The organism is Allobosea sp. (assembly GCF_030695125.1).
GTDB lineage: Bacteria > Pseudomonadota > Alphaproteobacteria > Rhizobiales > Beijerinckiaceae > Allobosea.
Window position 1 is genome coordinate 112767 of the sequence record NZ_JAUYTP010000036.1, and the last position, 56890, is coordinate 169656.

Here is a 56890-nt window from a genome sequence, read left to right on the forward strand (position 1 = left end):
CCCGCCTTCAGCCTCAAATTGCTGCGGCATCGCGGGGGGCTGGGTGAGTCCGAGTGGCGTGTGGAGTGGAGCCGTGACCGACAATCTTTCCAGGAGAGCCCTGTCCAGAGCGACGTCCGAAACCGTCAGGCCGCTGCCGGCCGCGACGAGCCCCTCCGTTCCCCCAGAGCCAGCCCCGATGCCACGCCGCTATCTCGCCCTGTGGTTCCCTTTCCTGCCGACCGACCGGCTGCGGCGGGAGGGCCGGGTCCCGACATCCGGCGTACCGGCTGACGCCCCGCTGGTCGTCTATGCCCATCGCGGCAACGCGCTTCGCCTCGTCGCGGGGGACGACCGGGCTCTGACGCTGGGGCTGGCGCGGGACCTGACCCTGGCCGATGCGCGCGCGCGCATTCCCGGGCTGATCGCGATCGAGGCCGAGCCCGAGGCCGACGAGGCCCTCTTGATGCGGCTCGCCGCCTTCTGCGATCGCTTCACCCCGCTGGTCGCGCTCGATCGCCCCCAGGGCCTGCTGCTCGACATCACCGGCTGCGCCCATCTCTTCGGCGGGGAGGGCGCGCTGCTGGCGACGCTCGGCCGCTGGATGCAGCGCGGCGGCCTCGCGCTCCGCTCGGCCGTCGCGGGCACGCCGGAAGCCGCCCATGCGCTGGCGCGCTTCGGCCGGGGCGCAATCGTGCCGCCCGGGCAGGACGAGGCCTGGCTGCGTCCGCTGCCGGTCGCGGCACTCGAGCTTCCTCCTGAGACCGCGCTCGCCTTGACCCGGGCGGGCCTGAGGACGCTGGCCGATCTCGCCGAGCGCCCCTCCAAGGGGCTGTCGGCCCGCTTCGGCGAGGATCTGGTGACGCGGCTGCGGCGCACGCTCGGCCATGAGGATGCCCGCCTCACGCCGCTGCGCCCGCCGCCGGCCTGCCTGGTCGAGCGCCATTTCGCCGAGCCGATGCTCGATCTCGACGGGCTGCAGGAGGTCGTCGCCCGGCTGATCGCGGAGGCCGCGCGGGTGCTGGAACAGCGCGGCGAGGGCGGGCGCGTCTTCGAACTCGGCTTCCATCGCAGCGACGGGGCGGTGCGGCGGCTGGTGATCGAGACCGGGCGCCCGACGCGCGACGGCAAGGCCATCCTGCGGCTCTGGCGCGAGCGCGTCGAGAGCCTCTCCGACCCGCTCGATCCCGGTTTCGGTTTCGATGCGGTGCGCCTTGCCGTGCCGGTCTGCGAGCCGCTGAGCGAAACCCAGCCGAGCCTCGACCGCCGCGCCGTCGAGGACGAGGCCGTGGCCGATCTCGTCGACCGGCTGGTCGTGCGCTTCGGCCGCGACCGGGTGCTGCGCTTCGTGGCGCAGGACAGCCACCATCCCGTGCGCGCGGCGAAGGCCCGCTCGGCCGCGCTGCCGCCGGCCGGCATCGCCTGGCCGGCCCCCATTCCGCATGAACCGCCGACACGCCCGCTCCAGATCTTCGAGCCGCCCCAGCCGGTGGAGGCCATCGCCGAGGTGCCCGACGGCCCGCCGATCCGCTTCCGCTGGCGCCGGCTCATCCATGATGTCGCCCGCGCCGAGGGCCCGGAGCGGATCGCGCCGGAATGGTGGCGCGACGGCTCCAGCGAGCCGATGCGCGACTATTACCGTGTCGAGGACTCGGCAGGCCGCCGCTTCTGGCTCTTCCGCATCGGCTTCCATGAGCCGGAGCAGGCGCCGCCGCGCTGGTTCCTGCATGGGCTGTTTGCATGAATCAGGTCCTCAGCCCCTTCGCCGAACTCGTTGCCGCGACGAATTTTTCCTTCCTGCGCGGCGCCTCGCCGGGGCCCAATCTGGTGCTCACCGCGCTGCTGCTCGGCCATGCGGGGCTCGGCCTCGCCGACCGCAACACGGTGGCGGGCGTGGTGCGGGCCTGGAGCGCGCTGCGGCAGCTGCGCGAGGACGGGCTGCCCCCGGCCGAGAAGCTGAAGGAGGGCGACAGCCCCGGCGAGCATGTCTGGATCGAAAACCCCGCCTTCGCCGATCTGCCCTTCACCGCGGATCAGTTACGTTCCATGGCAAAGGACTTTCGGCTTGTCCTCGGCAGCCGGCTCGTCTTTGCCGACGGCACGCCCGACATCGTCGTCTACCCCGCCAACCGCAGCGGCTGGGGCAGACTCTGCCGCCTGCTCAGCGAGGGCAACCGGCGCGCCGGCAAGGGCGAGTGCATCCTGAACCTCGACGACCTCCTCAGCGATACCCGCGATCTCCTGCTGATCCTGATGCCGCCGCGCGATCTCGCCGGTCTGCCTGCGCTGCTCGCCCGGCTGGACGAGGCCGCGCCCGGCTCGCTCTGGCTCAGCGCCAGCATGCACCGGCGCGGCGACGACCGCCGCCGGCTGGCGCGGCTGAAGGCGATCGCCGCCGCGACCCGCACCCCGCTGCTGGCGACCAACGACGTGCTCTACGATGCCCCCGAGCAGCGCGACCTGCAGGACGTGCTGACCTGTATCCGCGAGGGCGTCTCGATCGAGCGGGCGGGGCGCCTGCTCGAGGCCAATGCCGAGCGCCATCTCAAGACGCCCCAGGAGATGATCCGGCTCTTCCGCGATGCCCCCGAGGCGATCGCCGAGACGCGCCATCTCCTCGCCCGCATCGACTTCGATCTCGGCCAGCTCGAATACGAATATCCCGACGAGCCCGTCCCGCCCGGCTGGAGCGACCAGGCCTGGCTTGTGGAACTGGTGCGCCGCTGCTGCGTCATCCGCTATCCGAACGGGGTGCCGGAGAAGGTCGAGGCCTTGCTGCGCAAGGAGCTCGATTTGATCGCGGGGCTGAACTACGCCCGCTACTTCCTCACCATCCATCAGATCGTCGAATTCGCCGTCAGCCGCGGCATCCTCTGCCAGGGCCGGGGTTCGGCCGCCAATTCCGCCGTCTGCTATGTGCTCGGCATCACCGCGGTCGACCCCACCGAGAGCGACGTGCTGTTCGAGCGCTTCATCTCGACGCAGCGCCGCGAGCCGCCCGATATCGATGTCGATTTCGAGCATGAGCGGCGCGAGGAGGTGATCCAGTGGATCTATGAGCGCTATGGCCGCCACCGCGCCGGCATCGTCGCAACCGTCATCCGCTACCGCCCGCGCAGCGCCATCCGGGATGTCGGCAAGGCGCTGGGGCTGACCGAGGACGTCACCGCCCGCATCGCCGGCACGCAATGGGGCAGCTGGGGCACGGAGATCGGCGACGACCGCGTCCGCCAGGCCGGGCTCGACCCCGCCAACCCCACGATCCGCCGCGCGGTCGATTTCGCCATCCGCCTGCTCGGCTTCCCGCGCCATCTCTCGCAGCATGTCGGCGGCTTCGTGCTGGCGCGCGGGCGCCTCGACGAGATGGTGCCGGTCGGCAATGCCGCGATGGCGGACCGCACCTTCATCGAATGGGACAAGGACGACATCGACGAACTGCGCCTGATGAAGGTCGATGTGCTCGCGCTGGGCATGCTGACCTGCATCCGCAAGGCCTTCGACCTGCTGCGGCAGCATGAGGGCCTCGAGATGGGGCTAGCCGACATCCCCAGGGACGACGGGCCGACCTACGACATGCTCTGCCGGGGCCAGTCGCTCGGCGTCTTCCAGGTCGAGAGCCGGGCGCAGATGAACATGCTGCCGCGCCTGAAGCCGCGCATCCTCTACGACCTCGTCATCCAGGTCGCGATCGTCCGCCCCGGCCCGATCCAGGGCGACATGGTCCACCCCTATCTGCGGCGCCGCGCCGGGATCGAGCCGGTACATTATCCCGCGCCGGCCCCGGAGCACGGGCCCGCCGACGAGCTCTTCCAGGTGCTGAACAAGACCAAGGGCGTGCCGCTCTTCCAGGAGCAGGCGATGAAGCTCGCCATGGTCGCCGCGAAATTCACAGACAGCGAGGCGAATGGCCTGCGTAAGGCGATGGCGACCTTCCGCAGTGACGGCAGCATCGGCAACTATCAGGACATGATGGTCGAGCGGATGGTGGCGCGCGGCTATGAGCGCGATTTCGCCCAGCGCTGCTTCGACCAGATCAAGGGCTTCGGCAGCTACGGCTTCCCCGAAAGCCACGCCGCCTCCTTCGCCAAGCTGGTCTACATCTCCTCCTGGCTGAAATGCCATCACCCGGCGGCCTTCGCCTGCGCGCTGTTGAACGCGCAGCCCATGGGCTTCTATGCCCCCGCCCAGATCGTGCGCGAGGCGCAGGAGGTCGGCGGCGTCGAGCCACGCGCGATCGATGTGAATTTCAGTTTCTGGGACAATGGGTTGGAGCGTGTCGATCACGTTGAAAAGGGAAGCGCCGTCATCCCGGGCGACCGCAGGGAGACCCGGGATCCATTCCGGAACTTCTCCGATAAAGGCTCCGGAATGGATCCCGGATCTCCGCTTCGCTCCGTCCGGGATGACCGGGGAGGGTCTTCGGAAACTCCCAGCCCTCATCCTGAGGAGCCGCGCAGCGGCGTCTCGAAGGATGGTCCAGATGCCTCGGGAGCCTCTCCGGCCATCCTTCGAGACGCGCCTGCGGCGCTCCTCAGGATGAGGGCTGAGGGGGGCGGGAAGCGACGGAGCCCCTTCGCCCTGCGCCTCGGCTTCCGCCAGATCGACGGATTCCGCGAGGAATGGGGCCTGCGCATCGCGGCGCGGCGGGGCGGGGGCTACGCCGATGTCGAGGAGTTGATGCGCCGGGCCGATCTGCCGGGCCGCGCCATGCGGCTGCTCGCCGATGCCGACGCCTTCCGCTCGCTCGGGCTCGACCGCCGCGAGGCGCTCTGGGCCGTGCGCCGCCTGCCGGACGACGAGGCCCTGCCGCTCTTCGCCGCCGCCCAGGCCCGCGAACTGGGCGAGGAGCCGGCCGTCCCGCTGCCGATCATGCCGCTGCCGCAGCAGATCGTCGCCGACTACCAGACGGTCCGGCTCTCGCTGAAGGGCCACCCGATGGGAATGCTGCGGCCGCTCTTCCGGCGCGACCGCGTGCTGAGCTGCGCCGAGCTCGAAGGCCGCCCCGACGGCAGTTGGGCCGCGACCGCCGGCGTCGTGTTGGTCCGCCAGCGCCCCGGCAATGGCAAGGCGATCTTCATCACGCTGGAGGACGAGACCGGCATCGCCAACATCCTGCTCTGGGCGCGCCTGTTCGAGCGCTTCCGGCGCGAGGTGATGAGCGGGCGCCTGCTGCAGATCGAGGGAAGGGTGCAGAAGAGCCCCGAAGGCGTGGTCCATCTGATGGCCCAGCGCGTCGTCGACCGCACGGCCGATCTCGCGAGCCTGTCCGAGAGCCACAGCGCCACGATCACCCTGACGCGGGCGGACGAGTTCAAGCATCCCCAGGCCCCGCGCGGCCGTCACCCCCGCGACGTTCGGATCCTGCCGAAATCCCGGGATTTCCATTGATTGCCGCAATGGTAGTCAATTCGCCTGTTTCATGAGCAAAATAGGGGCCGCGTATGCGGGCCGTCGCCTCCTGTTCAATCCGGATGCAGGCGCGAGGGGCGCGCTGCCGCCGGCCAAACCGGGGGCGGCCCTCTGGCATGCCCGTTGCTAACCTCGTGCCGCCGCTCGCAGGAGCGCGCGGCCAACCACAGGGGAGAAAAACGTGTCCGTATCCAGCTTCACCCGCTCGGCCCTTCTCGGCCTCGGCCTTTCGACGGCGCTCGTCACCGGCGCGCTCGCCCAGGAGAAGGTCCTGCGCATCGGCATGACGGCAGCGGACATTCCGCGGACCCACGGCCAGCCCGACCAGGGCTTCGAGGGCAACCGCTTCACCGGCATCCCGATGTATGACGCGCTGACCCATTGGGATCTCTCCTCCGCCGAGAAGGCGAGCGTCGTCATCCCCGGCCTGGCCACCGAATGGGCGGTCGACGCCACCGACAAGACGAAGTGGACCTTCAAGCTGCGTCCGGGCGTCAAGTTCCAGGACGGCTCCGATTTCACCGCCGCCGCCGTCGTCTGGAACGTCGACAAGGTCCTCAACAAGGAAGCCGCGCATTTCGCGCCGGACCAGATCGGCGTCACCGTCTCGCGCATGCCGACGCTGCGCAGCGCCCGCGCGATCGACCCGCTCACCGTCGAGCTGACCACGAGCGAGCCCGACGCCTTCCTGCCGATCAACCTGACCAATCTGTTCATGGCGTCCCCGGCGCACTGGGCTGCCAAGCTCGCCGCCGTCCCGGCCTCGGTCACCGATCCGGCCGAGCGCGCCAAGCAGGCCTGGGCGGCCTTCTCGGCCGATCCGTCCGGCACAGGCCCGTTCAAGGGCGTCAGGCTGTCGCCGCGCGAGCGTTTCGAGATGGTCGCCAACAAGGCCTATTGGGACCCCAAGCGCGTGCCGAAGATCGACCGTGTCGTGCTGCTGCCGCTGCCGGAGGCCAATGCCCGCACCGCGGCCCTGCTCTCGGGCCAGGTGGACTGGATCGAGTCGCCTTCGCCGGACGCCGTGCCGCAGATCAAGCAGCGCGGTTTCACCGTCTACACCAACGCCCAGCCGCATGTCTGGCCCTGGCAGCTCTCCTTCGTCGAGGGCTCGCCCTGGGTCGACAAGCGCGTCCGCCACGCCGCCAATCTCTGCATCAACCGCGAGGAGCTGAAGACGCTGCTCGGCGGGCTGATGGAGATCCCGAAGGGCACCGTTCCCCCCGGCCATCCCTGGTGGGGCAACCCCAGCTTCGACATCAAATACGATCTCGCGGCGGCCAAGAAGCTGATGACGGAAGCCGGCTATTCGACCGCCAAGCCGGCGAAGGTGAAGGTGCTGACCTCGGCCTCGGGTTCGGGCCAGATGCAGCCCCTGCCGATGAACGAGTTCATGCAGCAGGCGCTGAAGGAGTGCTTCTTCGACGTCGCGCTCGAGGTCGGCGAATGGAACGCCGTCTTCACCAACTGGCGCGAGGGCGCCAAGCACGCCAACGCCCGCGGCGCCAACGCCACCAACGTCACCTTCGCGGCGATGGACCCGTTCTTCGCCATGGTGCGCTTCACCTCGACCAAGACCTTCCCGCCGGTCTCCAACAACTGGGGCTATTTCGGCAATGACGAGTTCGACAAGCTCATCGCCGACGCCCGCACCAGCTTCGACGGGACGGCGCGCGATGCGGCGCTCGCCAAGCTCCATGCCCGCATCGTCGAGGAAGCGCCCTTCGTCTGGGTGGCCCATGACGTCGGCCCGCGCGCGATGAGCGCCAAGGTCAAGGGCGTCGTCCAGCCGAAGAGCTGGTTCATCGACCTCGCTCCGATGTCGATGGACTGATCGCTTCCGCCCCGCGGCAGCCTGCCTCTGTCGTCATGGTCGGGCTCGTCCCGACCATCCACGGCTTCGTCGTCGGTGACGATGGGCGAGACGTGGAGGCTCGCTACCAGGGCGAGCATGACGTTGGGGAGGGTGCCGCGTGCGGCTGGCACAGCCCTTGCGAAGCCAGCCTGGAACCCATCCAAACCGGAGCCCCCCATGATCCGCAGCGCCCTTGCCCTGACCCTCGCCGCCGGCGTCTCCCTCTTCGCCGCATCGGCGCAAGCCCAGGGCACGCTTCGGATCGGCATGACCGCCTCCGACATCCCGCTGACCACCGGCCAGACCGACCAGGGCGGCGAGGGCATGCGCTTCATGGGCTACACGCTCTATGACGCGCTCATCAACTGGGACCTCAGCAAGGCCGACAAGGCCTCCGACCTGACGCCGGGACTGGCCTCGAGCTGGTCGGTCGATGCAACCGACAAGACCAAATGGACCTTCGTGCTGCGCGAAGGCGTCAAGTTCCATGACGGCTCGGAGTTCACCGCCGATGCCGTGGTCTGGAACCTCGACAAGCTCCTGAAGAACGACTCGCCGCAGTTCGATCAGCGCCAGGCGGCGCAGGGCCGCTCGCGCATTCCCGCCGTCGCCTCCTACAAGGTGATCGACAAGTACAAGGTCGAGATCACCACCAAGGCGCCCGACGCCACGCTGCCCTACCAGATCGCCTGGGTGATGATGTCCTCGCCGGCGCAGTGGGAGAAGCTCGGCAAGAGCTGGGAGGCCTTCGCCAAGACCCCGTCCGGCACCGGCCCGTGGCAGCTCACCGCCTTCCAGCCGCGCGAGCGCGCCGAGCTCTCGCCCTTCCCGGGCTACTGGGACAAGGCCCGCGTGCCCAAGCTCGACAAGATGGTGCTGCTGCCGCTGCCGGAGGCCAATGCGCGCGCCGCGGCGCTGCGGGCCGGGCAGGTGGACTGGATCGAGGCGCCGTCGCCGGATCTGATCCCCTCGCTCAAGACGGCCGGCTTCCAGATCATCACCAACGCCTACCCGCACAACTGGACCTGGCATCTCTCGCGCGCCGAGGGCTCGCCCTGGAACGACATCCGCGTCCGCAAGGCCGCCAACCTCGCCGTCGACCGGCAGGGCCTGAAGGAGCTGCTCGGCGGCCTGATGATCCCGGCCGAGGGTTTCTACCCGCCCGGCCACCAGTGGTTCGGCAACCCGAAGTTCAAGCTCAAGCTCGACCAGGCCGAGGCCAAGAAGCTCCTCGCCGAGGCCGGTTTCTCGCCGGCCAAGCCGGTCCAGACCAAGATCCTGATCGCGCCCTCGGGTTCGGGCCAGATGCAGCCGCTGCCGATGAACGAGTTCGTCCAGCAGAACCTCGCCGAGGTCGGCATCAAGATCGACTTCGAGGTCGTCGAGTGGAACACGCTGATCAACATCTGGCGCGCCGGCGCCAATCATGAATCCTCGCGCAAGGCGACGGGGATGAACTACACCTACTTCATCCAGGACCCCTTCACGGGCCTGGTCCGCCACCTGCAGTGCAATCTGCAGCCGCCGGCCGGCACGAACTGGGGCATGTATTGCGATCCGGAGATGGACAAGCTCTTCGACCAGGTCCGCAACACCTTCGACGCGACGGCGCAGACCGCCGTCCTGCAGAAGATCCACGAGAAATACGTCGACGAGGCCCTGTTCCTGATGGTCACGCACGACGTCAACCCGCGCGCCATGAGCCCCAAGGTCAAGGGCTTCGTCCAGGCGCAGAACTGGTTCCAGGACTTCTCGCCGATCACCATGGCGAAGTGAGGAAAAGAGTGCGCAGGCAACCCGACGCTGTCATTCCGGGGCATCGCGCAGCGATGAACCCGGAACCCACGACCGGGCGAGCCCTGATGGGTTCGCTTGATTCAAACGGGGTGCCCCGCCGTGGATTCCGGGTTCGCGGCTTTGCCGCGCCCCGGAATGACAGGTGAGGATCGCATGCTGAAATACCTCGCCAAGCGCATCCTCTACGTGCTGCCTGTCGCCTTCGGCGTCAGCCTGTTCTGTTTCCTGCTGGTGCATATCGCGCCGGGCGACCCGCTGACCTCGGTGCTGCCGCCCGACGCCTCCCAGGCGATGCAGGACGAGCTGCGCAAGATCTACGGCTTCGACCGGCCGCTGCCGGTGCAGTTCGGCCTCTGGCTGCTGAAGGCGCTGCAGGGCGATCTCGGCACCTCGATCGCGACGGGCCGTCCCGTCGCGGCCGAGGTCTGGCGCGCGGTGGGCAACACGCTGTTGATCGCCGGTCTCGCGACCGTCATCGGTTTCGTCTTCGGCTGCTTCTTCGGTTTCGTCGCTGGCTATTTCCGCGGCTCCTTCCTCGACAAGTTCGCCTCCATGCTGGCGGTGCTCGGCGTCTCCGTGCCGCATTACTGGCTGGGCATGGTGATGGTCATCGTGTTCTCGGTGCAGCTCGGCTGGCTGCCGCCGGGCGGGGCGGGGCCCGGCGGCTCGGCGGCGTGGAAATGGGACTGGGAGCATGTCAGCTACATGATCCTGCCCGCCATCACGATGTCGGTGATCCCGATGGGCATCATCGCGCGCACCGTGCGGGCGCTGGTCGCCGACATCCTCAACCAGGAATTCGTGCCGGCGCTGCGGGCCAAGGGGCTGATGGATTTCGGTGTCTTCCGCCATGTCGTGAAGAACGCGGCGCCGACCGCGCTGGCCGTGATGGGCCTGCAGCTCGGTTATCTGCTGGGGGGATCGATCCTGATCGAGACCGTCTTCTCCTGGCCCGGCACCGGCTTCCTGCTCGGCAACGCCATCTTCCAGCGCGACCTGCCGTTGCTCCAGGGCACCATCCTCGTGCTCGCCATGTTCTTCGTCGGGCTGAACGTCCTCGTCGATATCCTGCAGGGTCTGCTCGACCCGCGCGTCCGGAGGCGCTGAGATGTCCGCCATTGCGCAAGGCAAGGCCGCCGTCATCGTGCCGCCCCTGGCGAAGTCGCCCGGCTACTGGTCCGGCGTCTGGCGCCGCTTCAAGACCGACAAGGTCGCGGTCTGCGCCGGCCTCGTCGTGCTCGCGATCATCCTGATGGCGATTTTCGCCGATTACATCGCGCCGGCCGACCCGACCCGGTCCTCGATGCTGCGCCGCCTGCGGCCGATCGGGACGCCGGGCTATCCTCTCGGCGCCGACGAACTCGGCCGCGACATGCTCTCCCGCCTGATCCACGGCGCCAGGCTGTCGCTGTTCATGGGTGTGGTGCCGGTCTTCATCGCCTTCATCATCGGCTCGGTCATCGGGGTCGCCGCGGGCTTCTTCGGTGGGAAGTTCAACACCATCACCATGCGCACGGTCGATGTGTTCTACGCCTTCCCCTCCGTGCTGCTGGCGATCGCGCTCTCGGGTGCGCTGGGCGCCGGCATCACGAATTCGCTGCTGTCACTGACCATCGTCTTCATCCCGCCGATCGCGCGCATCGCCGAGAGCGTCACCACGCAGGTTCGCTCGATGGACTATGTCGAGGCGGCGCGTGCCAGCGGCGCCAACGCGATCACGATCATCCGCGTCCATGTGCTCGGCAATGTGCTGGGCCCCATCTTCGTCTATGCGACGAGCCTGATCTCGGTCTCGATGATCCTGGCCTCGGGCCTGTCCTTCCTCGGTCTGGGCACCAAGCCACCGACGCCGGAATGGGGGCTGATGCTGAACACGCTGCGCACCGCGATCTATGTGCAGCCCTGGGTGGCGGCGCTGCCCGGAGCGGCGATCTTCATCACCTCGATCTCGTTCAACCTGCTTTCCGACGGTCTGCGCTCGGCGATGGACGTGAAGGGCTGACCATGGCGCATGATAAGGTCGACGCGACCCATCACCAGACCCATCCCGACCGTGGCGGCGCGGGCACCCCGCTGCTGCAGGCGAAGACCCTGACCAAGCATTTCCCGCTCGGTGGCGGCGCCGTTGTGCGCGCCGTCGACGGCGTCGACTTCGCCGTGATGAAGGGCGAGACGCTCGGCGTCGTCGGCGAATCCGGCTGCGGCAAGTCGACCACGGCGCGCGTCGTCATGCAGCTCATCCCGCAGGACAAGGGCGAGATGCTGTTCGACGGCGAGATCGTCGGCGGCCAGGCCCTGACGCTCAAGGAATATCGTCGCCAGGCGCAGATGGTCTTCCAGGACTCTTACGCCTCGCTCAACCCCCGCCTGACCGTCGAGGACTCGATCGCCTTCGGGCCGACGGTCCACGGCGTCTCCAAGGCGAACGCCATCCTCAAGGCCCGCGACCTGCTGGAGCGTGTCGGGCTCGACCCCGCCCGCTTCGCCGCGCGCTATCCGCACGAGCTCTCCGGCGGCCAGCGCCAGCGCGTCAACATCGCCCGCGCGCTCGCGCTCGGCCCGCGGCTGGTCATCCTCGACGAGGCGGTCTCCGCGCTCGACAAATCGGTCGAGGCGCAGGTGCTCAACCTGCTCGCCGATCTGCGCGAGGAATTCGGCCTGACCTATATCTTCATCAGCCATGACCTCAACGTCGTCCGCTTCATCAGCGACCGCGTCATGGTGATGTATCTCGGTGAGGTCGTGGAGATCGGCCCGGTCGAGGAGCTCTATGGCGATCCGCGCCACCCCTACACGCGCGCGCTGCTCTCGGCGATGCCCTCGATGGATCCCGACAACCGGACCATGGAAGCCCCGCTCGCCGGCGATCCGCCCAACCCGATCAACCCGCCCGAAGGCTGCCGCTTCCATCCGCGCTGCCCCCAAGCCCAGACCGTCTGCGCCAAGGTGAAGCCGGTCCTGGCGACGGTCGGCGAGGGCGCCCGCCAGGTCGCCTGCCACATGCAGGTGCCCGGCTCCGGCCACAGCCACGCGCCAGCCCTGGAGGTCGCGGCATGAGTACGGGCAAGAACACGGGAACGAGCACGCCTCTCGTCGAGATCGAGAACCTGACGGTGCGCTTCCGCGGCGTCCAGACGGTCCACGCCGTCAACGGTGTCTCGCTGACCCTGGAGCCGGGCCAGGTGCTCGGCATCCTCGGCGAATCCGGCTCCGGCAAGAGCGTGACGCTGAAGACGCTGCTGCGCCTCCTGCCCGAAAGCCGCACCGACATCGGCGGCGGCGTCCGGGTCGACGGCCGCGACGTGCTCGCCCTGAACCCGCAGGATCTGGCGGATTACCGCGGTGCCGTCACCTCGATGATCTTCCAGGATCCCGCGCTCGCGCTCGATCCCGTCTACACCGTCGGCCAGCAGATCGCCGAGGCGATCATCCGGCACGAGAGCATCTCGGCGAAGGCGGCGATGGCGCGCGCGCTCGAACTGTTGGAGCTGGTGCGCATCCCGTCGCCGGAGCGCCGGCTAAAGGCCTATCCGCACGAGATGTCGGGCGGCATGCGCCAGCGCGCCATGATCGCGCTGGCGCTCGCGGCCCGTCCGAAACTCCTGCTCGCCGACGAGCCGACGACCGCGCTCGACGCCACCGTCCAGATCCAGATCCTGCTGCTGCTGCGCCAGCTCCAGCGCGACCTCGGCATGGGCATGCTCTTCGTCACCCACGACATCGGCGTGGCGGTCGAAGTCTCGGACCGGCTGGCGGTGATGTATGCCGGCCAGATCGTCGAGACCGGAACGGTGCGCGAGCTCATCCGCGATCCCCAGCACCCCTATACGCGCGGTCTTCTTGCCGCGAACCTGCACGGCGCGAAGAAGGGCGAGCGGCTGGAGGCCATTCCCGGCGCGCCGCCGGCGCTGACCGAGCCGCCCTCGGCCTGCTCCTTCGCGCCCCGCTGCAAGCACGCGCAGGATCGCTGCCGAGCGGCGCTGCCGCCGGTCGTCCAGCTCGGCGAGGGCCGGGTGGTGCGCTGCATCCTGGCGGAACAGGCGCTGACCGCGGCGGCTTGAGCACGCCGCCCATTCCGCGCCGGCCATTTCCTCACAGGCCTCGACCCGCTATCAGCAGGGCCGCAACGCGCCGCGACCTGCCGCGCCAACACGACGGAGCTGACCCATGGATCTCGGCCTTCACGACAAGCGCGCGCTGGTGCTGGGCGCGAGCCGGGGGCTGGGCGCCGCCATCGCCCGCACGCTCGCCAGCGAAGGCGCCTCGGTCATCGCCGCCGCCCGCAATGTCGCCGCAACCGATGCCTGGGTCAACGAATGCCCCGAGGAGGTGCGCAGCCGCATCTTCGCCGCCAGCCTCGATCTGTCGGATCTCGCCTCCGTCGATTCGCTCGTCGGCGTGCTCAAGGATGCCGGCGGCATCGACATCCTGATCGGCAACTCCGGCGGTCCGCCCCCGGCCGAGGCCCGCGAGGCCGGCCGCGACGATTGGCTCAAGCATTTCGAGGCGATGGCCGCCAATCTCTTCCATCTGGCGCAGGGCATGCTGCCGGGCATGGTCGAGCGCGGCTACGGCCGCATCATCACCATCGCCTCCTCGGGCGTCGAGCAGCCGATCCCGCGGCTCGCGCTGTCGAACGGCATCCGCGCGGCGGTCGTCGGCTGGTCGAAGACGCTGGCCGCGGAGGTCGCCTCGCAGGGCGTGACGGTCAACGTCGTGCTGCCGGGCCGCATCCACACCGAGCGCGTCGATCAGCTCGACCAAGCCGCGGCCGATCGCACCGGCACCACGCCCGACCAGGCTGCCAAGGCCTCGCGCGCCACCATTCCCGCCGGCCGCTATGGCACGCCGCAGGAGTTCGCCGATGTCGTCGCCTTCCTCGCCAGCGAGCGGGCGAGCTATGTCACCGGCGCCAAGATCCGCATCGACGGCGGCGCGACACGCAGCATCTGAGGCCGCTGCTCGAGAGCATGAGAGGCGCCGGCCTGCCTTCGGGCGACCGGCGTCATCGTCGCGGGCTGGCTCAGGCCGCCTGCGAATAGGTGGTGCCGGACGCGTTCGCCGCGCCGAGCTGGTAGGTGCTGCCATAGGCCTGCGAGGCGCTGCTCGGCGGCGGGCCGGGCGGCGGGCCCGACGGGCGGCCGCGCTGTTCGAGCGCCGCCTGGAATTCGCTCTGCTCGTGCTTCGAGATCGATCCGTCCGAACTTGTGTCGATCGCGTCGAACAGCTTGCTCAGCAGGTCACTCGACGAACTCGTGCCGGACGAGAAGGCGGACAGGAATTCGTCCTTGGCAACGCTGCCGTCGGAGTTGGCGTCGAGCTGGGCGAAGATGTCGGTCTCCTCCTCGCTCTCGTCGCTGCTGCTCTCGCTCTGCCCGCCGGCCTGAAGACCGAACAGGAAGGACTGGAGCTGCTGCTGGGCCTGCTCGGCCTTGGTCTTGAAGGCGTCCTGCTCCTCCTTGGTGACCGACCCGTTGCTGTCGCTGTCGATCGCCTTGAAGAGCTCTTCGCTCTTGCTACTGTTGGCGCCCTTCGGGCCCCCGGCCTTGAATTCCTCGATGCTCAACCCGCCGCTGCTGTCGGTATCGACCGACTCGAAGCTCGGGGGTTTCTGTGGTGGCGGACGAAACCCGCCGCTGACGCCACTGATGCTGGACATGAATGGACTCCATCGCGTCACCGCCGGATGGCGGCGCCTGCGATTGTCCGGCCGGAGCCCATTGCAGAAGCCTAAGCAGCAGGGGGCTTCCCTTTGGCAATTAGTAAGTCCGTGTTTCGAAGGCCCTGTTTGGCAACAGATGGAAACACAATTGCCCGCGGCGCTCAGGCGATGACGGCGGTCGCCTCGATCTCGACCAGTGCCTCGGGCTCGACGAGCGAGACCACCTGCACCACCGCCATCGCCGGGAAGTGCCGGCCCAGCACGGCGCGATAGACCGGCCCGAGTTCCTTGAGGCTGGCGCGATAGGCCTCGATGTCGGTGACGTACCAGGTCATTCGCACGATATCCTCGATGCGCCCACCGCCGGCCTCGACCACGGCCTTGATGTTGAGGAACGTCCGCTCGAGCTGCGGCAGGAATCCTTGGGCGAAGACGCCGTTCTCGTCCCAGCCGACGAGCCCGCCGGTGACCAGCACGCGGCCTTCCGCGACCATGCCGTTGGCATAGCCGCGCGGCAGCGGCCAGCCTTCCGGCAGGATGGCGCGGGACAGGGTTTCACTCGACATGGGCGTCGCCTCGGTTCGGGGCCGTTCCGGCTCGTCTGTGGGGGTGGTTCAGGCCTCGCCCTGTGCCATCTGGCGCAGCGCAAAGCGCTGCAGCTTGCCGCTGGCGGTCTTGGGCAGGGCCGTGACGAAGTCGATGGCGCGGGGATATTTGTAGGGCGCGATAGCGGCCTTCACATGGTCCTGCAAGGTCTTGAGCATCGCCGCATCGCCGGCGACGCCCTCGCGCAGCACGACATAGGCCTTCACGATGTGGCCGCGCTCGGGGCAGGGCGCGCCGACCACACCGCATTCCATCACATCAGGATGGGCGAGCAGGCAGGCCTCCACCTCGGGGCCGGCGATGTTGTAGCCCGACGAGACGATCATGTCGTCGGAACGCGCCTGGTACCAGAAATAGCCGTCTGCATCGCGGATATAGGTGTCGCCGGTGACGTTCCAGCCGTTCTGGGCGTAAGCCTTCTGGCGCGCATCGGCGAGATAGCGGCAGCCGATCGGCCCGCGCACGGCCAGCCGGCCCGGCGTGCCGTCAGGCACGTCGCGGCCGTCGGAATCGATGATCTTCGCCTCATAGCCCGGCACCGGGATGCCGGTCGAACCCGGGCGGATCGCCTCCAGCGGCGCCGCGATGAAGATGTGCAGCATCTCGGTTGCGCCGATGCCATCCATCAGCATTAGGCCGGTCTTGGCCTGCCAGGCGTCGAAGACGGGCTTGGGCAGGGTTTCGCCGGCGGAGACGCAGATCCGCAGCGAGGAGATGTCGCGCCCGTCGAGCTTGTCGAGCACGGCACGGTACGCTGTCGGTGCAGTGAAGATCACGCTCGCCTTGTGCCGCTCGATCGCATCGAGCAGATCCGCCGGCGCCGTCCTGTCCGGCAGCACGGCCGCCGCACCGATCCGAAACGGGAACAGCACGATGCCGCCGAGCCCGAAGGTGAAGGCGAGCGGCGCCGAACCGATGAAGCGGTCCTCCGGCGAGGCCTTCAGCACCTTGGCGGCATAGGTGTCGCAGATCACCAGCAGGTCGCGCTGGAAATGCATCGTGCCCTTGGGCTCGCCGGTGGTGCCGGAGGTGAAGCCGATCAGGCAGACATCGTCGCTAGCGGTGTCGACCGCCTCGAAGCGGTCGTATCCGGGCTGCGCCATCAGCGTCTCGAGCTCGCAGCCCTCCGCGCCGAAGGCGACGATGCGCGCGAGCTCCGGCACCTGGCGCTGGGCGCCCTCCAGCTCGGCCATCAGGCGGTGGTCGCACAGCGCCAGCGCGATCTTGGCCTTGCGCAGCGGATAGACCAGCTCGCCCACCCGCAGCATCGGCATGGTCGCGACCACGACGCCACCGGCCTTGATCACGGCGAGATAGGCCGCGACCATCATCGGCGTGTTGGCCGCGCGCAGCAGCACGCGATGGCCGGGGATCATTCCCAGATCCCGCGTCAGCACATTGGCGATGCGGTCGATCCGCTCCGCGAGGTCGCGATAGCTCCAGGTGACATGGTCGCCGATGATCGCGGGCCGGTCGCCGCGGCCCTGCGCGACATGCTCGTCAACCAGAACGCTCACGGCGTTCAGCCGCTCCGGATAGCTCAGCCCGGCCCCGTCAAGGTCGATCGCCGGCCATTGTTCCAGCGGTGGCAGGTTGTCCCGCGGAAAACTGTCGACATGGCCGGAGCGCAGGAAAGTCATGGCCGTCACCCTCGTCTTATTGGCTCTTGGCCTTGAGGAGGTCGCGCGCGATCACGACCTTCTGGACCTCGCTGGCGCCTTCGTAGATCCGAAGCGCCCGGATCTCCCGGTACAGTTCCTCCACCTTGACGCCCTTGGTGACGCCGAGGCCGCCATGAATCTGGACGGCCCGGTCGATCACGGCCTGAGCGTTCTCTGTCGCGACGAGTTTGGCGAGCGCGGCCTCGCGGGTGACGCGCGCCGCGCCGCGGTCCTTGGTCCAGGCGGCGCGGTAGACCAGCAGGGCGGCGGCATCGACCTCGGCCGCGCTGTCGGCGATGGCCGCCTGGCTGAGCTGGAGATCGCCCAGCGTCCCCCCGAAGAGCTTGCGCGCATTGGCGTGAGAGATCGTCTCGTGCAGCGCCCGCCGCGCGAAGCCGAGCGCCGCGGCGCCGACTGTCGAGCGGAAGATGTCGAGCGTTGCCATCGCCACCTTGAAGCCGTCGCCGGGGCCGCCGATCCGGTTCTCGACCGGCACGCGGCAGGCATCAAAACGCAGCGTCGCCAGCGGATGGGGCGCGATCACCTCGATCCGCTCGGTCACGCTCAGGCCCGGATTGTCCGCCTCGACCAGGAAGGCGGAAAGCCCGCGTGCGCCCGGCGCCTCGCCCGTGCGGGCGAAGACGACGTAGTGGTCGGCGATGCCGCCATTGGAAATCCAGCTCTTCTCGCCGTCGATCCGGACATGGCCGTTGCCGTCGGGCGTGGCGGTGGTCGCCATCGCGGCGACGTCGGAGCCCGCTTCCTTCTCCGAGAGCGCGAAGGCCGCGATCCGGGCCCCCTCACAGACGCCGGGCAGGATGCGCTGCTTCATGGCCTCCGAGCCCGCGACCGTGATCGCCCCGGTGCCGAGTCCCTGCATCGCGAAGGAAAAATCCGCCAGCCCGTCGCGCGCCGCCAGGATCTCGCGGGCGAGGCAGAGCGTGCGCACGTCGAGCGTCGGGTTCAGCCCGCCATAGGCCTCCGGCACAACCGCTCGGAGAAAGCCGCCCTCGCCGAGAGCCGTGACACGCGCCCGGCAGGCAGCGTCGACGTCGTCATGCGGCAGGCCGGGCAGGGTGGCGTCGGCCCAGGCCGAAAGCTCAGCGGCGAAGCGGCGATGCCGGTCCTCGAAGAAGGGCCAGTCGAGCGTGTCGCCGAGGATGCCCTGGAGATGACTGCCGTCTAGGTTTGTCGCAGCCATCTCAGTTGCCCTCGAAGACCGGCTTCTGCTTGTTGGCGAAGGCATGATAGGCGCGGGCGAAATCCTCTGTCTGCATGCACAGCGCCTGCGCCACGGCTTCCGCTTCGATCGCGCTTTCGACCGACATCGCCCATTCCATCTCGAGCATGCGCTTGGTCATCGCGTTGGCGAAAGTCGGTCCATCCGCGAGTTCGGCGGCCAGCGCCTGCGCCTCGGCGAGAACCGCCTCCTTCGCGACGAGCCGGTTGAGGAAGCCCCAGCGCTCGGCCTCTTCGCCGCGCAGGGTCCGGCCGGTGTAGAGCAGCTCCGTCGCGCGGCCCTGGCCGATGATCCGGGGCAGCATCGCGCAGGCACCCATGTCGCAGCCGGCGAGCCCGACGCGGTTGAACAGGAAGGCGATCTTGGTCTCAGGCGTGCCTAGCCGCATGTCGGATGCCATAGCGATGATCGCGCCGGCCCCGGCGCAGACGCCGTCGATGGCGGCGATCACCGGCTGCGGGCAGGCGCGGATCGCCTTGACCAAATCGCCCGTCATCCGGGTGAACTTCAGCAGCTCCTTGGTCTCCATCGCGACCAGCGGGCCGATGATCTCGAAGACGTCGCCGCCGGAGGAGAAATTGCCGCCCGCGCCCGTCACCACGATCGCCTTGACGTCCTCCTCCTTCTGCGCGGCGAGGAAGAAATCGGTGAGTTCGCGGTAGCTTGCGAAGGTCAGCGGATTCTTTTTCTCAGGCCGGTTCAGCGTCACCGTCGCGACCTTGCCGGCCACCGAGAGCGAAAAATGCTGCGGCTGGAAGGCCGAGAGCGGCAGGGTCGTGGCGTTGGCCAGCATGGTCACGAGGCATCTCCCTGGCCGGAATCGTCCGGCTTGCTGGAATCCTGCGCGCGGGCCGCGATCGCGCGGTGCAGCGAGGTCTTGGTCTGCCCGAGCAGGCGGAAGAGCTGCGTCCGCTCCGGCTGGTCCAGCCCCGCGAAGAGCTCGGCGATCCAGCCCTCATGTCGTTCGGCCATCGCCTTGAAGGCCTTGCGGCCCTGCGCCGTCAGCGTCAGCACCTGCACGCGCCGGTCCTGCGTGGCGGCGCGCTTGTCGACGAGCCCGTCCGCCAGAAGCCCGGCGACGACCGCGGTGACGTTGCCGTTCGAAACCATCAGGCGCTGCGAGACCTCGCCGACGGTCATGCCGGTGCTCGACTTGTCGAGCTGCGCCATCAGATCGAAGCGCGGCAGCGTCGTCTTGAACTCCTCGCGCAGCCGGTTGCGGATCTCCGTCTCGATCAGCGTCGAGCAGGTCAGCAGCCGCAGCCAGAGCCGCAACTCGTCCTTGTGGTCGCCGGGGCGCTCGCTCGCCTTGGTCTCGCGGTCGAGCATCAGGCCCGGCAGGATGCTCTCCATCGCCTAGAACTCCCCGCCATTGATCGTCAGGGACTGGCCGGTGACCGAGCCGCTGGCCGGCCCGCAGAGATAGAGCACGGCCTGCGCAATCTCGTCGGGCGCAATCAGCCGCCCTTGCGGATTGGCCTTGACCATGTCCGCCAGCGCCTGCTCGCGGCTGACACCGGTCTTGGTGACGATGGCGTCGAGCCCGCTCGCCACCATGTCCGTGTCGGCATAGCCCGGGCTCACCGCGTTGACGGTCACGCCACTGCGCGCCGTCTCCAGCGCCAGCGACTTCACCAGCCCGATCACCGCATGCTTGGCCGCGACATAGGCCGAGACATAAGCATATCCGCGATGGCCGGCGGTCGAGCCGATCGCGATGAGGCGCCCGTGCCCGCGCTCGACCATGCCAGGCAGGGTGCCGTGGAACAGATTTACCGTGCCGATCAGGTTGATCTCGGTCATCCGGCGGAAGCGCTCGGCCGGGCTGCGCAGGAAGGGGCCGGTCTCGACGGCACCCGCATTGGCGACGGCGATGTCGATCGGCTGATCGGCGGACAGCCGCGCCAGCGCCTGCACCATCGCGGCCGCATCGGTGACGTCGCAGGCGGCCCGGGCGTCGGCGTCGCCCGCCGCACAGGCCGCGGCCAGCGCCTCTGCGTCGCGGCCGATGATGGAGACGCGGGCGCCCTCGCGGCGCAAGCGAGCGGCGACGGCACGGCCGATCCCGCGCCCGCCACCCGTCACCACCGCGTGCCGCCCTGAAAGGAGCATCCGATCCGCCTCCCGATGCGACAATGTATTTTAGGTCTAAAGCATTTTGCAAGCGGCTGAGGCGGGTAGGGCGAATGTTCTCTGCAGAGCTCGAAAACGACCATCAGCATGCATGTTGCTGGTTCGCAGCCTGCGTCGTTTGATCTCGGTCAAGGCGACGATTCGATCGCTTGAGTGAAAATTATTTTAGGCCTAAAATAATTTTGCAGTCGGTTCGGGGAGAGGGGCTTCAGATGCGTATCGCGGTGGTCGGCGGCGGGCCTGCGGGGCTCTACTTCGCGCTCCTGATGAAGCGGGACTGGCCGGATCTCGACATCACGGTCTTCGAGCGCAACCAGCCCGACGACACCTTCGGCTTCGGCGTCGTCTTCTCCGACCAGACGCTCGACATCTTCAAGGCCGCCGACGAGGCGAGCTATGCCGCGATCCGCGACAATTTCGCATATTGGGACGACATCGAGGTCCATTTCAAGGACAGCGTCCACCGCGTCTCCGGCAACGGCTTCTGCGGCTGCTCGCGCCGCTCGCTCCTGCTGCTCGTTCAGGCCCGGGCCCGCGAACTGGGGGTCGAGCTGCGCTTCGGCGAAGAGGCCGCCGACATCGAGACGCTCAAGGCGGACTACGATCTCGTCGTCGGCTGCGACGGCATCAACAGCCGCATCCGCGAGGGCTGGCGCGACCGTTTCCAGCCGGAGGTCGATCTGCGGCCGAACCACTTCACCTGGATGGGCTCGACGCGGCCCTTCGACGCCTTCACCTTCTTCTTCAAGGAAACGGAGCACGGCGTCTTCATCGCCCATTGCTACCAGTACGAGGCCGGCCGCTCGACCTGGGTGCTGGAGACCGACCCCGAGACCTTTGAGAAAGCCGGCCTCGGCGCGATGGACGAAGCGGCCTCCGCCGTCTTCCTCGAAGGCGTCTTCGCCGAGGAGCTTCAGGGCCACCGGCTGATCACCAACCGCTCGCTCTGGCGCAACTTCCCGATGATCCGCTGCCGCAACTGGGTGGTCGAGAACGTCGTCCTGCTCGGCGATGCCAAGGCGACCGCGCATTTCTCGATCGGCTCGGGCACCAAGCTCGCGATGGAGGATGCGATCGGCCTGCACAAGGCCTTCCACAAGGCCCGCCTCCAGGTCGCCGACGCGCTCGCCTTGTTCGAGCGCAGCCGCCGCGAGGAGGTCGAGAAGACCCAGCATGCGGCGGATGTGTCGCTGGTCTGGTTCGAGCAGCTCGGACGTTTCTGGGATTTCGATCCGCTGCGCTTCGCCTTCGGGCTGATGACCCGCTCCAAGGCGATCACCTATGACAACCTCGCCTTGCGCGCGCCCGACATGGTCGCGGCCGTCGACGAGATGGTCGCGGGCGAACTCGGCCCGATCGCCCGCCGCCGCAAGGATGGCAGCGCTGTGCCACCGGCCTTCCAGCCGCTGAAGCTGCGCGATCTCACGCTGGAAAACCGCCTCGTTCTGGCGCCGATGTGCCAGTACTCGGCTGATGACGGCGTGCCGGGCGACTGGCACCTGATGCATTACGGCTCGCGCGCCATCGGCGGGCCCGGCCTGATCTTCACCGAGATGACCTGCGTCTCGGCGGACGCCCGCATTACGCCCGGCTGCGCCGGTCTCTACACCGATGCGCAGGAAGTCGCCTGGACCCGCATCGTCGACTTCGTCCATGCCAACTCCGCCGCCAAGCTCTGCCTCCAGCTCGGCCATGCCGGGCGAAAAGGGGCGACCAAGCTGATGTGGGAGGGCATGGACCGCCCACTCGCGGAGGGCGCCTGGCCGATCCTCTCGGCCTCACCGCTACCCTATTATCCCGAGAGCCAGGTGCCCCGCGAAATGACCCGGGCTGATATGGACCGGGTCACGGCCGAGTTCGTTGCGGCGGCCGAACGGGGCGCGCGCGCCGGCTTCGACATGCTCGAACTCCACTGCGCCCATGGCTATCTGCTGGCGAGTTTTCTCTCGCCCCTGACCAACCGCCGCGGCGACGTCTATGGCGGCAGCATCGAAAACCGCCTGCGCTATCCGCTCGAGGTGTTCCGGGCGCTGCGCGCGATCTGGCCGCGCGAGAAGCCGATGTCGGTGCGCATCTCCGCGACCGACTGGGCGCAAGGCGGCCTTTCGGCCGAGGATTCGGTGGCCATCGCCGAGGCCTTCGCCAGCGAGGGCTGCGATCTCGTCGACGTCTCGACCGGCCAGACCGTGCGCGAATCGCGGCCGGTCTATGGCCGCATGTTCCAGATCCCGTTCTCGGACCAGATCCGCAATGAGGCCCGGGTCGCGACCATGTGCGTCGGCAACATCACCAGCGCCGATCAGGCCAACACCATCATCGCCTCGGGCCGCGCGGATCTCGTCGCGCTCGGGCGGCCGCATCTGGCCGATCCATCCTTCGTCATGCGGTCGGCGGCCTGGTACGGTGTCGATCTGATGCAGCCGAAGCCCTATGGGCCGGGCAAGGACCAGCTCATGCGCAACACCCCGCGCGAGCGGCAGGATCTCGAGGAGCTCAAGCTCAAGGCCAAGCCGAGCCGTCACGCGGTCTCGTGACGGCCGAGGCTGGCTGGGGAGGAACATTGGCGAGACGAAAGGGTTGTTTCAGCGGTCGCCCGCCTTTGGGCGCGCTAGGGAAATCCAAATGTTTCGCTCCATGCCTGGTCTTGCTCTCGCCGCCGGTCTGCTGGTCGCCGCCTCTGCCGCTGTGGCCCAACCGGCGTCCTCGACCACGACGCCCCCCGCTTCGCCGGCCCAGGCGAAGGCCAGCGGCGGTCTAGGCCCGACCATCACGAACCCCACGGAAATCGACAAGGGCCAGAACATGATCGTGCCGAACGCGGGTGTTTCTCACCCGTCGGCGGCTCCGACGATGGTGTATGACTGCAAGAACAAGCCGCAGGACTGCACGACGCCCATTAATCCCGGCGACAAGGCCGATCTCCCCGACACCTCTGCCACGCCGCCGACGTCAAAGCCCTGACGCGGCCGGCCCGATTGCGTGGCTGCAACGTCGCGATTGCCGGCTCCGCCATTCCATTGTCGGCGGCGGGCGTTATCTCTGGTCCAACAGCCGCGCCTGTCCAGGCGCAGCGAACCATGTTGAGGGCCATCCCATGAAGCTCACGGGCATCCATCACGTCACCGCGATTTCGGCGGATGCGCCGGGCAACCGTCGCTTCTATGTCGAGACGCTCGGCATGCGCCTGGTCAAGAAGACCGTGAACCAGGACGACACCTCCGCTTATCATCTGTTCTACGCCGATGGCGCCGGCTCGCCCGGCACCGATCTCACCTTCTTCGACTGGCCGGCCTCGCCGGCGCGTCGCGGAACCCATGCGATCAGCCGCACCGCCTTACGCGTCGCCGACGAGGCTTCGCTCGCCTGGTGGCGCGAGCGCCTCACGACGCTCGGGATCGCGGTGACGCCGATCCGCGCGATCAATGGCCGTCCCGCGGTCGATTTCGAGGATCCGGAGGGCCAGCGCCTGACCCTGATCGCTGATGGCGGCGCGATTCCCTTCGTCGTCTGGGACAAGAGCACCGTCCCCGCAGAGCACCAGATCCGTGGCCTCGGCCCGGTCACCATCTCGGTTCCGAAGCTGGAGCGCACGCAAATTGTGCTGACGCAGTTGCTGGGGCTTGAGCTGATCGGCAGCTATCGCGATGCAGCCCATGCCACCGGCGAGATCCATGTCTTCAAGATCGGGGAGGGCGGCCCGGCGGCCGAACTCCATGTCGCGGTCGAGCCGGATCTGCCGCAGGCCCGCGAGGGTGCCGGCGGCGTCCATCATCTGGCGCTGCGCACCCCGACCTTCGCCGATTACGACGCCTGGGCGGAGCGCTTGCGCGCGGCGGGCTATCCCAATAGCGGGCCGGTCGACCGCTTCTACTTCCGCTCGCTCTATCTGCGCGAGCCCAACGGCATCCTGATCGAGATCGCCACCGACGAGCCCGGATTTGCCGCCGACGAGCCGGCCGAGACGATGGGCGAGACGCTGGCGCTGCCGCCTTTCCTCGAAGGCCGGCGCGCCCAGATCGAGGCCGGTCTCAAGCCGCTCTGAGGCGGCCGGCAATGGCGCGCCGCTCTCCGGCGCGCTGTCACAAATTCCGGATTCGCGACGATCCGTTCACCCCGCTTTAACCACGCGGACCTCTACTCGAAGCCGGCAGGTTTGCCGGTTTCCGCTGTCGATGTGACGGCGGGCGTGTGTTGCGTCGGGTCGAGAGCTGAGCGTGATGTCGGGACAGGGCCATAGGCTGCGCAAGGCGCCGCGCACCCGTTACCGGGTCGGCCACAACATTTGTCTGCAACTGGCGGCGATCGTCGTGGCCTGCGGCTTCGGCTTCGTCGCGCTCGATCCGGGCCCCGATGCGCAGCTCCCGACCCGGGCGACGCCCATGCTCGACGTCGCGACGACCGGGTCTCTGGCTTCATCGGCAACGGCTTATCGTGATCTCCTGAAACCGGGCTTCACACTGGGCACGACGCCGGGAGCCTTTGGCGCCAGGGCTCCGCTGCAGGCGGGCCTCCACCGTGATGCCGCGCCGGCGCCGCGGCCCGCATCCGCACCGGAGGCACCCGTTCTCGCCGCCCTGCCGTCGTCGCAGCCCGGCGCAACCGCTCCCGTCACCATGTCCACCGCGCCACTCGCCGTCACCGCTGTGACCGTCAATGCGCCTGCCGCCGAGGCACCCGCGCCATCGCAGCAGGCGGTCACGCGCATTCTCAAGGACGCGCCGCTGCCGGCGCCGCGCCCCGCCGAACTCAGGCTGCCGGCCGCCGAGCCGCCGGCGATCGCGCTGCGCCAGCCGACGCGGCGGGAGCGTCTCGCCACGGCGCCCGCTCCGGCGCCGGTCGTCGAGGACAACCGCTCCTTCATCGAGAAGCTGTTCAGCGCGCCGCGCCAGCCCAATGGTCCGGCCATGGCCTATGCCGCGCCGGAGGACGATGTCGTCGACCGGTCGCGCGGCCGGCGGCTGAGCCCCTCATTCGGCCCGCCCATGAGCGTGGGCCAGGCCACCGCGATCTACGACATCAGCGCCAAGGTCGTGCATATGCCCGATGGCGAGAAGCTGGAGGCCCATTCCGGCTTCGGCGAGAAGATGGACGATCCCCGCTACGTCCATGTCCGGATGCATGGCGCGACGCCGCCCCACACCTACAACCTCGTCGAGCGCGAAGCGCTGTTCCATGGCCACCGCGCCTTGCGGATGCACCCGGTCGGCGGCAGCGGCGCGATCTTCGGCCGCGCCGGGCTGCTGACACACCCCTATCTGCTCGGCCCCAACGGCCAGTCCAATGGCTGCGTCTCGTTCAAGGACTATGACCGCTTCCTCCAGGCCTATCTGCGCGGCGAGGTGAAGCGTCTCGTCGTCGTCGCCAGCATGCGCGATGCCCCCGCATCCCTGGTGGCGTCGTTGACGGGGAGGTGATCGGCGCGTGATCGCATGAGCGGGAACGATGGTGCATGATCGGGGTTCAGCCCTCGCCACCATCGCCGCAACGGGAGACGCGCCATGATCCACGCCCCCCTTCGTCACGCAGCACGCCGCCGTCTCGTCATCACGGCTCTGGCCGGCGCCGCGGCCCTCGCGAGCCTCCCGGTCCTCGCCCATCATGGCTGGGCCTGGGCCGAGGGCGAGCAGATGGAGCTGAAGGGCACCATCCGCACCATTTCGATGGCGCCGCCCCATCCGATGCTGATGGTGACCGCCGCCGACGGCAGGGAATGGCAGGTCGATCTCGGCAACCCCAACCAGACCGCGCGCTCCGGCTTCACCGGCGACACGGCCAAGCCCGGCGACGCGATCACCGCGCTCGGCAACCGCCATCTCGACAAGAGCAAGGCCCATATGAAGGCCGTGCGCCTCGTCATCGCCGGCAAGAACTACGACATGTATCCGGAGCGCATCCGCAACAACTGAGGCCGCATGGAGCTTCTCGCCGGTCTCGGGACATGGCCCGGAGCCGTGCTGCTCAAGCAGAGCGGCACGGCCTATCTCCTCGTCAACGCCAGCCACATCCTCGGCATCGCGCTGCTGATCGGCGCGATCCTGCCGCTCGATTTGCGCCTGCTCGGGTTCTTTCGCAGCGTGCCGGTCGCCACCCTCGCGCCCGTACTGTCGCGCATGGCGGGAATCGGGCTTGGCCTCGCGCTCGTCACCGGCGCCTGGCTCTTCACGGTGCGCCCGGTCGAATATGCGCGCAATGCCGCCTTTCTGTGGAAGCTTGGCCTGCTCGCTTTGGCGCTCGCCAACATCGCCCTGCAGCACCGCAGCGCGGCCTATGTCCGCGCGCTGGCGGGTGACATCACGGCGGCGGTGCGCTGGCGCGCGTTCGTCTCGCTGACGCTCTGGCCGGGCGTGCTGCTGGCGGGGCGCTGGATCGGCTTTCTCTGAACGGCCGATCCCCTTCTCGGGCCGGCCTCTGAAACGCGCGGGTCATCCCGGACGAAAGCGTAGCGGAGATCCAGGATCCATTCCGGAACGCCTCCGGGAAAGGTTCCGGAATGGGTCCCGGGTCAAGCCCGGGACGACCGCGTGTTTTCCCAGCCAATCCTGCAGGACCGGCTCGCGGCGCCCGGTCGAGCCTCAGCCCTTGGCGGCAGCCTTGGTCTTGGCCGCAGCGGCCTTGGGCTTGGCGGCGGTCTTCGCGCCGGCCTTGGCTGCGCCAGCTTTCGCCGCTGCCGGCTTGGTTGCGGACTTGGCCGCGGGCTTCTTGGCTGGCGCCTTGGCGGCCTTGGCCTTGCCCGGCCCCTTGACGCCGCTCGACTCCGCCTTGGCGTTGACCAACTCGATCGCCTGTTCGAGCGTGATCGCCTCCTGCGTCAGCGCCTTGGGCAGCGTCGCGTTGACCTTGCCCCAGTTGACATAAGGCCCGTACTTCCCGGCCCGCACCACGAGCTTGCCGCCACCGGGATGCTCGCCGAGATCGCGCCCGGGAACCGCCGCGCCACGCCCGAAGCGGGCACCCGGTCCGCCGGTTTCCTTGGCGACGATCAGGTCGATGGCGCGGTTGCCGCCGATCTGCAGGATGTCGTCGTCCTTGTCGATATTGGCGTAGGTCTTGCCGTGCTGGACGTAAGGCCCGTAGCGGCCGATGCCGGCCAGGATCGGCTCGCCGCTCTCGGGATGCTTGGCGACCTCCTTGGGCAGCGAAAGCAGCGCGAGCGCGGTTTCGAGATCGACGCTGCCCGGGCTCATGCCCTTGGGCAGGCTGGAACGCTTGGGCTTTTCGCCCTCGCCGAGCTGGATATAGGGGCCGAAGCGCCCGTCGCGGATCGTGACCTCGACCTCCGTCACCGGATCCTTGCCGAGGATACGCACGCCCGGCGCGCCGGTGCCGCCCTCGGCCGTTGCCTCGCCATCGGCGGCCTGGACGGTGAGCGGGCGCGTATAGCGGCATTCGGGATAGTTCGAGCAGCCCACAAAAGCGCCGAACTTGCCGAGTTTCAGCGAAAGCTGGCCGGTGCCGCAGACCTGGCAGGAGCGCGGATCGCCGCCATCCTCCCGCGTCGGGAAGACATGGGCGCCGAGTACGCCGTTCAGCGCCTCCAGCACCTCGGTGACGCGCAGATCCTTGGTGTCGCCGATCGACTTGGTGAATTCCTCCCAGAACTCGCGCAGCACGACCTTGAAGTCGATCTCGGCATTCGAGACGCGGTCGAGCTTCTCTTCGAGATTGGCGGTGAAGTCGAACTCGACATAGCGCTTGAAGAAGCTCTCCAGGAACGCCGTCACCAGCATGCCCTTGTCCTCGGGCACGAGGCGCTTCTTGTCGATGCGGACATATTCGCGGTCGCGCAGCGTCGAGAGCGTCGCGGCATAGGTCGAGGGCCGGCCGATGCCGAGCTCTTCCATGCGCTTGACGAGGCTGGCTTCCGAATAGCGCGGCGGCGGCTCGGTGAAGTGCTGATCGGCGGCGATGGCGCGCTTCTCCAGCCCGTCGCCCGTCTTCATCACGGGGAGCTTCTTGGAATCCTCGTCCTCCTCGTCGTCGCGGCTCTCCTGATAGAGCGTCAGGAAGCCGTCGAAGAGCGTGACCTGGCCGGTGGCCCGCAGTTCGAGGGCGCGGCCTGCGACGGTCGCCGCGATGTCGACCGTGGTGCGCTCCAGCGAGGCGGACTCCATCTGGCTGGCGATGGTGCGCTTCCAGATCAGCTCGTAGAGCTTCGCCTGCTCGGGCTCGAGATGGCGCATGACCATAGCCGGCAGCCGGCCGAGATCGGTCGGGCGGATGGCCTCATGGGCCTCCTGCGCGTTCTTGGCCTTGACCGTGTATTTGCGCGGCACGCCGGGCACATAGGCGTCGCCGAATTCCTTGCCGATGACGCGGCGTGCGGCCTCAATCGCCGAGCCGTCCATGTCGACGCCGTCGGTTCGCATATAGGTGATGAGACCGACCGTCTCGCCGCCGATATCGACGCCCTCATAGAGCCGCTGCGCCAGCTGCATGGTCCGGGCGGGGGCGAGCCCGAGCTTGCGCGAGGCCTCCTGCTGCAGCGTCGAGGTCTGGAAGGGCGGGTAGGGGTGGCGCTTGACGGGCTTCGCCTCGACATTCGCCACGTTGAAGGCGGCCGTCTCCAGCGCCTCCTTGAAGGCCCGGGCGTCGTCGCCATTGCCGATATCGAGCCGGGTGATCTTCTTGCCGTCGGCGCCGACGAGACGGGCATCGAAGACGCCGCCCGCCGCCGTCGCCAGCGTCGCCACCAGCGACCAGTATTCGCGGGCCCGGAAGGCCTCGATCTCGCGCTCGCGGTCGCAGACGATGCGCAGCGCCACCGACTGGACGCGGCCGGCCGAGCGGGCGCCCGGCAGCTTGCGCCAGAGCACGGGCGAGAGCGTGAAGCCGACGAGATAGTCGAGCGCGCGGCGCGCCAGATAGGCGTCGACCAGCGCCTGGTCGACCTGGCGCGGATTGGCGAGTGCGGTCTGCACCGCGTCCTTGGTCACAGCATTGAAGGTGACGCGCTCGACGGGGATGCCCTTCAGCGCCTTCTTGGCGTTGAGCGCCTCCAACACGTGCCAGGAAATCGCCTCGCCCTCGCGGTCGGGGTCGGTCGCCAGGATCAGCTTGTCGGCACCCTTCAGCGCCTTGACGATCTCGGCGACCTGCTTGGCGCCGCGCCCCTCGATCTCCCACTTCATCGCGAAGTCATGCTCGGGATCGACCGACCCGTCCTTGGCCGGCAGGTCGCGGATATGCCCGAAGGAGGCGATCACCTCATAGTCGGAGCCGAGATACTTGTTGATCGTCTTGGCCTTGGCCGGCGACTCGACGACGAGGAGCTTCATGATTTCGTGTCTCGGTAACAGCCTCATCGGAGCGCGAAATGGCCCTGGGGCGATCTCGCGACCGGTGACGGACGAGGGCGTTTGGAATTGCGCGCGAAAGTGGTTCAGGGAACAGGCCGTGTCAAACGCCGAATGCCGATTGCGACGTTCGGCGGCGTTTTGGCCACAATGCCCCCAGCCTGCCGTTCAGATGGGGGGCATCCCGTCGCGAACAAGCCGCCGGCCCAGCCGGCCCCAGGCCGCCTTCAGGCCATCGCGCCATACAGCTTGCCCAGGAAGGGGTCGAAGGACGCGCCGTCGATCCAGCGCAGCACGGCGACGAGATCGTTCTCCGGATCGACCAGGATGACATTCGTGCCCGCGCCCAGCGCCCAATAGGCGCTGGCCGGCACGCCGGCCTTGGCCGAGGGGCCGCGGTTCAGCCACCACAGGAAGCCGTAATTGGACAGGGTCGGGGAGGGCGCCACCATCTGCGCGATCCAGTCGGCCGAGAGCAGGCTGCGCCCGCCCCATGCGCCGCCCTGCGCCATCAGCAGGCCGAAGCGCGCATGATCGCGCGCGCCGATGAACAGGCCGCCGCCCCAGTGGCCGCCGCCCGGCACGGACTGCATGCGCTGCCCGTCGATCTCGACGAAGGAGGTCTCGTAGCCCTGCCATTCCCAGTCGGACGAGGCCCCGATTGGTTCCATGATGCGCGCGCGCAGCACATCCGGCAAAGGCCGGCGGAAGCGCTGCAGCAAACAATAGCCCAGCAGGTTCACCCGCACGTCGTTGTATTCGTAGAAGCTGCCAGGCGCGTTCAGCTCACGCTTCTGCCCCTTGCGGCTGTTGTCGGCGCCGGGCCCGATCTGGCGGTTGTGGTCGACCTGGTCGGACTTGCCGAAGATCTCGCCCTGCCACTCGCTCGACTGCTGCAGCAGATGCCGCCAGGTGATCGGCGCATTACGGGCGCTCTCGAAGAACGGCCCCGGCACGCTTTTGCCCACCGGCTCGTCGAGATCGGCGATCAGCCCGTCCTGCACGGCGAGCCCCGCCAGCACCGACAGGTAGCTCTTGGCGATCGAGAACGTCATGTCGGTACGGGCGGTGTCGCCCCATTCCGCCACGATCCGCCCGCCCTTCAGCACGAGGCCGGCCGGCCCGCCGCGCCCGCGAACGGGGCCGACGATCTCGCTCCACGGCCCGCTCTCGTTCCACTCGACATTCCCGACATAGCGCCCGTCAGGATAAAACAGGCTCTTCGGCCAGGGGCTGTCATGAGCCTGCGCGAAGGCAACCGCCTCCGCGAGTCGGGCCTCGTCGAACCCCGCCTCGTCGGGCGCGATCGTGTTCCAGGTCGAGCCATGGGCGGCGGGAACGGCGGAGGGGGACATGGGCAGGCTCCTCACGGCGGGCAGGGTGCGGCAAGGCCGCAGCTCAAGCCGTAGCGGCGTTTGACCTGCGCCGCCATCGGGGCAACCGCATTGTGACAACAGCGGCATGCGGCTTGCGCGTCGCCCGACTCGCGCCTAAACACCCCTCTTCAAATGACATCGCCAGCCCCGCTCTATCCGCACCGGCATCTCCTCGGCATCGAGGGGCTCTCCCATTTGGACATCGAGGCGCTGCTGGACAGGGCGGACGCCTATGTCGCGCTCTCCCGCCAGGTCGAGAAAAAGACCGCGACGCTGCGCGGCCGCACCCAGATCAACCTGTTCTTCGAGCCCTCGACACGGACGCAGGCCTCCTTCGAGCTGGCCGGAAAGCGGCTGGGCGCCGACGTCATGAACATGTCGGTGGCCTCCTCCTCGGTGAAGAAGGGCGAGACGCTGATCGACACCGCCGCGACGCTGAACGCGATGCGGCCCGACATCATCGTCGTGCGCCATCACGCGGCGGGTGCGGTCAATCTGCTCGCCCGCAAGGTCGGCTGCTCGGTGGTGAATGCCGGCGACGGCGCCCATGAGCATCCGACCCAGGCCCTGCTCGACGCCCTGACCATCCGCCGCAACAAGGGGCGGATCATGGGGCTGACGGTCGCGATCTGCGGCGACATCCTGCATTCGCGCGTCGCCCGCTCCAACATCATCCTGCTGAATGCTCTGGGAGCGAAGGTCCGGCTGATCGCGCCCTCGACGCTTCTGCCCGCCGGCATCGAGCGCATGGGCGTCGATATCTTCACCGACATGAACAAGGGGCTGGAGGGCGCTGATATCGTGATGATGCTGCGCCTCCAGCTCGAGCGCATGCATGGCGCCTTCGTCCCCTCCTCGAAGGAGTATTTCCGCTATTTCGGGCTCGACCGCGACAAGCTCCAGCGCGCGCAACCCGATGCGCTGGTGATGCATCCCGGCCCGATGAACCGCGGCGTCGAGATCTCCTCCGAGGTCGCCGACGGCGCGCAGTCGCTGATCCGCGAGCAGGTCGAGATGGGTGTCGCGGTCCGCATGGCCGTGCTCGACGCGCTGGCGCAGCATCTGCCCAATGTCTGAGCGAGTGGAACCGGGCATGGCCGAACTTCAGGACGTCGCGATCCTCGATGCGCGCCTCGTCGACCCCGCCACCGGCCGCGACGGGCGCGGCTCGCTGCTGATGCGCGGCGGCGTCATTGCCTCGGTCGAATGGGGCGCGGCGCCCGCGACCGCTGAGGGCGTCCATCGCATCGATGCGCGCGGCCTCGTCGTCGCGCCCGGCCTGGTCGATCTGCGCGCCTTTCTGGGCGAGCCCGGCGCCGAATTCCGCGAGACTTTGGGCACGGGCTCGCAGGCCGCAGCCGCCGGCGGCGTCACCACGGTGGTCTGCCGGCCCGACACCGACCCGCCGATCGACGATCCCGCGATCATCGACTTCATCAAGCGCCGCGCCCGCGACAAGGCGATCGTCAACGTCCTGCCCTGCGCCGCCCTGACCAAGGGGCTGCACGGCAAGGAGATCACCGAGATCGGGCTTTTGCTCGAGGCCGGCGCGGTCGCCTTCGGCGACGGCGCCAAGGCTCTGCGCAATCCGCAGATCATGCGGCGCGCGCTGATCTATGCGCGGGATTTCGACGCGCTGATCATGAACCATGTCGAGGATCCCGACCTGCGCGGCTCGGGCGTGATGGCCGAGGGCGAGTTCGCCAGCCGCAAGGGCCTGCCCGGGATTCCGCGCGAGGCCGAGACGGTGATGCTGGAGCGCGATCTGCGCCTCGCCCGCGCGACGGGAGGTCGCTACCACGCCGCGATGATCTCCTGTTCCGACTCGATCGAGTTGATGCGCCGCGCGAAGGCCGATGGCTTGCGCGTCACCTGCGGCGCCTCGATCAACAATTTGACGCTGAACGAGAACGACGTCGGCGACTACCGCACCTTCTGCAAGGTCTCGCCGCCCTTGCGCGACGAGCAGGAACGGCTGGCCCTGGTCGCCGCGCTGGCCGAGGGCGTCATCGACGTCGTCGTCTCCGATCACGATCCGCAGGACGTCGAAACCAAGCGCCAGCCCTTCGCCGAGGCGGCGGATGGAGCGCTCGGCATCGAGACGCTGCTCTCGGCCTCGCTGCGCCTCGTCCAGGCCGGCCAGATCGCCTTGCCGGACCTGCTGGCGGCACTCTCGACCAAGCCGGCCGATCTGCTGGGCCTGCGCTGCGGCCGGCTCGCAGCCGGCGCGCCTGCCGACCTGATGCTGCTGGACATCGACGCGCCCTATGTCGTCGACAAGCGCAAGCTCAAGTCGCGCGCCAAGAACTCGCCCTTCGACGAGGCGCGTCTCGAGGGCATCGTGCAGGCGACCTTTGTCGCCGGCCGCAGGGTCTATGAGATGCCGTCCGTTTGAGGGGATCGCTGCGGGTGGCCGCTTGTCGACAGCATGCCACCCGTTTTGGCGATCAGACCTGAGGCGTCGGCACCCTCCGCAACCGGCTGGGCTTGGCGGGACGCCTGGGCGTGTGGACCGGCACCATCGTCGCGAAGACGGGATTTGGCGTGTGATCCAGAGTTGCGCCGGTGCTCGCATCGACGGCCACACCGATGATCCCGCCGACGAGAATGTTGCCTGCCATGCCCGCGGCGCCGCCGCCGCTCACTTCCGTCTTGACTGCGATCTGCTGGGAGAGGTGGCCCGGCAGCTCGAAGGTGGCGACGAATTCCTGCTTGCGGCTGATCGGAAATGTGCAGGGGGTCGCCTGGCAGACGAGGCCCGTCGATGTCTGCACCTTCGCGCCTGGCGGATCAGAGTTGAAGGTCACGTTCTCGTTGGATCCGCGCGTCACCGTCCCGCACGCACTGACGCTCAGCGCCATGGCGATCACCATCAAAATTCGCATTGCTTTAAAAGCCCCTAGCCTGGTTTCTTCGATCGCTGGTCGCATGGGCCGCCGGTCGAGTCGAGCGTGGGACTATGCGCTTGGCCAGGTTATCCACGCGCTCGCGAATCTGGCCTGGTCGGGCGTCTGATGTTCCCAAAACCACGCATAAGCTTCGTCTCGCCCTGGATGTCACAATATCGGAGGAGACGATGTCCATGGCGAGCAGGGACCGCGCCGTCTGGCGAACCAGCCACATGGCCGGTTTGTCCGTGAATGGACAAAAAAAGAACGTTTCTTCAGCCTGCCCTGGTGCGCTAAGGCTATGGTGAGCCAAAGCGATGCAAAGGTTGTGGCATGTCGGATCTGCTGAACTGGAGCCTGTCCTGGCCCGCCTTCGCTGCGGCGCTTGTCGTCGGCTACCTGTTCGGGTCGATCCCCTTCGGCATCCTGCTGACGAAGCTCAGCGGCGGGCCTGATCTGCGCAGCATCGGCTCGGGCAATATCGGCGCGACCAATGTCCTGCGCACCGGCAACAAGAAGCTCGCGGCGCTGACGCTGCTCGGCGACATGCTCAAGGGCACCGCCGCCGTTCTGGTCGGATATCATGTCCTGGGCGGGCCCCAGGCCGCGCTGATCGCGGGGCTGGGCGCGTTTCTGGGGCATCTCTTCCCGGTCTGGATCGGCTTCAAGGGCGGCAAGGGCGTCGCCACCTATCTCGGCATCCTGATCGGGCTCGCCTGGCCGATCGCGCTCGCCTTCGCCGCGATCTGGCTGTCGGTCGCGAAACTCTCGAAATACTCCTCGCTCTCGGCGCTGGTCGCGAGCCTCGCCACGCCGCTCCTGCTCTGGTTTGCCACCGGCAACCGGCAGGCGGCCTTGCTCATGGCCGCGCTGGCGGGCCTGCTCTGGTTCATGCACCGAAGCAACATCGCCCGGCTGCTCTCCGGCAGCGAGGGCAAGATCGGCCAGAAGGGTTGAGGCGCCCATGGCTGGCATCGTTCTCAGCGATCGCCAGCGCCTCGACTGGCTCCGCCTGATCCGCAGCGAAAGCGTCGGGCCGCGCACCTTTCGTTCGCTGATGAACCGCTTCGGCGGCGCCGCCGCTGCGCTCGACGCCCTGCCGGACCTGGCCCGCCAGGCCGGCCGCGACATCCGCCTGTGCACGATGGCTGAGGCGGAGCGCGAGATGGAGGCGCTGCGCCGGCTTGGCGGCCGCTTCGTCGCGCTGGGCGAGGGCCAGTATCCACGCGCCCTCCAGGCGATCGACAGCGCGCCGCCCTTGCTGGCCGTGCTCGGCCGGGTCGATGTGCTGCTGCGGCCCTGCGTTGCGCTCGTAGGCTCGCGCAATGCCTCGGCCGCCGGCCTCAAATTCACCGCACGCCTGGCTCGCGATCTCGGCGAGGCGGGCTTTGCCGTCGTCTCGGGGCTGGCGCGGGGCATCGACACGGCCGCGCATGAAGCCAGCCTCGCCACCGGCACCGTCGCGGTTCTGGCCGGCGGCCTCGATGAGGTCTATCCGCCCCAGAACGTTCCGTTGCTGCAGCGGCTGCTGGCGGAGGGCGCGGCGATCAGCGAGATGCCGCTGGGCCTCGCCCCGCGCGGACGCGACTTTCCGCGCCGCAACCGGCTGGTCTCGGGCCTGTCGCTGGGGACGGTGGTGGTCGAGGCCGCCCGCAAATCCGGCTCGCTGATCACCGCCCGCTTCGCCAACGAGCAGGGCCGGCTCGTCTTCGCGGTGCCCGGCTCGCCGCTCGATCCCCGGGCAGAAGGCGGCAACCACCTGATCCGCGAGGGGGCGACGCTCTGCGCCGAGGCCGCCCATGTCATCGAGGCGCTGACGCCTTTGCTCGAGCGGGATATCGGATCTCTGTCGCTGCCCACGTCCATGAGCGACGGCGCGGGGGAAAGCAGGACCGAGGCTTTGTGGGACGAACTCGATCTGCCCGATGTCGAACCGGCGCCCCTGGCCGCCGTTCCCCAACCCGAACGCGCCCAGCCCGCCATGTCTGAGGCCGGGGATGACGACGCGGCTGCGATCCGCCGGCTGGTCCTGGACCTTCTCGGCGGGGCACCCGTCTCGCCGGACGACCTGGTGCGCGCCAGCGGCCGTTCGGCCCGCGAGATCAGCCTCGCACTGCTCAATCTCGAACTCGACGGCTCCATCCGTCGTCAGGCCGGGGGGCTGTTGTCGCGAATCGAACCCTGAAACCGACGAAGCGGCAATGCAACCACAGGTTTAGTTTACGGGTCCGCGCCGGAGCCCGAGAGCCACGGTCAGCCGCTCTGCTCGGGCATGCGCTGCGCGAGGCGCTGGACCTGGATGGCCGCCTCCAGCCGTGCCATCTCGAGGAAATAAGCCAGACTGTCGAGATCGGCTGCGTGCGCCATCATGCGCAGTTCTGCGGTCAAAATCTCGATATATCCGGCCACCTCCAGGGGAATCGTCCGCTGGGGCGCGTGCTGTCGCCCGTTTGGGCCCGTGATCGGCTGCTCTCTGGAGCGCCTGGAAGGGGAGCGGCCGGCCAGGGCATTGTCGTGAGACGGAAGTGGACTGCGCCGATCTGACGTCATCGCCAACAGATCCTCGAGAACAATAGCCGCGCGCGGGCGCCTGCGCCCCGCCGCGATGGCGTGAGGCGATGCAATCATAGCGTGCATCGCGCGGCAATCTCAAGCGTTTGATCGGCTTCAACCCAGGAAAAGCACCGCCAGCGGCAGGGTCGCAAGCGCGAGCAGGGTCTGCAGTGTGGTGATCTCCGCCATCAGCGGCGCATCGCCGCCGAGGTCGCGCGCCAGGAAATACGCTGCGGTCGCGGTGGGCACGGAGGCGGCGACGACCGTCATCGTCAGGGCGGGGCCAGAGAGACCGAACTGGCGCGCGATCGTCCAGGCCAGCAGCGGCATGACCACGAGCTTGACTCCGACCGCGATGCAATGCGCCAGGCGCGGCCGGGCGAGACTGCGCAGATCCAGCCCGGCGCCCACCGCCAGCAGGCCGACGCCGAGCGCCGCGCGCCCCATGACGTCGAGATAGGTCACGATCGCCGCCGGCAGCATCCACTGCATCTGGTTGAGCGCCAGCCCGACCGCAGACGACCAGATGAAGGGGTTGAAGACGATCGAGCGAACCGTGGCCGACGGGCTCATCGGCCGGCCATTGGCAAAGCGCGCCAGTACCACGACGCACAGCACGTTGAGCAGGGGGATCATCGCCGCGACCGCGATCGCCATCAGGGTCGTGCCGTCGCGGCCCTGCAGCCCCGCCGCCAGCGCGAGCGCGATGAAGGTGTTCCAGCGCACCGAGCCCTGGAAGATAGAGGTGAAGGCGGGGCCATCGATGCCGGCGCGTGCCAGCAGCGGCCGGCAGGCGAGCAGCAGGCCCGCGACGGTGAGGATCGCCAGGACGAGGCTCAGACCCATCTCCAGGACCGGCAGCGCGCCGAGATCGGCGACCGCGAGCGTATGGATGACGACCGCCGGAAACAGCACCTGGTAGGTCAGCCGCTCGACGCCGAGCCAATGCGCCGGCGACACCGTTCCCCGCGCTTTGAGAGCCCAGCCCGTGGCGATGACGAGGAAGACGGCGATCAGACTGGACAGCATGTGGGGGACAGCAATGAAAAGGGAGGAGGGCGCCGCTTCAAAAAGCCCGGAGGGCGCGCGGGGCAGGCGGAACAGGCGGCGCGGCCTGGCGTTTCGATGGACAGGCCAGAGATCGTACAGGCCAAGGATCGTCAGGAAGGCGTCGGCGCCACTCCTTTCATGGCGGCCCACGGCGGGCAAGGGGCGCGATATGAGGGCGCCCTGCGCCTGCCGCATTCCCGCCGCGATCGGTTCACGCCGCATTCAAGCACGCGGGCCGATCCTTGGCATTCAGGTCGGGAGCATCCCGACAGACAGGAGATCCATCATGATGTCGCTCAGGAAGACCGCCATCGTCGCGCTCGCCTCGGTGAGCGTCGCCTCCGCCGCTCTCGTTGCGCCGGCTTTTGCGTCGGGTGCGCCCAAGAGATTCGATGCCACAAGCTTCGATGCCGCCAGGCTCGATCAGGCGAACGCCGAATTCACCCAGTACCGCGGATACCGCGGCTATCGCGGCGGCTGGCATCGCGGCAACCGCGGTGCGGGCATCGCCGCAGGTGTCGGCCTCGGCATTCTCGGCGCGGCGGTCATCGCCTCGCAGCGCCGGGCCTATGCCGAACCCTACTATGACGACCGCTACTACGCGCCGGCCCCAGTCTATGCCCCGGCCCCGGTCTATCGCCGCTACTATGGCCGCCCGGCCTACGATTTCCGCGACCATCGCTGAAGCCGACTGTTGACCGAGAATATCCCGCGCGCCTCAGGCGCGCGGGTTTTTTATGCCCGACGTCAGACAGACGCGCGCTGCGGTGTCAGGCCGGGTCGTCGGGGCTCGCCGGCATCCGCATCAGCCGGTCGAGCGCACCTTGTAGGATGTAGGCGGCGGCCATCTTGTCGACGACGGCGGCGCGCTTGGCGCGCGAGGCGTCGGCGTCGAGCAGGGTCCGGGTCACGGCCATCGTCGACAGGCGCTCGTCCCAGAACGCGATCGGCAGGTTCGTCAGCGGCACGAGATTGCGCACGAAGGCGCGGGTCGATTGGACGCGCGGGCCCTCGGTGCCGTCCATGTTCAGCGGCAGGCCGATGATCAGGCCGGCGACGGCGTGCTTTTCGGCGATTTTCAGAAGCGCGACGGCGTCGAGGCTGAACTTGACCCGGCGGATCGTCTCGAGCGGCGTCGCGATCTGTCGCTCGACGTCGGACAAAGCGAGCCCGATCGTCTTGGTGCCGAGATCGAGGCCGAGCAGCCGGGCATGATCTGGCAGGGTTGTGAAGGCTTCGAGCGGGACGACATTGCTGGACATGGGCTGGCCGGTAGCATGCGCCGCCGCGGGAGGCGAGCGGCGCATGCAAGAGCGGGTCAGCCGGGTTCGGGCGTCAGCCCTGCGGCTTGACGCCGGCGGCTGCCAGCGACGCCGCCCATTTGTCGACTTCGGCCGCAAACAGCTTGGCGTGAGCCTCGCGGCTCATCTCGCTCTCGGGGAAGGTGCTGGTGCCGAAGGCCTTGAACTTCTCGACGACGCCCGGGTCCTTCAGCGCGCCGCGCAGCGCGGCGTTGAGCTTGTCGAGAACCGGTGCCGGGGTGCCCTTGGGCGCGTAGAGACCGTGCCAGATCGTCATGTCGAGCTTGGCGCCGGCTTCCGCCATCGTCGGCGTGTCGGGCAGCACGTCGAGCCGCTGGGCCGAGGTCACGGCATAGGCCCGGATGCTCTTGCCCTGGATCTGCGGGATCGCCGAGGTCGACTGGTCGCAGAGCAGGTCGATCTGGCCGCCGACGAGGTCGTTCATCGCCGGTCCCGTGCCACGGTAGGCGACCTGGTTGAACTTCGCGCCGAGCTGCTGGGACATCAAGACCGCGCAGAGATGCGAGTTGGAGCCGACGCCGGCATGCGCGATCGTCAGCTTCTCGGCGTTCTCCTTGATGTAGGGGAAGAACGCCTTGGCGTCGGTCGGCGGCAAGGCGAGCTTGCTGGCGATCACCATCGGCCCGGTATTGACCAGCCCGATCGGGGCGAAGGCCGTCTTCGTGTCGTAGCCGAGATTGGCATAGAGCGACGGGGCGGCGGCCAAGGCCAGATGGTGGATCAGGATGGTGTGTCCGTCGGGATCGGCTGCCGCGAGGCGCTTGGCGCCCGCCGTGCCGCCGGCGCCGGCGACATTCTCGACCATCACCGGCTGGCCCAGCGACTTGCTCATCTGCTCGCCGAGCAGGCGGGCGATGACGTCGCTCGGCCCGCCGGCGGCGTAGGAGACGATCACCGTGATCGGCTTGGTCGGATAGGCCTGCGCCAAAGCCGGCGCCGACAGGGTCAGGGACAGCAGCCCGGCAAGGGCTGCCCGTTTCGTCATGCTCATGCGTATCCTCCTTGGGTCGTGATGAACGGCCGATCTGGTGTCGGCTTGGGTTGGTGAGTTCAGGACCTCGAACGCGTCAGCGCAGATCGGACTGGTAGTGAGCCTCCTCGGTCAGACACAGGCTGAGACGTCGCTCGACCGCAGAGCCGTCGAGCGACAGCGCGATACGGTCGATCTCGAGCGCGGGTGTGCCGGTCGCGACGCCGAGATGTTCGGCCTCGTCGGCTTTCAGCGCCACGGCCTTCAGCCGCTCGCAGGCATTGGCAATGGTGATGCCGTAGCGCGTCGCAAACAAGCTGTAGAGATTGTTGGGCACAGGCCCGTGCTCGAGGCCCGTAAAGACCAGGGCGGGCAGGCTGATCGTCTCAAGGATCAGGGGCTTGCCACCGAGCGAGCGGATTCGGCGGATGCGGATAACCTCTGCCTCGGCCGCGAGATTGAGCGCCGTGCGCTCGGCTGAATCCGAGGTGGCTCTGACCATGTCGAGCACCTGGCTGTCGGGAAAGCGCGCTACGCCGTCATCCGAGACCAGCTTGAAGAACTGGAACAGGATGCGCTGCTCGTCATGCTCGGCGACGAAGGTGCCGCGGCCCTGGCGGCGCACCAGCAGGTTCTCCGCGGCGAGTTCGTCGAGCGCTTTCCTGACGGTGCCCTGGCTGACGCCGACCTCGCTGGCGAGCTGGCCTTCGCTCGGCAGCACCATGCCCGGCGCCCAGGAGCCGTCGACGAGTCGGCGAACGAAATTGGCCTTTACCTGGCGGTAAAGCGGCCGAAATCCGAGGATTTCAGCCCCGCCGGCCACATCGGGCCGCGCTGCATTTTCGAGCTTGTGCTCAGTCATGTGTCTTATATAAGACTTGTCGCAAGGCCGGTCGAGTCCTGAATTGCAGGCAGGAGCCGGGCGAAAGATCGCAGCGAGGAAATCCCATGAGCAAGCCCCACCTCCTGGTCCATGAGAAGAAGGACACCGTCGGCGTCGTCGTCGTCGAGGGCCTGAAGGCCGGCACCGAGATGTTGTGTGTCGTCACCCATGACAATTCCGACTTCCAGTTGACCGCCAAGATGGACATTCCGATCGGCCACAAGGTCGCGCTCAAGGACATCAAGAAGGGCGAGACGATCTGGAAGTATGGCCAGGACATCGGCCAGGCCAAGGCCGACGTGAAGCAGGGCGAGCATCTCCACGTCCACAACGCCAAGACCAAGCGCTGGTGAGCCCGGCGCTCCCGATTTCCGACTGATTCCAACCAGAACGGGGCTCCCGGCCAGGTCGAGCCCGCCAAGCACAAGAGGAAACGCCATCATGTCGATCGTCGCCAATTTCGATCTCGTCAAAGGCAAGCTCGCCCGCATCAGGGGCCGCAAGATCGAGGCGCCCGAGTTCAAGGCTCCCGTCGTCCGCCGCCCGACCGGCCGCAACCTCGATTCCTTCACCGGCTGGCGCCGCGAGAACGGCCGCGTCGGCGTGCGCAACCATGTCCTGCTGCTGCCGCTCGACGATCTCTCCAACGCCGCCTGCGAGGCCGTCGCCAACAACGTCAAGGGCACGCTGGCGATCCCGCATGCCTATGGCCGCCTGCAGTTCGGCGAGGATCTCGAGCTCCACTTCCGCACCCTGATCGGCACGGGCTCGAACCCCAACGTCGCCGCGGTGATCGTCATCGGCATCGAGGATGGCTGGACCAAGCGCGTCGTCGACGGCATCGCCAAGACCGGCAAGCCGGTCGTGGGCTTCGGCATCGAAGGGCATGGCGACATCGCCACCATCGCCAAGGCGTCCTACGTCGCCAAGGAGTTCGTGCAGTGGGCGACCGAGCTGCAGCGGGTGAAATGCGGCATCGAGGAACTCTGGGTCTCGACCAAATGCGGTGAGTCCGACACCACGACGGGCCTCTCCTCCTGCCCGACGGTGGGCAACATGTACGACAAGTGGATTCCGCGCGGCGTCTACGGCGTCTTCGGCGAGACCTCCGAGATCACCGGCGCCGAGCATCTCTGCAAGGCCCGTGCGGCGACCCCCGAGGTCGGCGAGCGCTGGTACAAGATGTGGAAGGCCTATCAGGACGACGTGATCGAGGCCCACAAGACCGACGATCTCTCCGACTCGCAGCCGACCAAGGGCAACATTGCCGGCGGCCTGACCACGATCGAGGAAAAGGCGCTCGGCAACCTCGAGAAGATCGGCCGCGAGTGCAAATACATCGACATCCTCGAGCCGGCGCAGGCGCCGACGAAGGGGCCGGGCCTCTACTACATGGACACCTCTTCGGCCGCGGCCGAATGCGTGACCCTGATGGCGGCGGGCGGCTATGTCGTGCACACCTTCCCGACCGGGCAGGGCAACGTCATCGGCAACCCGATCGTCCCGGTCATCAAGATCACCGGCAACCCCAAGACGATGCGCACCATGCCGGAGCATATCGACGTCGATGTCTCCGGCATCCTGCGCCGCGACATGACGATCCCGCAGGCGGGCGACGCCCTGATCGAGAACATCGTGCGCACCGCCAATGGCCGCCTGACTGCGGCGGAAGCATTGGGGCACCGCGAATTCTCGATGACCAAGCTCTACCGCTCGGCCTGAGCCGCTGCTAACAGCCGGGACGTCGCCCAGAGCGGCGCCCCGGCCGCCCCATTCCGCTCCGGCCTGCCATTCGGGAGCCACCCGCCTTGTCCATTGCGACGACGACCCGCGTCAGTGCCTGGCGTCCGCTGCTCGACGGTATCGCGCTCTCGGCTGCCGTCGCGGTGGCGGCCTATCTCGCCGAACCGCTCGTCAAATCGGCCGCCGGCGGCCGCTTCGGCATCCCCGCCGTGGTGATCGCCCTGATCATCGGCATGGTTCTGCATCCTCTGGCCAGCGCGCCGCGCTTCCAGGCCGGCATGACCTTCTGCGTCAAGAAGATGCTGCGCTGGGCGATCGCGCTTCTGGGCCTGCGCGTCGCGCTCGGCGACATCATCGCGCTCGGCCTGACCACGGCTCTCCTCGTCATCGTTGCGATGGCGGCGACGATCCTCTCCGGCTTCCTGCTGGCGCGCTGGCTTGGGCGGGAAACCGGCATGGGCGCGCTCGGCGGCGTCGCCACCGCCGTCTGCGGCGCCTCGGCCGCACTCGCCACCGCGACCGTGGTGCCGGACTACAAGAGCAAGGCCGCCGACGTCGCCTTCACCGTCATCGCGATGAACGCCCTCTCGACAGTGGCGATGCTGGCCTATCCGCTGATCTGTGTCTGGCTCGGCTTCACGCCGTCGCAGACCGGCATCATGCTGGGCGCCACCATCCATGACGTCGCTCAGGTCGTCGGCGCGGGGCAGGCGGTGTCGGTCGAGGCCGCCAACGCCGCGATCATCGTCAAGCTGTTCCGCGTCTTCCTGCTGCTGCCCGCCGTGCTGATCGTCGGCTGGTGGCTGGTCCATGACGATGCGAAGCGGGCGGGGGACGTCGCCGGCAAGGCCAAGGTGCCGGTCCCGGTCTTCGCGATCATGTTCCTCGTGCTGTGCCTGGTGAACAGCCTGCTCGCGGTGCAGCCGGCCCTGGCCGGCGTCTATCCGCCCATCCGCACCCTGCTGCTGGCGATATCGAGCTGGGGCCTGCTCATCGCCATCGCGGCGCTTGGGCTCGGCACCTCGCTGGGCGCCATGGCGCGGCTCGGTTGGCGCCATATGGTGCTGGTCACCGGCACCAGCCTTGTCATTCTCGTCATCGTCACCGGCGGCCTGCTCGCGTTGGGCTGACCGTCAAAGCTGCAAAGGCGCCTGCCATGACCGACATCGTCATCACGGAATTCATGGACGCGGCGGCCGTGGCCATGCTGAGCGCCCGCTACAGCGTCCATCACGACCCCGAACTCTTCGGCAAGCCCGACGAACTGGCGAAGCTCGTCGCCGACGTGCCCGCCCTGATCGTGCGCAACCAGACCAATGTCAGGGGCCCGGTTCTCGAGGCTGCCAAGGCGCTGAAGGTCGTCGGCCGGCTCGGCGTCGGTCTCGACAACATCGACATGGAGGCCTGCGAGGCGCGCGGCATCAAGGTCTTCCCGGCGACGGGGGCCAACAGCCTCTCCGTCGTCGAATACGTCATCGGCAGCGCCATGATGCTGCTGCGCGGCGCCTATTTCGCCAATGCCGCGATGGTGGCCGGCGAGTTCCCCAAGACCAAGCTGATCGGCCGCGAGATCGCCGGCAAGCGGCTCGGCCTCGTCGGCTTCGGCGCCATCGCCCGCGACACCGCCGCCCATGGCCGCCTGCTCGGCATGACGGTTTCGGCCTACGACCCCTATGTGCCGACCGACCACCCGGCCTGGGCCTCGGCCGAGCGGCTCGACCTCGACGCCGTGCTGTCGACCTCCGACGTGATCAGCATCCATCTGCCGCTGACGCCCGAGACCAAGGGGCTGATCGGCAAGGACGCCTTTGCCCGGATGAAGCCCGACGCGATCCTGATCAACGCCGCGCGCGGCGGCATCATGGACGAGGCGGCGCTGGTCGCGGCGCTTAAAGCCGGCAAACTCGGCGGCGCGGCGATCGACGTCTTCGCCGAGGAGCCCCTGCGCGGCGCCGGCAAGCTCTTCGCCAATGTCCCCAATCTGATCCTGACGCCGCATATCGCCGGCAACACGGTCGAATCCAACGGCCGCGTATCCGGGCTGGTGGCCGAGCGCGTCATGGCGGCGCTGGAGGACCGGCTATGACCCGCGTCTCGTTTGAGCGGGCCGAGGCCCGCCTCACCGACCTCTTTGCCGCCGCCGGGGCCTCGCCGGCCAATGCGGCCTCCGTCGCCTGGGCACTGGTAATGGCCGAGGCCGACGGGCTGAAAGGCCACGGCCTGTCGCGCGTGCCGACCTATCTCGCTATGCTGAAATCCGGCAAGATCGACGGGCAGGTCGTGCCCAAGGCGAGCCGGCCGAAGCCCGGCGTGCTCGCGATCGATGCCGGCCATGGCTTCGCCTATCCGGCTATCGACCTCGCCATCGCCGAAATCCCCGATCTCGCCCGCGAACAGGGCATCGTGGCCGTCCCGATCCGCCGCTCCAACCATTGCGGCGCAGCGGGCCTGCATGTCGAGCGCCTCGCCGAGCAGGGGCTCGTCTCGCTGCTCTTTGCCAATACGCCCGGCGCCATCGCGCCCTGGGGCGGCTCCAAGCCGGTCTTCGGCACCAACCCGATCGCCTTTGCCGCCCCGCTCGCCGGGCGCGAGCCCATCGTCATCGACATGGCGCTGTCGAAGGTCGCGCGCGGCCCGATCGTCGCCGCCAAGCAGAAGGGGCAGGCCATCCCAGAGGGCTGGGCGCTGGACGTCGACGGCAAGCCGACGACCGATGCGGGAGCCGCGCTCGCCGGCACCATGGTCCCGCTCGGCGACGCCAAGGGCGCGACGCTGGCCATGATGGTGGAAATCCTCGCCGCCGCGCTGGTCGGCGCGCATTTCGGCTTCCAGGCCTCCTCCTTCCTCGACGCCGAAGGCGGCCCGCCCGACACCGGCCAGTTCATCCTCGCCATCGACCCGCACGCCATGGGCGGCAACTGGTTCGACGAGCGCATGCGCGCGCTGGTCCACGCCATCGAGGCGCAGGAGGGCACGCGCCTGCCGGGCGTCCGGCGCCTGACTCTGCGTGCCAAGGCGCGGGCCGAAGGGATTGATATGCCGGAGGAACTGCTGGGCGGAGGTTAGCTGCCCGGCTCTTCGTCTCGGCTGTGGCGAAAGGCCCGGTCGAGATCGCGGCCTCCGTAGAGGACGCGTTCGATCGTGACTTCGGCATCACTGACGCGAAAGGCGATTGTGACCCGCCGTTCCAGGCCGATCAGGCGCAAGCCCGGCGCCAAATCATCTCGCGAGGTCCCGCGCACGGGGAAGTGTTTGAGCGATTCGATCCGTCGCTCGATACGGTCGACAAAGCCACGGGCCGTGCGGGTCCCGGATTGATCGGCGATCCAGTCGACGACCGCTTCGATATCGGCCTCGGCGAGTGGCGAGAAGGCGATCTTATACCGTTTCACCCTCGCGGGCCTCGCGCTCGTCGAGGCGGGACCGCAACCGGGCAAACACCTCTGCAGCCGGAATCGACGGCCGCGGATCCGCCAGCGCCTCTTCGACCTTCGCCTTCAACTCGGCCTCGAACGCCCGCTCCTCGCGGGCGAGCGCCTCCAACCCGGCCCGGACGACGTCGCTCGGCGAGTCATATTCGCCGGAGCGAACCCGCTCCTCAACCTTCTCGGCGAGATCCCCGAGGGTCACCGTCAGCGTCGTGTTCGGATCATCCATCGCGAACCTCCCGTACCTGCGCCTGCATTTTATCACGCGTCTGGCCGCGGGCCCAGCACCGCGAAATCGCGGCTAGACGAAGTCGAACGCATCGACATCGACCAGCCCCTTGTCGGTGATCTTGAGATGCGGAATCACCGGCAGCGTCAGGAAGGCGACCTGCAGGAAGGGCTCGGCCAGCACGACGCCGAGCGCCTTGGCCGCCGCCCGCAGATCCTCCAGCCCATGCCGCACGCTCTCGAAGGGCTGGTCGCTCATCAGCCCCGCCACCGGCAGCGCCAGTTCGGCCGTCACCACACCGCCATCGGCCACCGCAAAGCCGCCGCCGATTTCGATCAGCCGGTTGGCGGCGGCGGCCATCGACGCCGCGTCGACGCCGACCACGCAGAGATTATGGCTGTCATGGCCGACGGAGGAGGCGATCGCGCCGTGCTTCATCCCGAAGCCATGGACGAAGCCCGTCGCGATGCCGCCGCTCTTGCCGTGGCGCTCGATCACCGTGACCTTGACCGCGTCCTGCGCGAGATCGGGCAGGGTCTCGTCGCCGCGCGACGGCAACGGCATCGACAGCCGCTCGGTGATGATGCGGCCGGGCACAACGCCGATCACGGGCGTTTCGCCGGTGCGGGCCGTCGCCTTGAAATCCTCCGGCGTCAGCATCCGGCTTTTCACGCTGGCGAGCCCGACGGGCGCGATTTCGGTTCTGTCGGCAAACAGCGCCGCTTCCACCAGCCGGCCGCCGGCGAAGACCCGCTTCACCGAGCAGGCGGCGAGGTCCTCGACCAGCACGATGTCGGCGCGCTTGCCCGGCCCGATGAAGCCGCGGTCGAACAGTCCAAACAGCCGCGCCGCCGAGAGCGAGGCGATGCGATAGGTCGCCAGCACATCCGCGCCGCGCGCGATTGCCGTGCGGATCATGAAGTCGAGATGACCTTCCTCGGCGATGTCGAGCGGGTTGCGGTCGTCGGTGCAGAAGGCCAGGAAGGGCGATGCGTCGCGCGAGATCAGCGGGATCAGCTGCAGCAGGTCCTTCGAGACCGAGCCTTCGCGGATCAGGATCGCCATGCCCTTGGCGAGCTTTTCGCGCGCCTCGTCGGCGGTCGTCGTCTCGTGGTCGGTGCGGATGCCCGCGCTCAGATAGGCGTTGAGGTCCATGCCGCGCACCAGCGGCGCGTGCCCGTCGATATGCCGGTCGGAGAAGGCGGCAAGCTTGGCGAGACAGCCGGGATCGCGATGGATGACGCCCGGAAAATTCATGAATTCCGCCAGACCGATCACCTTCGGGTGGTCCATCATCGGCGTCAGGTCGTCCGCATCGAGCCGGGCGCCGGCGGTTTCCAGATGCGTCGCCGGCACGCAGCTCGACAAATTGACGCGCAGATCCATCCGCATCGCCTGCGCGCATTCCAGGAAATAGGCGATGCCGTCGACCCCGAGCACATTGGCGATCTCATGGGGGTCGCAGATCGCGGTGGTCACGCCATGGGGCAGCACGCAGCGCTCGAATTCGAGCGGCGTCACCAGCGAGGATTCGACATGCAGATGCGTGTCGATGAAGCCCGGCACGGCGATCAGCCCGGCGGCGTCATGCTCGACCTTGCCCTCGTAGCGGCCATGGGTGCCGACGATCGTATCGCCGCAGAGCGCAATGTCGGATTCGACAAGATCACCGGTGACCAGATCCAACAGGCGCGCCCCGCGGATGACGAGATCGGCGGGCTCATCCCTGCGTCCCTGGGCGATCCGGCGGGCGAGGGTAGCGGCATTGGTCATGGGGCGGACTTTCCGGTTGTGTCGATTCGCATGGGACCGGACTCGGGTCCCGCCACCACACCTTTATCCAGCCTGACGTGGTCGTCCCGGGCAAGCGGCGCAATCCGCGCCGACCCGGGACCCATTCCGGAACGACCCCTATTGGCTCCGGTCGCCCTGTTCGTCCTTGTTCGGCGACTGTTCCGGAATGGGTCCCGGGTCTACGCTGCGCTTCGCCCGGGACGACCGCGCGGGGATGCTGGGATGTGGGTGTATCTGCTTGCGAGCAAGAAGGGCGGCACCCTCTATGTCGGCGTGACGCGTTCGCTGTCTCGCCGCGTATCGGACCATCGAGAGGGCAGGGGTTCGGAGTTTGCCGCTCGCCATGGCGCGTTGCGCCTCGTTTACGCCGAACACTACAGCAATCCCGAAGATGCCATGGCGCATGAGAAGCGCCTCAAGCACTGGCGCCGGGCCTGGAAGATTGCGCTGATCGAGCGCTCCAATCCCGACTGGAATGATCTATATCCCACGGCACATCTCGACTGATCGCCTCGCAGGAGCCTTCGCATGAAACTGACATGGTACGGCCATTCCGCCTTCCGCGCCGAGATCGATGGCGCGGTCATCCTGATCGACCCGTTCTTCACCGGGAACCCGGTTTTCGAAGGTGACGTTGCAGCGATCTCGCAGGGCGTGACCCATATCGTCGTCACCCACGGCCATGGCGACCATGTCGGCGACACGCTCGCCATCGCCGAGACCACCGGCGCGACCGTGATCACCAATTACGACCTCGCCATGCATCTGGCCTCGAAAGGCCTGAAGGCCTTCCAGCCGGTCAACACTGGCGGCACGATCGATCTCGGCGCTTTCAGCGTCACCTGGGTCCGGGCCGATCACTCGGCCGGCATGGGCGAGGCCGGCGTCTCCGTGCCGCTCGGCAATGCCAATGGCGCGATCCTCAAGGCGAAGGGCGAGACGACGCTCTGGCACATGGGCGACACCGACATCTTCTCCGACATGGCGCTGATCAGCGAGATCCATGGCGTCGAGGCCTGCATCTGCCCGGTCGGCGACCGCTTCACCATGGGCGGCAAGGTCGCGGCGCTGGCGATGACGCGCTTCGTCAAGCCGAAGGTCGCCATTCCCTGCCACTACGGCACCTTCCCGCTGATCGACGCCAATGCCGACGCCTTCGTCGCAGGGCTGGCCGGCAGCGGCATCCAGGCGCTGGTGCCCAGGAAGGGCGAGGCGTTCGAAATCTGAGGGAGCGCTGTCCTCTCTCAATCCCTCCGCCGTCATCCCGGGCGACCGCAGGGAGACCCGGGATCCATTCCGGAACGGTTCAGGCATGGATCCCGGGTCGGCGCGGCTTCGCCGCTTGTCCGGGATGACCCGCGCGTTACGTCAGCACTTACTTACGCGCCGCCATCTGCTATAGCGCGGCGAACCCTGATCTGGCGCGTTGCGCCCACCATCCTGGAGTCCGCCATGTCGGTCGATCTCGCCACCGTCAAACGCGTCGCGCATCTGGCGCGCATCGCCGTGCCGGAGGCCGATCTGCCCAAGCTGCAAGGCGAGCTCAACGCCATCCTCGGCTTCGTCGAGCAGCTCAACGAGGTCGATGTCGAGGGCGTCGAGCCGCTGACCTCGGTCACGCCGATGGCGATGAAGCAACGGCCGGATGTCGTCACCGATGGCGAGATCGCGGCGAAAATCGTCGCCAACGCCCCGGCTTCCGACGATGATTACTTCATGGTGCCCAAGGTCATCGAGTGACGCCCGTCATTGCGAGCGTCAGCGAAGCAATCCAGAGGACGTCGCGCGCTGCCGCTCCTGGATGGCTTCGTCGCTGCGCTCCTCGCCATGACGGTTCGACTGCCTTCACTAAATCCGGATACTGCCCGTGACCGATCTCACCCGCCTGACCCTGACCGAAGCCCGCGACGGGTTGAAGGCCAAGAGCTTCTCCGCCATCGAGCTGACGCAGGCCCATATCGCGGCCGTCGAAAAGGCACGCGCGCTCAATGCCTATGTGCTGGAGACGCCCGAGCATGCCCTGAAGCAGGCTGCGGCCTCCGACGCGAAGCTGGCGAAGGGCGAGGCCGGCCCGCTCGAAGGCCTGCCACTCGGCATCAAGGACCTCTTCGCGACGGAAGGGGTGCGCACCACCGCCTGCTCGAAGATCCTCGGCAACTTCATCCCGCCCTATGAATCGACCGTGTCGGGCCAGCTCTGGCGCGACGGCGCCGTGATGCTCGGCAAGCTCAACAACGACGAATTCGCGATGGGTTCCTCGAACGAGACCTCGGCCTTCGGCAACGTCGTCAATCCCTGGCGCCGGACCGGCTCCGAGACCCCTCTGGTGCCCGGCGGCTCCTCGGGCGGTTCGGCCGCGGCGGTTGCGGCCGATCTCTGCCTTGCGGCCACCGCCACCGACACCGGCGGCTCGATCCGCCAGCCCGCCGCCTTCACCGGCACGGTCGGCATCAAGCCGACCTATGGCCGCTGCTCGCGCTGGGGCATCGTCGCCTTCGCCTCCTCGCTCGACCAGGCCGGGCCGATCGGCAAGACCGTGCGCGACTGCGCCGTGATGCTGCGCTCGATGGCCGGCCATGATCCCAAGGATACCACCAGCGTCGACATGGCCGTGCCCGATTACGAGAAGGCGGTCGGCCGCTCCGTGAAGGGCATGAAGATCGGCATCCCCCGGGAATACCGGCTCGACGGGCTCAACGCCGAGATCGCGGCGCTCTGGCAGCAGGGCATCGACTGGCTGAAGGCTGCGGGCGCCGAGATTGTCGAGATCTCGCTGCCCCACACCAAATACGCCCTGCCGGCTTACTACATCGTCGCCCCGGCCGAGGCCTCGTCCAACCTCGCCCGCTATGATGGCGTGCGCTACGGCCTGCGCGAGCCCGGCCGCGACATCGCCGAGATGTACGAGAACACCCGCGCCGCCGGCTTCGGCACCGAGGTCAAGCGCCGCATCATGATCGGCACCTATGTGCTCTCGGCCGGCTATTACGACGCCTATTATGTCCGCGCCCAGAAGGTCCGCACGCTGATCAAGCGCGACTTCGACGAGGCCTATGCGGCGGGCATCGACGCGGTCCTGACGCCGGCCACGCCATCCGCGGCCTTCGGCATCGGCGAGAAGGGCTCGGCCGACCCTGTCGAGATGTATCTCAACGACATCTTCACGGTGACGGTGAACATGGCCGGCCTGCCCGGCCTCGCCGTGCCGGCGGGGCTGGACAGCCAGGGCCTGCCACTCGGCCTGCAGCTGATCGGCCGCCCCTTCGACGAGGAAACGCTGTTTGCGCTGGGCGAGGTCATCGAGCAGGCGGCTGGTCGTTTCCCGGTCACCGGGCGCTGGTGGGGCTGAACCGACGCGAAACGGTCATTTGACAGCTTCCCCCGATCGGAGTGAGATCGACTGACGTTGGGGGAACGTGTCGAGGCCCGTGCGGTGGCAGGGATTCTGCTGCCGCAAGGTCACGGCGGGTGGGCTCCAGCGCCTTTGCCTGGAGACCCACCTTGGCCGCACAGCTCCACCCCGCCGCTCCGCACCACCTGCCACCCTTCATCACCGCGCCGCACGAGACCGACGCGATGATGGTTCTGGCGGGCGTCATCATCATCGGCGCGGTGCTGGGCTTCGGCCTGCTCTTCCTGCGCCTGCACACGCTGCCGGAGCGGATGGCGCACAAGGCGCACAAGCTGCAGTTCGAGATCGTCGCGGTGCTCGGGCTCCTGGCGCTGTTCACCCATATCCACCTGTTCTGGGTCGCGGGCCTGCTGCTCGCGCTGATCGAGATCCCCGATGTCTGGAACCCGCTGCGCCGCATGGCCGGGGCGCTGGACAAGATTGCGGGCATCCCGCCCGAGCGGGACGAGGACGAGCCTGCGCCCGTCGAGAAGGGCGGGGGGCATCCGCCACCCGCGGCAACCGCATCACCCGCCACCGCGAGCCAGCCTGCCGCCGCCGCGCGCACCGCCCAGCCGGAGGCGCCGGCCCATGGTTGAGATCCTGATCTGCTCGCTTTTGACGATCCTGCCGGACTATCTCTACCGTCGCTACGGCCAGGGAAAGCGGTTCGGCCACGAGATCACGCTCTATTCGGTCTGGTTCGAGCTGCGCTGGGGCATCATCGGCTGCCTGATGCTCACCGTCTCGCTGATCACGGTGATCTTCTACAACCATCCCTCGACCACCAACGCGACCTTGTTCTTCCGCACGGTGCCGATCGTGCCCGAGAGCGGCGGGCGCGTCGCCGAGATCTATGTCCGCCAGGGCGGCAAGGTTGGCCAGGGCGAGCCGATCTTCCGGCTCGACGACGCCAAGCAGCAGGCTGCGGTCGAGACGGCGCGCCGCAAGGTCGGCGAGGTCGAGGCGGCGCTCGCTGTCGCCAAGGTCGATATCCTCGCCAACGAGGCCAAGATCCAGGAGGCGCGCAGCTCGCTCCAGCTCGCCCTCGACGAACTGCGCACGAAGCAGGAGCTCAAGCGCCGCAATGACGACATCGTCGCCGCCCGCGAGATCGAGCGGCTCGAGAACGTCGTTCAGGGGCGGGAGGCGACGGTTGCGGCCGCGACCGCCTCGCGCGAGGCCGCCCAGGCGCGGATCGCCGCGCTCCTGCCGGCCGAGAAGGCCAGCGCCGAGGCCGCGCTCGCCCAGGCCGAGGTCGATCTGGCCAAGACCGTGGTGCGCGCCGGCGTCGCAGGCCATATCGAGCAGTTTGCCCTGCAGGTCGGCGATCTCGTCAATCCGTTCATGCGCTCGGCCGGCGTCCTGATCCCGGCGACGGCCGGCCGCAAGGCGCTTCAGGCCGGCTTCAGCCAGCTCGAGGCGCAGGTTCTCAAGGTCGGGATGGCCGCCGAGGTCTCCTGCATCTCGAAGCCCTGGACCATCATCCCGATGGTCGTGACCGACGTGCAGGAGTTCATCGCGGCCGGGCAGTTCCGGACCGGCGACCAGCTCTTGGACGCCCAGCAGGTGCAGCGGCCCGGCACGGTGCTGGTCTTCCTCGAGCCGCTCTACGAGGGCGGTCTGGACGGCGTCTTCCCGGGTTCGAGCTGCGTCGCCAACGCCTATTCCAGCAATCACGAGCTGATCGCCTCGGGCAAAGTCGGCACGCTGAAGAGCCTCGCCCTGCATGTCGTCGACGCCACCGGCGTGGTCCACGCCGTCATGCTGCGCATCCAGGCGCTGCTGCTGCCGGTCAAGATGCTGGTGCTCAGCGGGCACTGAACCGCGCGCTTCAGGCGCTCCGGCATAGAAACGAAAAGGGCCGCGCGAGCGGCCCTTTTGCGTGTCGGTCGAGCCCTGTCCTTCGGCTCACCCCTGCGCCGGGGCCGAGTGCGTCGGCTCGGCCGGCCGCTTCGTCTTGCGCAGATCCGCCAGCCAGCGGACCACGACATAGAAGACCGGGGTGAAGATCAGGCCGAAGATCGTCACGCCCAGCATGCCGGAGAACACCGCGATGCCCATCGCCTGACGCATCTCGGCGCCGGCTCCCGTCGAGATCGTCAGCGGCAGCACGCCGAGGATGAAGGCGAGCGAGGTCATCAGGATCGGCCGCAGCCGGGTGCGCGCCGCGCTGATCGCCGCATCGCGCCGGTTCATGCCCTCGTCTTCGGCCTGCTTGGCGAATTCGACGATCAGGATCGCATTCTTGGCGGCGAGACCGACCAGCACCACGAGGCCGATATCGACCAGGATATTGCGGTCGAGCCCCTGGTGATTGACCCCGACCATCGCTGCCAGAATGCACATCGGCACGATCAGGATCACCGCCAGCGGCAGAAGCCAGCTCTCGTAGAGGGCCGCCAGCAGCAGGAAGACGAAGACCACGGCGAGCCCGAAGGCGATCACCGCCGTGTTGCCGGCGAGCTTCTCCTGCAGGGCGATCTCGGTCCATTCGAAGCCGAAACCCGAGGGCAGGCGTTCGGCCGCGATCTTCTCGATCGCCGCGATGCCTTGGCCGGTCGAGAAGCCGCGCGCCATCGAGAGCTGCACCTCGGCGGCCGGATAGAGATTGTAGCGCGGCACCCGATAGGCGCCGGTCGTATCCGAGAAGGAGGCGACCGAGCCGATCGGCACCATCTCGCCGTCGGTGTTGCGGGTCTTCAGATTGGCGACGTCGCGCAGGTCGAGCCGGAACGGGTTGTCGGCCTGCGCCGTGACCCGGTAGGTGCGGCCCAGCAGGTTGAAGTCGTTGATATAGGCCGAGCCCATGAACACCGAGAGCGTCTCGAAGACGCGGGTGATCGGCACGCCCAGCATCTCCGCCTTGGTGCGGTCGATATCGGCGAAGACCTGCGGCGTCTTGGTCGAGAACAGGGTGAAAGGCTGCTGGATGCCGGGAACCTGTCCCGCCGAGCCGGCGACGACCCAGGTCGCGCCCTCGAGCGCGGGCAGCCCGCGGCCCGAACGGTCCTGGACATAGCCCTTGAGGCCGCCGCCGGTGCCGATGCCCGGCACGGCCGGGGGCGGGATCACCAGCGCGAAGGCCTCGTTGATCGCAAACATCTGCTGGCGCAGATCGGCGAGGATGCCGTCCGACGTCAGGTGCTGCTTCTGGCGCTCGGCGAAGGACGACAGCGTCACGAAGATCACGCCGGTATTGGGGGCGATCGTGAAGGTGGCGCCGTCGAGGCCGGCGAAAGCGACCGCATGCGCGACGCCGGGCCGCGACAGCACGACATCGGTCGCCTTGCGGATCACCGCATCGGTGCGCGGCAGCGAGGCGCCCGGCGGCAGCTGGAAGGCGACGATGAAGTAGCCGCGATCGAGCTGCGGCACGAGCCCGGTCGGCGTCACCGACAGCTGTTGCGCCGTCAGCCCGATCAGGCCCGCATAGGCGACGAGCAGGATCACCGAGAAGCGGATCAGGCGCGAGGTCATCGCGCCATAGCTGCGCGACAGCCAGTCGAAGCCCTTGTTGAAATAGTGAAAGAACCCGCGCACGGGGGCGCCGAGCGCGTAGAGGAAGCCGTGCTGCTTGCCCGCGTCATGGCCGTGGGGCTTCAGCAGCAGCGCCGCCATCGCCGGCGACAGCGTCAGCGAGACGAAGCAGGAGATCGCGGTCGAGGCCGCGATCGTGACGGCGAACTGCTGGTAGAAGGTGCCCTGCAGCCCGCTGATGAAGGCGGTCGGGATGAACACGGCGCACAGCACCAGCGAGATCGCCAGCAGCGCCCCGCCGACCTCGTCCATGGTCTTGTGCGCGGCCTCCTTGGCGGTCATGCCCTCGGCGAGATAGCGCTCGACATTCTCCACCACGACGATCGCATCGTCGACGACGATGCCGATGGCGAGCACCAGCGCGAGCAGCGAGATCGTGTTGAAGGAGATGCCCACCGCGCTCATCACCAGGAAGGTGCCGACGAGCGAGACCGGGATGGCGATGATCGGGATGATCGCCGCCCGCCAGGTCTGCAGGAACAGGATCACCACCACGACGACCAGCGCCACCGCCTCGACCAGCGTGCGAATCACCGCGCTGACGGATTCGCCGATGAACTCGGTCGGGTTGTAGATGATGCGGTGTTCGAGGCCCGCCGGGAACTCCTTGGCCATCCCGTTCATCGTCGCGATCAGCGTTTCCGCCGTCGACAGCGCATTCGAGCCGGGGCGCTGGAAGATGCCGATGGCGACCGCGTTCTTGTTATCGAGATAGGCGTTGGTGGTGTAGTCCTGCGAGCCGAGTTCGACCCGGGCGATGTCGCGAATGCGGATCGTGCCGCCATTGGCGTCCGATCGCACGACGATGTTCTCGAACTCCGCGATATCGGTCAGGCGGCCGAGCGTGTTGACCGAAAGCTGGAAGGCGCCGCCCGTCGTCGCCGGCGGCTGGTTGATCGCGCCGGCGGCGACCTGGACGTTGGCCGCGCGCAGCGCGGCGACGACGTCGCCGGCCGTGAGATTGCGCGACGAGACCTTGGCCGGGTCGAGCCAGATCCGCATCGAGAAGTCGCGCGCGCCGAAGACCTGCACATTGCCGACGCCGTCGATGCGGGTCAGCACGTCCTTCACGAAGAGCGTCGCGTAATTCGAGACATATTGCGGGTCGCGCGAACCGTCCGGCGAGATCATGTTGATGACCATCATCAGATCGGGCGAGGCCTTGCGCGTCTGGATGCCCAGCGCGCGCACATCCGCCGGCAGCCGGGCCTCGGCCGCCGAGACGCGGTTCTGCACCAGCACCTGCGCCTGGTCGATGTCGACGCCGGCCTTGAACACGACGTTGATCGTGACGCGCCCGTCGCCGGTCGACTGCGACTGGATGTAGAGCATGTCGTCGACGCCGTTGACCTCCTGCTCGATCGGCGTCGCCACGGTGGCGGCGACGACCTCAGCCGAGGCGCCGGGATAGGTGGCGGTGATCGAGACCGTCGGCGGTGCGATCTCGGGGTACTCCGCGATCGGCAGGCCACGCTGGGCGATGGCGCCGGCGATGGTCAGAAGAACCGACAAGACGGTCGCGAAGATCGGCCGGTCGATGAAGAAATGGGCGAAACGGAACATGAAATGTGTCCTGGCCTGACGTCAGGGCGGAGGGCCGGCGGCCATCCGAAGCGTGGGAGCGTAAGGCGGCCGTCAGTTGGTGGCGGAAGGCTTGATCTCGCCCGGCTGCGGCGTCACCGTCGCGCCCGGTCGCACCATCGGGTTGGCGAAGCCGCCGATGATGACCTGATCCTGCGGGGTGAGACCGCTGCGGATGACGCGCAGGCCGCCGCTCATCTGGCCCAGCACGATCGGCTTCGGCACGACCTTGTTCTCCGGCCCGATCGTGAGCACGATCTTGTTGGCCTGGTCGGAGACGATCACGCTGTCGGGCACGAGCAGCGCGTCGGCCTCGCCGGCGAAGACGCGCAGCCGCCCGAAGGTGCCCGGCGTCAGGAACTGGTCGGGATTGGGGAAGACGACGCGGCCGCGGATCGTGCCCGAGCGCGCGTTCAGCGTGTTGTCGACGAAGTCGATCCGGCCGCGGCGCTTCCACTCCTGCTCGTCCGACAGGCGAACCTCGGCGACGATGCCGGATTCGCGCGA

Annotated in this window: 52 protein-coding genes (2 of these 52 only partly in view); 33 read left to right on the plus strand and 19 right to left on the minus strand. The window is 68.1% G+C overall.

Annotated elements, in window-relative coordinates; genetic code table 11:
• From Q8S38_RS15115 to Q8S38_RS15160, 10 genes are all read left to right on the plus strand, one after another.
• On the plus strand, positions 1-273 hold the 3' portion of the coding sequence (locus Q8S38_RS15115) for an ImuA family protein (protein WP_305681249.1). 615 nt of this gene lie to the left of the window's left edge; 273 of the gene's 888 nt are visible here — the last part of the coding sequence; its start codon lies off the left edge, out of view; its stop codon occupies positions 271-273.
• Positions 179-1723, plus strand: a complete 1545-nt coding sequence (locus Q8S38_RS15120) for a Y-family DNA polymerase (protein ID WP_305681250.1) — start codon at positions 179-181, stop codon at positions 1721-1723. The genes Q8S38_RS15115 and Q8S38_RS15120 overlap by 95 nt, the downstream gene beginning before the upstream one ends.
• Positions 1720-5367: an error-prone DNA polymerase gene (locus tag Q8S38_RS15125; protein WP_305681251.1), complete on the plus strand. Its 3648-nt coding sequence runs from the start codon at positions 1720-1722 to the stop codon at positions 5365-5367. The genes Q8S38_RS15120 and Q8S38_RS15125 overlap by 4 nt, the downstream gene beginning before the upstream one ends.
• 202 nt (positions 5368-5569) lie before the next feature.
• The gene (locus Q8S38_RS15130; RefSeq protein WP_305681252.1) at positions 5570-7222 is read left to right on the plus strand and encodes an ABC transporter substrate-binding protein; all 1653 of its coding nucleotides are present in this window, start codon (positions 5570-5572) and stop codon (positions 7220-7222) included.
• A gap of 198 nt (positions 7223-7420) precedes the next feature.
• On the plus strand, positions 7421-9019 hold the full coding sequence (locus Q8S38_RS15135) for an ABC transporter substrate-binding protein (RefSeq protein ID WP_305681253.1): 1599 nt from the start codon (positions 7421-7423) through the stop codon (positions 9017-9019).
• 174 nt (positions 9020-9193) lie between these two features.
• Positions 9194-10147: an ABC transporter permease gene (locus tag Q8S38_RS15140; RefSeq protein WP_305681254.1), complete on the plus strand. Its 954-nt coding sequence runs from the start codon at positions 9194-9196 to the stop codon at positions 10145-10147.
• Between the two features lies 1 nt (position 10148).
• The gene (locus tag Q8S38_RS15145) at positions 10149-11042 is read left to right on the plus strand and encodes an ABC transporter permease (RefSeq protein ID WP_305681255.1); all 894 of its coding nucleotides are present in this window, start codon (positions 10149-10151) and stop codon (positions 11040-11042) included.
• A gap of 2 nt (positions 11043-11044) precedes the next feature.
• On the plus strand, positions 11045-12097 hold the full coding sequence (locus tag Q8S38_RS15150; RefSeq protein WP_305681256.1) for an ABC transporter ATP-binding protein: 1053 nt from the start codon (positions 11045-11047) through the stop codon (positions 12095-12097).
• Positions 12094-13101: an ABC transporter ATP-binding protein gene (locus Q8S38_RS15155; RefSeq protein ID WP_305681257.1), complete on the plus strand. Its 1008-nt coding sequence runs from the start codon at positions 12094-12096 to the stop codon at positions 13099-13101. The genes Q8S38_RS15150 and Q8S38_RS15155 overlap by 4 nt, the downstream gene beginning before the upstream one ends.
• Positions 13102-13207: 106 nt before the next feature.
• Complete coding sequence (locus Q8S38_RS15160) at positions 13208-13993, plus strand: SDR family oxidoreductase (RefSeq protein WP_305681258.1); 786 nt, start codon at positions 13208-13210, stop codon at positions 13991-13993.
• Between the two features lie 70 nt (positions 13994-14063).
• Here the strand turns inward: Q8S38_RS15160 and Q8S38_RS15165 are convergent, their stop codons facing one another.
• The 7 genes from Q8S38_RS15165 to Q8S38_RS15195 form a co-directional block, all read right to left on the minus strand.
• The gene (locus Q8S38_RS15165; protein WP_305681259.1) at positions 14064-14699 is read right to left on the minus strand and encodes an EF-hand domain-containing protein; all 636 of its coding nucleotides are present in this window, start codon (positions 14697-14699) and stop codon (positions 14064-14066) included.
• Between the two features lie 164 nt (positions 14700-14863).
• Positions 14864-15268 (minus strand): RidA family protein, encoded by a 405-nt coding sequence (locus tag Q8S38_RS15170; protein ID WP_305681260.1) that lies wholly within the window; start codon positions 15266-15268, stop codon positions 14864-14866.
• A gap of 48 nt (positions 15269-15316) precedes the next feature.
• Entirely contained in the window at positions 15317-16948 is a 1632-nt protein-coding gene (locus Q8S38_RS15175; protein WP_305681261.1) for a benzoate-CoA ligase family protein, read from the minus strand.
• Between the two features lie 16 nt (positions 16949-16964).
• Positions 16965-18170 (minus strand): acyl-CoA dehydrogenase family protein, encoded by a 1206-nt coding sequence (locus Q8S38_RS15180; protein ID WP_305681262.1) that lies wholly within the window; start codon positions 18168-18170, stop codon positions 16965-16967.
• A 1-nt stretch (position 18171) separates the two neighbouring features.
• Entirely contained in the window at positions 18172-19002 is an 831-nt protein-coding gene (locus Q8S38_RS15185; protein WP_371125889.1) for an enoyl-CoA hydratase family protein, read from the minus strand.
• 2 nt (positions 19003-19004) lie between these two features.
• The gene (locus tag Q8S38_RS15190) at positions 19005-19562 is read right to left on the minus strand and encodes a MarR family winged helix-turn-helix transcriptional regulator (protein WP_305681264.1); all 558 of its coding nucleotides are present in this window, start codon (positions 19560-19562) and stop codon (positions 19005-19007) included.
• A 3-nt stretch (positions 19563-19565) separates the two neighbouring features.
• Positions 19566-20321, minus strand: a complete 756-nt coding sequence (locus Q8S38_RS15195) for an SDR family NAD(P)-dependent oxidoreductase (RefSeq protein ID WP_305681265.1) — start codon at positions 20319-20321, stop codon at positions 19566-19568.
• 233 nt (positions 20322-20554) lie between these two features.
• Here Q8S38_RS15195 and Q8S38_RS15200 point away from each other — a divergent pair, with 233 nt between their 5' ends.
• The 6 genes from Q8S38_RS15200 (at position 20555) to Q8S38_RS15225 (ending at position 26722) form a co-directional block, all read left to right on the plus strand.
• Positions 20555-22876: a bifunctional salicylyl-CoA 5-hydroxylase/oxidoreductase gene (locus Q8S38_RS15200; protein WP_305681266.1), complete on the plus strand. Its 2322-nt coding sequence runs from the start codon at positions 20555-20557 to the stop codon at positions 22874-22876.
• A gap of 88 nt (positions 22877-22964) precedes the next feature.
• Positions 22965-23303, plus strand: coding sequence for a hypothetical protein (locus Q8S38_RS15205; protein WP_305681267.1), 339 nt, complete (start codon positions 22965-22967; stop codon positions 23301-23303).
• A 133-nt stretch (positions 23304-23436) separates the two neighbouring features.
• Entirely contained in the window at positions 23437-24384 is a 948-nt protein-coding gene (locus tag Q8S38_RS15210) for a ring-cleaving dioxygenase (protein ID WP_305681268.1), read from the plus strand.
• A gap of 175 nt (positions 24385-24559) precedes the next feature.
• The gene (locus Q8S38_RS15215; protein ID WP_371125890.1) at positions 24560-25756 is read left to right on the plus strand and encodes a DUF2778 domain-containing protein; all 1197 of its coding nucleotides are present in this window, start codon (positions 24560-24562) and stop codon (positions 25754-25756) included.
• Between the two features lie 84 nt (positions 25757-25840).
• Positions 25841-26248 carry a DUF6152 family protein gene (locus Q8S38_RS15220; protein ID WP_305681270.1) on the plus strand — a complete coding sequence of 136 codons (408 nt, stop codon included), beginning with the start codon at positions 25841-25843 and terminating at the stop codon, positions 26246-26248.
• A gap of 6 nt (positions 26249-26254) precedes the next feature.
• The gene (locus Q8S38_RS15225; RefSeq protein ID WP_305681271.1) at positions 26255-26722 is read left to right on the plus strand and encodes a DUF2214 domain-containing protein; all 468 of its coding nucleotides are present in this window, start codon (positions 26255-26257) and stop codon (positions 26720-26722) included.
• 192 nt (positions 26723-26914) lie between these two features.
• Here the strand turns inward: Q8S38_RS15225 and topA are convergent, their stop codons facing one another.
• Positions 26915-29617, minus strand: a complete 2703-nt coding sequence (gene topA / locus Q8S38_RS15230; protein WP_305681272.1) for a type I DNA topoisomerase — start codon at positions 29615-29617, stop codon at positions 26915-26917.
• Between the two features lie 245 nt (positions 29618-29862).
• Positions 29863-30990 carry a serine hydrolase domain-containing protein gene (locus tag Q8S38_RS15235; RefSeq protein WP_305681273.1) on the minus strand — a complete coding sequence of 376 codons (1128 nt, stop codon included), beginning with the start codon at positions 30988-30990 and terminating at the stop codon, positions 29863-29865.
• Between the two features lie 153 nt (positions 30991-31143).
• Between Q8S38_RS15235 and Q8S38_RS15240 the strand changes: the two genes are divergently transcribed.
• Positions 31144-32088 carry an aspartate carbamoyltransferase catalytic subunit gene (locus Q8S38_RS15240; protein ID WP_305681274.1) on the plus strand — a complete coding sequence of 315 codons (945 nt, stop codon included), beginning with the start codon at positions 31144-31146 and terminating at the stop codon, positions 32086-32088.
• A 16-nt stretch (positions 32089-32104) separates the two neighbouring features.
• Positions 32105-33406 (plus strand): dihydroorotase, encoded by a 1302-nt coding sequence (pyrC, locus tag Q8S38_RS15245; RefSeq protein WP_305681275.1) that lies wholly within the window; start codon positions 32105-32107, stop codon positions 33404-33406.
• A gap of 52 nt (positions 33407-33458) precedes the next feature.
• Here pyrC and Q8S38_RS15250 read toward each other — a convergent pair whose 3' ends face one another.
• Positions 33459-33872, minus strand: a complete 414-nt coding sequence (locus tag Q8S38_RS15250) for a translation initiation factor 2 (protein ID WP_305681276.1) — start codon at positions 33870-33872, stop codon at positions 33459-33461.
• Here Q8S38_RS15250 and Q8S38_RS15255 point away from each other — a divergent pair.
• The 3 genes from Q8S38_RS15255 (at position 33871) to dprA (ending at position 36084) form a co-directional block, all read left to right on the plus strand.
• The gene (locus Q8S38_RS15255) at positions 33871-34026 is read left to right on the plus strand and encodes a hypothetical protein (RefSeq protein WP_305681277.1); all 156 of its coding nucleotides are present in this window, start codon (positions 33871-33873) and stop codon (positions 34024-34026) included. The two genes, Q8S38_RS15250 and Q8S38_RS15255, sit on opposite strands and share 2 nt — an antisense overlap.
• A gap of 206 nt (positions 34027-34232) precedes the next feature.
• Positions 34233-34856, plus strand: a complete 624-nt coding sequence (gene plsY, locus Q8S38_RS15260) for a glycerol-3-phosphate 1-O-acyltransferase PlsY (RefSeq protein ID WP_305681278.1) — start codon at positions 34233-34235, stop codon at positions 34854-34856.
• Between the two features lie 16 nt (positions 34857-34872).
• Positions 34873-36084 carry a DNA-processing protein DprA gene (gene dprA, locus Q8S38_RS15265; RefSeq protein WP_305681335.1) on the plus strand — a complete coding sequence of 404 codons (1212 nt, stop codon included), beginning with the start codon at positions 34873-34875 and terminating at the stop codon, positions 36082-36084.
• A gap of 482 nt (positions 36085-36566) precedes the next feature.
• On the opposite strand, the gene Q8S38_RS15270 is transcribed toward dprA, so the two are convergent.
• Positions 36567-37481 (minus strand): AEC family transporter, encoded by a 915-nt coding sequence (locus Q8S38_RS15270; protein WP_305681279.1) that lies wholly within the window; start codon positions 37479-37481, stop codon positions 36567-36569.
• A 307-nt stretch (positions 37482-37788) separates the two neighbouring features.
• Here Q8S38_RS15270 and Q8S38_RS15275 point away from each other — a divergent pair, with 307 nt between their 5' ends.
• Positions 37789-38187, plus strand: a complete 399-nt coding sequence (locus tag Q8S38_RS15275) for a hypothetical protein (RefSeq protein WP_305681280.1) — start codon at positions 37789-37791, stop codon at positions 38185-38187.
• Positions 38188-38272: 85 nt separating this feature from the next.
• On the opposite strand, the gene ruvX is transcribed toward Q8S38_RS15275, so the two are convergent.
• From ruvX to Q8S38_RS15290, 3 genes are all read right to left on the minus strand, one after another.
• Positions 38273-38764, minus strand: coding sequence for a Holliday junction resolvase RuvX (gene ruvX / locus Q8S38_RS15280; RefSeq protein WP_305681281.1), 492 nt, complete (start codon positions 38762-38764; stop codon positions 38273-38275).
• 73 nt (positions 38765-38837) lie between these two features.
• Positions 38838-39815: a tripartite tricarboxylate transporter substrate-binding protein gene (locus tag Q8S38_RS15285; RefSeq protein WP_305681282.1), complete on the minus strand. Its 978-nt coding sequence runs from the start codon at positions 39813-39815 to the stop codon at positions 38838-38840.
• Between the two features lie 76 nt (positions 39816-39891).
• Positions 39892-40656 (minus strand): GntR family transcriptional regulator, encoded by a 765-nt coding sequence (locus Q8S38_RS15290; RefSeq protein ID WP_305681283.1) that lies wholly within the window; start codon positions 40654-40656, stop codon positions 39892-39894.
• Positions 40657-40742: 86 nt separating this feature from the next.
• Here Q8S38_RS15290 and Q8S38_RS15295 point away from each other — a divergent pair, with 86 nt between their 5' ends.
• The 5 genes from Q8S38_RS15295 to Q8S38_RS15315 all read left to right on the plus strand — a co-directional run bounded on the left by Q8S38_RS15295 (position 40743) and on the right by Q8S38_RS15315 (position 45486).
• Positions 40743-41030: a UxaA family hydrolase gene (locus Q8S38_RS15295; RefSeq protein WP_305681284.1), complete on the plus strand. Its 288-nt coding sequence runs from the start codon at positions 40743-40745 to the stop codon at positions 41028-41030.
• 88 nt (positions 41031-41118) lie between these two features.
• Positions 41119-42399 carry a UxaA family hydrolase gene (locus Q8S38_RS15300; RefSeq protein ID WP_305681285.1) on the plus strand — a complete coding sequence of 427 codons (1281 nt, stop codon included), beginning with the start codon at positions 41119-41121 and terminating at the stop codon, positions 42397-42399.
• A gap of 86 nt (positions 42400-42485) precedes the next feature.
• Positions 42486-43550 carry a YeiH family protein gene (locus tag Q8S38_RS15305; RefSeq protein WP_305681286.1) on the plus strand — a complete coding sequence of 355 codons (1065 nt, stop codon included), beginning with the start codon at positions 42486-42488 and terminating at the stop codon, positions 43548-43550.
• A 26-nt stretch (positions 43551-43576) separates the two neighbouring features.
• Complete coding sequence (locus tag Q8S38_RS15310; RefSeq protein ID WP_305681287.1) at positions 43577-44506, plus strand: hydroxyacid dehydrogenase; 930 nt, start codon at positions 43577-43579, stop codon at positions 44504-44506.
• Positions 44503-45486 carry an Ldh family oxidoreductase gene (locus tag Q8S38_RS15315; protein WP_305681288.1) on the plus strand — a complete coding sequence of 328 codons (984 nt, stop codon included), beginning with the start codon at positions 44503-44505 and terminating at the stop codon, positions 45484-45486. Before Q8S38_RS15310 ends, Q8S38_RS15315 begins: the two co-directional genes overlap by 4 nt.
• Here Q8S38_RS15315 and Q8S38_RS15320 read toward each other — a convergent pair.
• The 3 genes from Q8S38_RS15320 to ade form a co-directional block, all read right to left on the minus strand.
• Positions 45483-45812 carry a type II toxin-antitoxin system RelE/ParE family toxin gene (locus Q8S38_RS15320; protein WP_305681289.1) on the minus strand — a complete coding sequence of 110 codons (330 nt, stop codon included), beginning with the start codon at positions 45810-45812 and terminating at the stop codon, positions 45483-45485. The genes Q8S38_RS15315 and Q8S38_RS15320 overlap by 4 nt on opposite strands.
• Entirely contained in the window at positions 45799-46077 is a 279-nt protein-coding gene (locus tag Q8S38_RS15325; protein ID WP_305681290.1) for a ribbon-helix-helix domain-containing protein, read from the minus strand. Before Q8S38_RS15325 ends, Q8S38_RS15320 begins: the two co-directional genes overlap by 14 nt.
• 72 nt (positions 46078-46149) lie before the next feature.
• Positions 46150-47850 (minus strand): adenine deaminase, encoded by a 1701-nt coding sequence (gene ade, locus Q8S38_RS15330; protein WP_305681291.1) that lies wholly within the window; start codon positions 47848-47850, stop codon positions 46150-46152.
• A 243-nt stretch (positions 47851-48093) separates the two neighbouring features.
• Here ade and Q8S38_RS15335 point away from each other — a divergent pair, with 243 nt between their 5' ends.
• The 6 genes from Q8S38_RS15335 (at position 48094) to Q8S38_RS15360 (ending at position 53086) form a co-directional block, all read left to right on the plus strand.
• On the plus strand, positions 48094-48378 hold the full coding sequence (locus tag Q8S38_RS15335; RefSeq protein WP_305681292.1) for a GIY-YIG nuclease family protein: 285 nt from the start codon (positions 48094-48096) through the stop codon (positions 48376-48378).
• 21 nt (positions 48379-48399) lie between these two features.
• The gene (locus Q8S38_RS15340) at positions 48400-49098 is read left to right on the plus strand and encodes a metal-dependent hydrolase (RefSeq protein WP_305681293.1); all 699 of its coding nucleotides are present in this window, start codon (positions 48400-48402) and stop codon (positions 49096-49098) included.
• 225 nt (positions 49099-49323) lie between these two features.
• On the plus strand, positions 49324-49611 hold the full coding sequence (gatC, locus tag Q8S38_RS15345; RefSeq protein WP_305681294.1) for an Asp-tRNA(Asn)/Glu-tRNA(Gln) amidotransferase subunit GatC: 288 nt from the start codon (positions 49324-49326) through the stop codon (positions 49609-49611).
• A 127-nt stretch (positions 49612-49738) separates the two neighbouring features.
• A complete protein-coding gene (gatA, locus tag Q8S38_RS15350) occupies positions 49739-51220 on the plus strand; it encodes an Asp-tRNA(Asn)/Glu-tRNA(Gln) amidotransferase subunit GatA (RefSeq protein WP_305681295.1) in 1482 nt (493 codons plus the stop codon).
• Between the two features lie 152 nt (positions 51221-51372).
• On the plus strand, positions 51373-51861 hold the full coding sequence (locus tag Q8S38_RS15355; RefSeq protein WP_305681296.1) for a hypothetical protein: 489 nt from the start codon (positions 51373-51375) through the stop codon (positions 51859-51861).
• The gene (locus Q8S38_RS15360) at positions 51854-53086 is read left to right on the plus strand and encodes an HlyD family secretion protein (RefSeq protein WP_305681297.1); all 1233 of its coding nucleotides are present in this window, start codon (positions 51854-51856) and stop codon (positions 53084-53086) included. The genes Q8S38_RS15355 and Q8S38_RS15360 overlap by 8 nt, the downstream gene beginning before the upstream one ends.
• A gap of 87 nt (positions 53087-53173) precedes the next feature.
• On the opposite strand, the gene Q8S38_RS15365 is transcribed toward Q8S38_RS15360, so the two are convergent.
• Entirely contained in the window at positions 53174-56365 is a 3192-nt protein-coding gene (locus Q8S38_RS15365; RefSeq protein WP_305681298.1) for an efflux RND transporter permease subunit, read from the minus strand.
• Between the two features lie 72 nt (positions 56366-56437).
• Positions 56438-56890, minus strand: the 3' portion of a protein-coding gene (locus tag Q8S38_RS15370; RefSeq protein WP_305681299.1) for an efflux RND transporter periplasmic adaptor subunit. It continues 717 nt past the right edge of the window; the window shows 453 of its 1170 coding nt (coding positions 718-1170); the start codon falls outside the window, past its right edge; the stop codon is at positions 56438-56440.

Coding starts and splice junctions, on each gene's coding strand:
- Q8S38_RS15120 (WP_305681250.1), top strand. CDS start 179: ATGCCACGCCGCTATCTCGCCCTGTGGTTCCCTTTCCTGCCGACCGAC.
- Q8S38_RS15125 (WP_305681251.1), top strand. CDS start 1,720: ATGAATCAGGTCCTCAGCCCCTTCGCCGAACTCGTTGCCGCGACGAAT.
- Q8S38_RS15135 (WP_305681253.1), top strand. CDS start 7,421: ATGATCCGCAGCGCCCTTGCCCTGACCCTCGCCGCCGGCGTCTCCCTC.
- Q8S38_RS15140 (WP_305681254.1), top strand. CDS start 9,194: ATGCTGAAATACCTCGCCAAGCGCATCCTCTACGTGCTGCCTGTCGCC.
- Q8S38_RS15145 (WP_305681255.1), top strand. CDS start 10,149: ATGTCCGCCATTGCGCAAGGCAAGGCCGCCGTCATCGTGCCGCCCCTG.
- Q8S38_RS15150 (WP_305681256.1), top strand. CDS start 11,045: ATGGCGCATGATAAGGTCGACGCGACCCATCACCAGACCCATCCCGAC.
- Q8S38_RS15155 (WP_305681257.1), top strand. CDS start 12,094: ATGAGTACGGGCAAGAACACGGGAACGAGCACGCCTCTCGTCGAGATC.
- Q8S38_RS15160 (WP_305681258.1), top strand. CDS start 13,208: ATGGATCTCGGCCTTCACGACAAGCGCGCGCTGGTGCTGGGCGCGAGC.
- Q8S38_RS15165 (WP_305681259.1), bottom strand. CDS start 14,699: ATGTCCAGCATCAGTGGCGTCAGCGGCGGGTTTCGTCCGCCACCACAG.
- Q8S38_RS15170 (WP_305681260.1), bottom strand. CDS start 15,268: ATGTCGAGTGAAACCCTGTCCCGCGCCATCCTGCCGGAAGGCTGGCCG.
- Q8S38_RS15175 (WP_305681261.1), bottom strand. CDS start 16,948: ATGACTTTCCTGCGCTCCGGCCATGTCGACAGTTTTCCGCGGGACAAC.
- Q8S38_RS15180 (WP_305681262.1), bottom strand. CDS start 18,170: ATGGCTGCGACAAACCTAGACGGCAGTCATCTCCAGGGCATCCTCGGC.
- Q8S38_RS15185 (WP_371125889.1), bottom strand. CDS start 19,002: ATGCTGGCCAACGCCACGACCCTGCCGCTCTCGGCCTTCCAGCCGCAG.
- Q8S38_RS15190 (WP_305681264.1), bottom strand. CDS start 19,562: ATGGAGAGCATCCTGCCGGGCCTGATGCTCGACCGCGAGACCAAGGCG.
- Q8S38_RS15195 (WP_305681265.1), bottom strand. CDS start 20,321: ATGCTCCTTTCAGGGCGGCACGCGGTGGTGACGGGTGGCGGGCGCGGG.
- Q8S38_RS15200 (WP_305681266.1), top strand. CDS start 20,555: ATGCGTATCGCGGTGGTCGGCGGCGGGCCTGCGGGGCTCTACTTCGCG.
- Q8S38_RS15205 (WP_305681267.1), top strand. CDS start 22,965: ATGTTTCGCTCCATGCCTGGTCTTGCTCTCGCCGCCGGTCTGCTGGTC.
- Q8S38_RS15210 (WP_305681268.1), top strand. CDS start 23,437: ATGAAGCTCACGGGCATCCATCACGTCACCGCGATTTCGGCGGATGCG.
- Q8S38_RS15215 (WP_371125890.1), top strand. CDS start 24,560: ATGTCGGGACAGGGCCATAGGCTGCGCAAGGCGCCGCGCACCCGTTAC.
- Q8S38_RS15220 (WP_305681270.1), top strand. CDS start 25,841: ATGATCCACGCCCCCCTTCGTCACGCAGCACGCCGCCGTCTCGTCATC.
- Q8S38_RS15225 (WP_305681271.1), top strand. CDS start 26,255: ATGGAGCTTCTCGCCGGTCTCGGGACATGGCCCGGAGCCGTGCTGCTC.
- topA (WP_305681272.1), bottom strand. CDS start 29,617: ATGAAGCTCCTCGTCGTCGAGTCGCCGGCCAAGGCCAAGACGATCAAC.
- Q8S38_RS15235 (WP_305681273.1), bottom strand. CDS start 30,990: ATGTCCCCCTCCGCCGTTCCCGCCGCCCATGGCTCGACCTGGAACACG.
- Q8S38_RS15240 (WP_305681274.1), top strand. CDS start 31,144: ATGACATCGCCAGCCCCGCTCTATCCGCACCGGCATCTCCTCGGCATC.
- pyrC (WP_305681275.1), top strand. CDS start 32,105: ATGGCCGAACTTCAGGACGTCGCGATCCTCGATGCGCGCCTCGTCGAC.
- Q8S38_RS15255 (WP_305681277.1), top strand. CDS start 33,871: ATGGCGATCACCATCAAAATTCGCATTGCTTTAAAAGCCCCTAGCCTG.
- Q8S38_RS15250 (WP_305681276.1), bottom strand. CDS start 33,872: ATGGCGCTGAGCGTCAGTGCGTGCGGGACGGTGACGCGCGGATCCAAC.
- plsY (WP_305681278.1), top strand. CDS start 34,233: ATGTCGGATCTGCTGAACTGGAGCCTGTCCTGGCCCGCCTTCGCTGCG.
- Q8S38_RS15270 (WP_305681279.1), bottom strand. CDS start 37,481: ATGCTGTCCAGTCTGATCGCCGTCTTCCTCGTCATCGCCACGGGCTGG.
- Q8S38_RS15275 (WP_305681280.1), top strand. CDS start 37,789: ATGATGTCGCTCAGGAAGACCGCCATCGTCGCGCTCGCCTCGGTGAGC.
- ruvX (WP_305681281.1), bottom strand. CDS start 38,764: ATGTCCAGCAATGTCGTCCCGCTCGAAGCCTTCACAACCCTGCCAGAT.
- Q8S38_RS15285 (WP_305681282.1), bottom strand. CDS start 39,815: ATGAGCATGACGAAACGGGCAGCCCTTGCCGGGCTGCTGTCCCTGACC.
- Q8S38_RS15290 (WP_305681283.1), bottom strand. CDS start 40,656: ATGACTGAGCACAAGCTCGAAAATGCAGCGCGGCCCGATGTGGCCGGC.
- Q8S38_RS15295 (WP_305681284.1), top strand. CDS start 40,743: ATGAGCAAGCCCCACCTCCTGGTCCATGAGAAGAAGGACACCGTCGGC.
- Q8S38_RS15300 (WP_305681285.1), top strand. CDS start 41,119: ATGTCGATCGTCGCCAATTTCGATCTCGTCAAAGGCAAGCTCGCCCGC.
- Q8S38_RS15310 (WP_305681287.1), top strand. CDS start 43,577: ATGACCGACATCGTCATCACGGAATTCATGGACGCGGCGGCCGTGGCC.
- Q8S38_RS15315 (WP_305681288.1), top strand. CDS start 44,503: ATGACCCGCGTCTCGTTTGAGCGGGCCGAGGCCCGCCTCACCGACCTC.
- Q8S38_RS15325 (WP_305681290.1), bottom strand. CDS start 46,077: ATGGATGATCCGAACACGACGCTGACGGTGACCCTCGGGGATCTCGCC.
- ade (WP_305681291.1), bottom strand. CDS start 47,850: ATGACCAATGCCGCTACCCTCGCCCGCCGGATCGCCCAGGGACGCAGG.
- Q8S38_RS15335 (WP_305681292.1), top strand. CDS start 48,094: ATGTGGGTGTATCTGCTTGCGAGCAAGAAGGGCGGCACCCTCTATGTC.
- Q8S38_RS15340 (WP_305681293.1), top strand. CDS start 48,400: ATGAAACTGACATGGTACGGCCATTCCGCCTTCCGCGCCGAGATCGAT.
- gatC (WP_305681294.1), top strand. CDS start 49,324: ATGTCGGTCGATCTCGCCACCGTCAAACGCGTCGCGCATCTGGCGCGC.
- Q8S38_RS15360 (WP_305681297.1), top strand. CDS start 51,854: ATGGTTGAGATCCTGATCTGCTCGCTTTTGACGATCCTGCCGGACTAT.
- Q8S38_RS15365 (WP_305681298.1), bottom strand. CDS start 56,365: ATGTTCCGTTTCGCCCATTTCTTCATCGACCGGCCGATCTTCGCGACC.